General features: G+C 62.5%; 51 protein-coding genes (2 of these 51 cut by a window edge). 25 read left to right on the forward strand and 26 right to left on the reverse strand.

Features of this window, described 5'->3' with window-relative positions; translation table 11 throughout:
• The 6 genes in view from kdpE to kdpF are tightly spaced (at most 29 nt apart) and all read right to left on the reverse strand, a layout consistent with a single transcriptional unit that may run on beyond the window.
• Window positions 1-72: the start of a two-component system response regulator KdpE gene (kdpE, locus tag G542_RS0109625; protein ID WP_012697050.1), read on the reverse strand. Its footprint begins 630 nt before the window's first position; 72 of the gene's 702 nt are visible here — the first part of the coding sequence; it begins with the start codon at window positions 70-72; its stop codon lies beyond the left edge, outside the window.
• Complete coding sequence (locus G542_RS0109630) at window positions 69-2,702, reverse strand: DUF4118 domain-containing protein (protein WP_027823982.1); 2,634 nt, start codon at window positions 2,700-2,702, stop codon at window positions 69-71. The genes kdpE and G542_RS0109630 overlap by 4 nt, the downstream gene beginning before the upstream one ends.
• A 29-nt stretch (window positions 2,703-2,731) precedes the next feature.
• Window positions 2,732-3,388 (reverse strand): potassium-transporting ATPase subunit KdpC, encoded by a 657-nt coding sequence (gene kdpC / locus G542_RS0109635; protein WP_244878698.1) that lies wholly within the window; start codon window positions 3,386-3,388, stop codon window positions 2,732-2,734.
• A gap of 12 nt (window positions 3,389-3,400) precedes the next feature.
• Window positions 3,401-5,461, reverse strand: coding sequence for a potassium-transporting ATPase subunit KdpB (gene kdpB, locus G542_RS0109640; protein WP_027823984.1), 2,061 nt, complete (start codon window positions 5,459-5,461; stop codon window positions 3,401-3,403).
• Window positions 5,462-5,476: 15 nt separating this feature from the next.
• Complete coding sequence (kdpA, locus tag G542_RS0109645; RefSeq protein ID WP_012697046.1) at window positions 5,477-7,180, reverse strand: potassium-transporting ATPase subunit KdpA; 1,704 nt, start codon at window positions 7,178-7,180, stop codon at window positions 5,477-5,479.
• Window positions 7,177-7,281, reverse strand: a complete 105-nt coding sequence (gene kdpF, locus G542_RS0109650; RefSeq protein WP_027823985.1) for a K(+)-transporting ATPase subunit F — start codon at window positions 7,279-7,281, stop codon at window positions 7,177-7,179. Before kdpF ends, kdpA begins: the two co-directional genes overlap by 4 nt.
• Before the next feature lie 259 nt (window positions 7,282-7,540).
• On the opposite strand from kdpF, the gene G542_RS0109655 reads away from it, so the two are divergent.
• A complete protein-coding gene (locus tag G542_RS0109655; protein ID WP_027823986.1) occupies window positions 7,541-7,771 on the forward strand; it encodes a hypothetical protein in 231 nt (76 codons plus the stop codon).
• Between the two features lie 487 nt (window positions 7,772-8,258).
• Here G542_RS0109655 and G542_RS18520 read toward each other — a convergent pair whose 3' ends face one another.
• Window positions 8,259-8,858: a hypothetical protein gene (locus tag G542_RS18520; protein ID WP_155826639.1), complete on the reverse strand. Its 600-nt coding sequence runs from the start codon at window positions 8,856-8,858 to the stop codon at window positions 8,259-8,261.
• A gap of 526 nt (window positions 8,859-9,384) precedes the next feature.
• Between G542_RS18520 and G542_RS18525 the strand changes: the two genes are divergently transcribed.
• From G542_RS18525 to G542_RS0109675, 4 genes are all read left to right on the forward strand, one after another.
• Window positions 9,385-9,582 (forward strand): hypothetical protein, encoded by a 198-nt coding sequence (locus tag G542_RS18525; RefSeq protein ID WP_155826641.1) that lies wholly within the window; start codon window positions 9,385-9,387, stop codon window positions 9,580-9,582.
• 585 nt (window positions 9,583-10,167) lie between these two features.
• Window positions 10,168-10,737, forward strand: coding sequence for an aminodeoxychorismate/anthranilate synthase component II (locus G542_RS0109665; RefSeq protein WP_012696970.1), 570 nt, complete (start codon window positions 10,168-10,170; stop codon window positions 10,735-10,737).
• An 8-nt stretch (window positions 10,738-10,745) separates the two neighbouring features.
• The gene (gene trpD, locus G542_RS0109670; RefSeq protein WP_027823988.1) at window positions 10,746-11,774 is read left to right on the forward strand and encodes an anthranilate phosphoribosyltransferase; all 1,029 of its coding nucleotides are present in this window, start codon (window positions 10,746-10,748) and stop codon (window positions 11,772-11,774) included.
• Between the two features lie 30 nt (window positions 11,775-11,804).
• Entirely contained in the window at window positions 11,805-13,181 is a 1,377-nt protein-coding gene (locus G542_RS0109675) for a phosphomannomutase/phosphoglucomutase (RefSeq protein ID WP_027823989.1), read from the forward strand.
• Window positions 13,182-13,270: 89 nt separating this feature from the next.
• On the opposite strand, the gene G542_RS0109680 is transcribed toward G542_RS0109675, so the two are convergent.
• Together G542_RS0109680 and G542_RS0109685 are read right to left on the reverse strand one after the other, a co-directional pair.
• On the reverse strand, window positions 13,271-14,674 hold the full coding sequence (locus G542_RS0109680) for a dihydrolipoyl dehydrogenase (protein ID WP_027823990.1): 1,404 nt from the start codon (window positions 14,672-14,674) through the stop codon (window positions 13,271-13,273).
• Window positions 14,675-14,837: 163 nt separating this feature from the next.
• Window positions 14,838-15,575 (reverse strand): glutathione peroxidase, encoded by a 738-nt coding sequence (locus tag G542_RS0109685; protein ID WP_012696966.1) that lies wholly within the window; start codon window positions 15,573-15,575, stop codon window positions 14,838-14,840.
• A gap of 176 nt (window positions 15,576-15,751) precedes the next feature.
• Between G542_RS0109685 and trkA the strand changes: the two genes are divergently transcribed.
• From trkA to G542_RS0109715, 6 genes are all read left to right on the forward strand, one after another.
• Window positions 15,752-17,125 carry a Trk system potassium transporter TrkA gene (gene trkA / locus G542_RS0109690; protein WP_027823991.1) on the forward strand — a complete coding sequence of 458 codons (1,374 nt, stop codon included), beginning with the start codon at window positions 15,752-15,754 and terminating at the stop codon, window positions 17,123-17,125.
• Window positions 17,125-18,579: a TrkH family potassium uptake protein gene (locus tag G542_RS0109695; RefSeq protein WP_012696963.1), complete on the forward strand. Its 1,455-nt coding sequence runs from the start codon at window positions 17,125-17,127 to the stop codon at window positions 18,577-18,579. Before trkA ends, G542_RS0109695 begins: the two co-directional genes overlap by 1 nt.
• A gap of 33 nt (window positions 18,580-18,612) precedes the next feature.
• The gene (locus G542_RS16490) at window positions 18,613-20,529 is read left to right on the forward strand and encodes a lytic transglycosylase domain-containing protein (protein WP_051190000.1); all 1,917 of its coding nucleotides are present in this window, start codon (window positions 18,613-18,615) and stop codon (window positions 20,527-20,529) included.
• A gap of 18 nt (window positions 20,530-20,547) precedes the next feature.
• Window positions 20,548-21,516, forward strand: a complete 969-nt coding sequence (locus tag G542_RS0109705; RefSeq protein ID WP_027823992.1) for a complex I NDUFA9 subunit family protein — start codon at window positions 20,548-20,550, stop codon at window positions 21,514-21,516.
• 123 nt (window positions 21,517-21,639) lie between these two features.
• A complete protein-coding gene (gene alaS / locus G542_RS0109710; protein WP_027823993.1) occupies window positions 21,640-24,273 on the forward strand; it encodes an alanine--tRNA ligase in 2,634 nt (877 codons plus the stop codon).
• A 69-nt stretch (window positions 24,274-24,342) separates the two neighbouring features.
• Window positions 24,343-25,653: an MFS transporter gene (locus tag G542_RS0109715; protein ID WP_027823994.1), complete on the forward strand. Its 1,311-nt coding sequence runs from the start codon at window positions 24,343-24,345 to the stop codon at window positions 25,651-25,653.
• 235 nt (window positions 25,654-25,888) lie between these two features.
• On the opposite strand, the gene G542_RS0109720 is transcribed toward G542_RS0109715, so the two are convergent.
• Window positions 25,889-26,077, reverse strand: coding sequence for a hypothetical protein (locus G542_RS0109720; RefSeq protein WP_012696958.1), 189 nt, complete (start codon window positions 26,075-26,077; stop codon window positions 25,889-25,891).
• A gap of 164 nt (window positions 26,078-26,241) precedes the next feature.
• On the opposite strand from G542_RS0109720, the gene trxB reads away from it, so the two are divergent.
• Both trxB and G542_RS0109730 read left to right on the forward strand, forming a co-directional pair.
• Complete coding sequence (gene trxB, locus G542_RS0109725; RefSeq protein ID WP_027823995.1) at window positions 26,242-27,189, forward strand: thioredoxin-disulfide reductase; 948 nt, start codon at window positions 26,242-26,244, stop codon at window positions 27,187-27,189.
• A gap of 9 nt (window positions 27,190-27,198) precedes the next feature.
• Window positions 27,199-27,795: a Smr/MutS family protein gene (locus G542_RS0109730; RefSeq protein ID WP_027823996.1), complete on the forward strand. Its 597-nt coding sequence runs from the start codon at window positions 27,199-27,201 to the stop codon at window positions 27,793-27,795.
• Between the two features lie 348 nt (window positions 27,796-28,143).
• Here the strand turns inward: G542_RS0109730 and G542_RS0109735 are convergent, their stop codons facing one another.
• Window positions 28,144-28,671 carry a single-stranded DNA-binding protein gene (locus tag G542_RS0109735; RefSeq protein WP_027823997.1) on the reverse strand — a complete coding sequence of 176 codons (528 nt, stop codon included), beginning with the start codon at window positions 28,669-28,671 and terminating at the stop codon, window positions 28,144-28,146.
• 465 nt (window positions 28,672-29,136) lie between these two features.
• On the opposite strand from G542_RS0109735, the gene dsrO reads away from it, so the two are divergent.
• From dsrO to G542_RS16505, 9 genes are all read left to right on the forward strand, one after another.
• Window positions 29,137-29,856: a sulfate reduction electron transfer complex DsrMKJOP subunit DsrO gene (gene dsrO, locus G542_RS0109740; protein ID WP_027823998.1), complete on the forward strand. Its 720-nt coding sequence runs from the start codon at window positions 29,137-29,139 to the stop codon at window positions 29,854-29,856.
• A gap of 2 nt (window positions 29,857-29,858) precedes the next feature.
• Window positions 29,859-30,962 (forward strand): NrfD/PsrC family molybdoenzyme membrane anchor subunit, encoded by a 1,104-nt coding sequence (gene nrfD, locus G542_RS0109745; protein WP_027823999.1) that lies wholly within the window; start codon window positions 29,859-29,861, stop codon window positions 30,960-30,962.
• A complete protein-coding gene (locus G542_RS0109750) occupies window positions 30,959-34,063 on the forward strand; it encodes a tetrathionate reductase subunit A (RefSeq protein ID WP_051190001.1) in 3,105 nt (1,034 codons plus the stop codon). The genes nrfD and G542_RS0109750 overlap by 4 nt, the downstream gene beginning before the upstream one ends.
• Window positions 34,064-34,250: 187 nt before the next feature.
• Window positions 34,251-36,023, forward strand: a complete 1,773-nt coding sequence (locus G542_RS0109755) for a sensor histidine kinase (RefSeq protein WP_051190002.1) — start codon at window positions 34,251-34,253, stop codon at window positions 36,021-36,023.
• Window positions 36,020-36,673 carry a response regulator transcription factor gene (locus G542_RS16495; protein WP_034985495.1) on the forward strand — a complete coding sequence of 218 codons (654 nt, stop codon included), beginning with the start codon at window positions 36,020-36,022 and terminating at the stop codon, window positions 36,671-36,673. The genes G542_RS0109755 and G542_RS16495 overlap by 4 nt, the downstream gene beginning before the upstream one ends.
• Window positions 36,674-36,974: 301 nt before the next feature.
• Entirely contained in the window at window positions 36,975-40,484 is a 3,510-nt protein-coding gene (locus tag G542_RS16500; RefSeq protein WP_012696948.1) for a DUF748 domain-containing protein, read from the forward strand.
• Between the two features lie 69 nt (window positions 40,485-40,553).
• The gene (gene rraA, locus G542_RS0109770) at window positions 40,554-41,033 is read left to right on the forward strand and encodes a ribonuclease E activity regulator RraA (RefSeq protein WP_012696947.1); all 480 of its coding nucleotides are present in this window, start codon (window positions 40,554-40,556) and stop codon (window positions 41,031-41,033) included.
• Between the two features lie 21 nt (window positions 41,034-41,054).
• On the forward strand, window positions 41,055-41,975 hold the full coding sequence (locus G542_RS0109775; RefSeq protein ID WP_027824002.1) for a LysR substrate-binding domain-containing protein: 921 nt from the start codon (window positions 41,055-41,057) through the stop codon (window positions 41,973-41,975).
• Window positions 41,976-42,161: 186 nt separating this feature from the next.
• A complete protein-coding gene (locus G542_RS16505) occupies window positions 42,162-43,778 on the forward strand; it encodes a methyl-accepting chemotaxis protein (protein ID WP_027824003.1) in 1,617 nt (538 codons plus the stop codon).
• 351 nt (window positions 43,779-44,129) lie between these two features.
• Here the strand turns inward: G542_RS16505 and acpS are convergent, their stop codons facing one another.
• The 15 genes from acpS to G542_RS0109855 form a co-directional block, all read right to left on the reverse strand.
• Window positions 44,130-44,507 (reverse strand): holo-ACP synthase, encoded by a 378-nt coding sequence (gene acpS / locus G542_RS0109785; protein WP_012696944.1) that lies wholly within the window; start codon window positions 44,505-44,507, stop codon window positions 44,130-44,132.
• Window positions 44,504-45,238 (reverse strand): pyridoxine 5'-phosphate synthase, encoded by a 735-nt coding sequence (gene pdxJ / locus G542_RS0109790; RefSeq protein WP_155826643.1) that lies wholly within the window; start codon window positions 45,236-45,238, stop codon window positions 44,504-44,506. Before pdxJ ends, acpS begins: the two co-directional genes overlap by 4 nt.
• 48 nt (window positions 45,239-45,286) lie before the next feature.
• Window positions 45,287-46,015 (reverse strand): DNA repair protein RecO, encoded by a 729-nt coding sequence (recO, locus tag G542_RS0109795; RefSeq protein ID WP_027824005.1) that lies wholly within the window; start codon window positions 46,013-46,015, stop codon window positions 45,287-45,289.
• Between the two features lie 10 nt (window positions 46,016-46,025).
• Complete coding sequence (era, locus tag G542_RS0109800; RefSeq protein ID WP_012696941.1) at window positions 46,026-46,922, reverse strand: GTPase Era; 897 nt, start codon at window positions 46,920-46,922, stop codon at window positions 46,026-46,028.
• Entirely contained in the window at window positions 46,919-47,605 is a 687-nt protein-coding gene (gene rnc, locus G542_RS0109805) for a ribonuclease III (RefSeq protein WP_051190014.1), read from the reverse strand. The genes era and rnc overlap by 4 nt, the downstream gene beginning before the upstream one ends.
• 171 nt (window positions 47,606-47,776) lie before the next feature.
• The gene (lepB, locus tag G542_RS0109810; RefSeq protein ID WP_027824007.1) at window positions 47,777-48,742 is read right to left on the reverse strand and encodes a signal peptidase I; all 966 of its coding nucleotides are present in this window, start codon (window positions 48,740-48,742) and stop codon (window positions 47,777-47,779) included.
• 42 nt (window positions 48,743-48,784) lie between these two features.
• Entirely contained in the window at window positions 48,785-50,578 is a 1,794-nt protein-coding gene (gene lepA, locus G542_RS0109815) for a translation elongation factor 4 (RefSeq protein ID WP_027824008.1), read from the reverse strand.
• Window positions 50,579-50,640: 62 nt separating this feature from the next.
• Entirely contained in the window at window positions 50,641-50,892 is a 252-nt protein-coding gene (locus G542_RS0109820; RefSeq protein ID WP_027824009.1) for a glutaredoxin family protein, read from the reverse strand.
• A complete protein-coding gene (locus G542_RS0109825; RefSeq protein WP_027824010.1) occupies window positions 50,889-52,322 on the reverse strand; it encodes a DegQ family serine endoprotease in 1,434 nt (477 codons plus the stop codon). Before G542_RS0109825 ends, G542_RS0109820 begins: the two co-directional genes overlap by 4 nt.
• Window positions 52,323-52,369: 47 nt before the next feature.
• A complete protein-coding gene (locus tag G542_RS16510) occupies window positions 52,370-52,825 on the reverse strand; it encodes a SoxR reducing system RseC family protein (protein WP_012696935.1) in 456 nt (151 codons plus the stop codon).
• Between the two features lie 67 nt (window positions 52,826-52,892).
• Window positions 52,893-53,099 carry a hypothetical protein gene (locus G542_RS18810; protein ID WP_027824011.1) on the reverse strand — a complete coding sequence of 69 codons (207 nt, stop codon included), beginning with the start codon at window positions 53,097-53,099 and terminating at the stop codon, window positions 52,893-52,895.
• A gap of 2 nt (window positions 53,100-53,101) precedes the next feature.
• Window positions 53,102-53,701: an RNA polymerase sigma factor RpoE gene (gene rpoE / locus G542_RS0109840; protein ID WP_012696933.1), complete on the reverse strand. Its 600-nt coding sequence runs from the start codon at window positions 53,699-53,701 to the stop codon at window positions 53,102-53,104.
• Window positions 53,702-53,857: 156 nt separating this feature from the next.
• Window positions 53,858-54,703 (reverse strand): AAA family ATPase, encoded by an 846-nt coding sequence (locus tag G542_RS0109845; protein WP_012696932.1) that lies wholly within the window; start codon window positions 54,701-54,703, stop codon window positions 53,858-53,860.
• A gap of 66 nt (window positions 54,704-54,769) precedes the next feature.
• On the reverse strand, window positions 54,770-55,186 hold the full coding sequence (locus G542_RS0109850) for a hypothetical protein (protein WP_012696931.1): 417 nt from the start codon (window positions 55,184-55,186) through the stop codon (window positions 54,770-54,772).
• Entirely contained in the window at window positions 55,164-55,625 is a 462-nt protein-coding gene (locus G542_RS0109855; protein ID WP_012696930.1) for an acyl-CoA thioesterase, read from the reverse strand. Before G542_RS0109855 ends, G542_RS0109850 begins: the two co-directional genes overlap by 23 nt.
• A gap of 125 nt (window positions 55,626-55,750) precedes the next feature.
• On the opposite strand from G542_RS0109855, the gene G542_RS0109860 reads away from it, so the two are divergent.
• The 3 genes from G542_RS0109860 to yjgA form a co-directional block, all read left to right on the forward strand.
• Window positions 55,751-56,209: a universal stress protein gene (locus tag G542_RS0109860; protein WP_012696929.1), complete on the forward strand. Its 459-nt coding sequence runs from the start codon at window positions 55,751-55,753 to the stop codon at window positions 56,207-56,209.
• A 97-nt stretch (window positions 56,210-56,306) separates the two neighbouring features.
• Window positions 56,307-57,158 carry a radical SAM protein gene (locus G542_RS0109865; protein ID WP_027824012.1) on the forward strand — a complete coding sequence of 284 codons (852 nt, stop codon included), beginning with the start codon at window positions 56,307-56,309 and terminating at the stop codon, window positions 57,156-57,158.
• Between the two features lie 84 nt (window positions 57,159-57,242).
• Window positions 57,243-57,671, forward strand: the 5' portion of a protein-coding gene (gene yjgA, locus G542_RS0109870; protein WP_012696926.1) for a ribosome biogenesis factor YjgA. The gene runs 126 nt beyond the window's last position; only the first 429 of its 555 coding nucleotides appear in the window; its start codon is at window positions 57,243-57,245; its stop codon lies off the right edge, out of view.

The raw sequence follows: 57,671 nt of genomic DNA on the forward strand, positions 1-57,671 counted from the left end.
CTCCAGCGCCACGCGCAGGAACTTGCGGATATTCGGGTCGTCTTCAACGATCAGGATGCGGCTCGGGTTCATTCGATTTCTTCCGGAACAGCAGTTTTCACCGGCAATGCCACTACAAAGCGGGCACCGCCTTCATGCCGGTTTTCCGTGGCAATGGTGCCACCGTGGGCCTCCACGATCAGCCGGCACAAGGCCAGCCCCAGCCCGGCACCGGAAGTCGCGGATTCCCGTACCCCGCGCACAAAGGGCTGGAACAGGCTCTCCGCCGGTTCCGGCAACCCGGGGCCCTCATCGTCCACCCGCAGCCGCAGCCATCCGTTATCCAGCCGGGCACTGATCCGGATACCGCTGCCGACCGGCGTGTACTTGGCTGCATTATCCAGCAGGTTGACCAGTACCCGCTCGATCAGCAGGGCATCGAACTCCAGCAGCGGCAGCTCCGCTGGCAAGGCAACCTGCACCGGATGCCGGGCCAGTACCGGCCGCAGCTGCCCCAGTGCCGAACCGACCACTTCTTCCAGCGATTGCCAGTCCAGCCGCAACTTGACCCCGCCACTTTGCAGGCGGGCCATGTCGAGCAGGTTGCTGACCAGCCGGTTCATCTGCGTTGCCTCACCATGGATGGCGTGCGCCAGTTCCTGCTGCGCCGGGTCAGCCAGCTTTTTTTCCAGTGTGCCCGCCAGCCCGGCAATGGCGGTGATCGGGGTACGCAGATCGTGTGACACTGCCGACAGCAGCGTATTGCGCATCCGCTCGCCCTCCATCGACACCAGCGCATCCTGCGCAACTTCCACGTAATGAACGCGCTCCAGCGCCAGCGCAATCTGGGCACAGCAGCCATCCAGCAAGTGCCGCCATTCCGGTTCGTCCGGCATCCGGCTGTCGGTCAGCTGCAATGCCAGTACCCCGCGGGTACGCATCGGCGCCTTGAGCGGCACGTAGCGGATGTCGGTAGCCGACAGGGTTTGCGTCCCCGCGCCTGCCTCCTGCTGGTTGTCGTACACCCATTGCGCCACCTCCCGGTCCACCGGCAGCGCCCCGACCGCTTTCAGCGTTTCGTGGGCATCCGGCAGCAAGACAGCAATGCGGACGGTCAGCAGCGGCTCCAGCTGTTCGGTGGCAATCGACACGATCTGCTCGGTCTGCAAGGCGCCCGACAGCTCGCGCGCCAGCCGCGCCAGCGCCTTGGCCCGGAACTCACGCAACTGGGCGATATCGGCCGCCTGACGCAATGAGGCCGCCAGCTGGCCAATCAGCAGCGCCACCCCCAGCATCAGCACAAAGGTAAACAGGTACTGGGTGTCGTTGACCGTAAAAGACCAGTACGGCGGCACAAAAAAGAAATCGAAACAGCCGACTGCCAGCAGGGCTGCCCACGCCCCCGGCCCGCGCCCCCAGCGGATCGCCACCAGCACCACCGTCAACAGCAACAGCATGATGACATTGGCCGGCGCAAACACCTGCAACAGCAGGGCCGACAGCACCGTAGTGGCTGCACAGGCCAGCGTGGCCCAGCCATAGTCGCGCCACACCGGCCGCCCGGGATGCCAGATGCGCGGCGCGGTGCGGGCTGCCTCGCCGCTGGATACCAGAATCACGTCCAGGTCCGGATGCCGGGCGACAATCCGCTCGGGCAAGGCCCGCTGCCAGCGCCAGCGGCGCCCGGACTGTGGCCGCACACCGCACAGCAGCTTGGTCGCATTGCGACTGCGGGCATAGGCCGCCAGCACTTCCTCCACCTGCCCGCCGGACAGGGTGGTGATTTCCGCCCCCAGACTGGCCGCCAGCTTCAGCGCCTGCAAAGCCTCTTCACGCACGCGCCGTCCGCCACGGGGCGCATCGACATGCACGGCAATCCAGTCGGTTTGCAGGCGGGCCGCCAGCCGGGCCGCCTCGCGTACCAGCCGGTCACCGCCCTCCCCGCCCACACACACCAAGAGGCGATCCCGTGCCTCCCAGACCGGCTGGATGTTGCGGTCGGCCCGATAGGCGCGCATCTGCGCATCCACCCGGTCGGCGGTGCGGCGCAGGGCCAGTTCACGCAACGCAATCAGGTTGCCCTTGCGGAAGAAATGCTGGCGGGCCCGCTCGGCTGCATCCGGCAGATACACCTTGCCTGCCGCCAGCCGTGACAGCAGCTCGTCGGGCGGCAGATCCACCAGCCGCACCTCGTCAGCCTCGTCAAACACCCGGTCCGGCACGGTTTCGCGTACCGGAATGCCGGTAATGCCCGCCACGATGTCGTTCAGGCTTTCCAGATGCTGCACGTTGAGCGCGGTATAGACATCAATCCCCGCCGCCAGCAGCTCGGCCACATCCTGCCAGCGCTTGCGGTGCCGACTGCCTTCCACGTTGCTGTGGGCCAGCTCGTCGACCACGATCAGCGGCGGATGCAGTGCCAGCGCCGCATCCAGATCAAACTCGGCCAGATCATGCCCGCGATAGGCCACCCGCCGGGAGGGCAGCATCGGCAGCCCCTCCAGCAGGCGGGCCGTTTCCTGGCGGCCGTGGGTTTCCACGATGCCGACCAGCCCCTCGCACCCGGCTTCCCGCTGCTGCCGGAGTGCCTGCAACATGGCAAAGGTCTTGCCGACGCCAGCGCAGGCGCCAAAGAAGATGGTCAGCTTGCCACGGGCAGCGCGCTGCTCGTCGGCCTGCAAGGCAGCCAGCAGGCGGTCGGGGTCGGGTCGCAAATCGTCCATGAAACGGCCACGCTTCCGTCTGGTTCAGGTTAACGGCTCGCCAACTGGTCAAGCTGGCGGTTGAGTTGCAGCACATTGACGCGCGGCTCGCCAAACATGCCCCATTGCGGCGGCTGGATCAAATCCCGCACCAGTTGTGCCACGGCCTCCTCGGGCAAGCCACGCGCCCGGGCCACCCGCGCCACCTGGTAGAACGCCGCGGCCGGCGAAATGTCCGGGTCCAGCCCGCTGGCCGAACTGGTCACCAGATCCAGCGGCACCGTCTGGCCGGCAGGCACTGGCGCCAGTGCCACGATCCGTTCGCGCACCTGCCTGACCAGTTCCGGATTGGCCGGGCCCAGATTGCTGCCCCCCGAGGCCATGGCATTGTAAGGACGCTCGGCCGTCGCCGATGGCCGGCCGTGGAAGTAATGTGCTGCCGTAAACGACTGGCCGATCAGCACACTGCCGACCACCCGTTCACCATCGCGCACCAGACTGCCGTTGGCCTGAAAGGGAAACAGGGTCTGCGCCAGCCCGGTCACCAGCGCGGGATAGGCCAGCCCGGTCAGCGCCGACAGCAGCACCAGCAGGGTCAGCGCCGGGCGCAACAGCCCACGGCAGGAGGTGGTCGTGCCCGCTACTCGCACGGAGATGGCTTGCCCGGTCGTCAGCCTAGCGGCATTCAGGGTAGAAGTCAGTTTCATGGCAGGTTTCCTTTACACCAGTCCGGTCATGGCCAGCGCCATGTCGATGGCCTTGATGCCGGCAAACGGCACCAGCAGGCCGCCGGCACCATAGATCAGAAGATTGCGGCGCAGCAGCGAAGCAGCAGCCAGCGGCCGGTAGGCAATGCCGCGCAACGCCAGCGGAATCAGCGCCACGATGATCAGCGCATTGAAAATCACCGCCGACAGGATGGCCGACGCCGGGCTTGCCAGCCCCATCACGTCCAGCACCCCAAGCTGCGGATAGGTCAGTGCAAACGCCGCCGGGATGATGGCGAAATACTTGGCCACGTCGTTGGCAATGCTGAAGGTGGTCAACGCGCCGCGCGTCATCAGCATCTGCTTGCCGGTCTCGACAATCTCGATCAGCTTGGTCGGGTTGCTGTCGAGGTCAACCATGTTGCCGGCCTCTTTGGCTGCCTGGGTGCCGCTGTTCATCGCCACCGCCACGTCGGCCTGCGCCAGTGCCGGGGCATCGTTGGTGCCGTCACCGGTCATGGCCACCAGCTTGCCGGCCTCCTGATAGCGGCGGATCAGCGCCAGCTTGTCTTCCGGACGCGCCTCGGCCAGAAAATCATCCACCCCGGCTTCGGCCGCAATCGCGGCGGCAGTCAGCCGGTTGTCGCCGGTAATCATCACCGTCTTGATGCCCATGCGGCGCAGTTCGGCAAACCGCTCCTTGATACCGCCCTTGACGATGTCCTTGAGCTCGACCACCCCCAGTACGGTCTGGTCATCGGCCACCACCAGCGGCGTGGCGCCGCGGCGGGCCACGTCATCCACCAGCTGACGCACGCCGGCCGGCAGCGCCTGCCCGGCTTCGCCCAGATAGCGCTCGATGGCATCGGCCGAGCCCTTGCGGATACGGCGGGCGCCGAGATCCACCCCGCTCATGCGGGTCTGGGCGGTAAACGGGATGAACACCGCATCCACCACGTCGCGGCCGCGCAGGCCGAAGTCAGTCTTGGCCAGCACCACGATCGAGCGCCCCTCCGGGGTTTCGTCGGCCAGCGAGGCCAGTTGCGCCGCGTCGGCCAGCACCTCGCGCGTCACGCCCGGTGCCGGCAGGAAAGCCGTGGCCTGCCGGTTGCCCAGCGTGATGGTGCCGGTCTTGTCGAGCAGCAGCACGTCCACGTCCCCCGCCGCCTCGACGGCGCGGCCGGAGGTGGCAATCACATTGGCCTGCATCATGCGGCTCATGCCGGCCACGCCGATGGCCGACAGCAGGCCGCCGATGGTGGTCGGAATCAGGCACACCAGCAGTGCCACCAGGGCGGTCAGGCTGATCGGCAGCCCCGTGCCGGCAGCCTCCACCGCAAACAGCGAAAACGGCAGCAAGGTGGTGCAGGCCAGCAGGAAGATCAGCGTCAGTGCCAGCAGGAGCAGGGTCAGCGCGATTTCGTTCGGGGTGCGGCGGCGTTTGGCGCCCTCCACCATCGAAATCATGCGGTCGAGAAACGCCTCGCCCGGATTGGCGCTCACCCGCGCCACCAGCCAGTCCGACAGCACGCGGGTGCCGCCGGTAATCGACGAGAAATCGCCGCCGGATTCGCGGATGACCGGTGCGGATTCGCCGGTAATGGCGGATTCGTCCACCGACGCCACGCCTTCCAGCACTTCGGCATCGGCCGGGATGGTATCGCCGGCCTCGACCAGGATCAGGTCGCCCAGGCGCAGGTCAGACGATTCCACCAGCCGGATGCCGCTGCGGCGGTCTGCGTTCGACAGTTTTTTGGCCATCACGTTGCGACGCGAGCCGCGCAGGGCAGCCGCCTGGGCCTTGCCGCGCCCTTCGGCCAGCGCCTCGGCAAAGTTGGCAAACAGCACGGTAAACCACAGCCAGGCCGCGACAGCGAAGATGAAACCGGTGCCGGGCGCGCCGCGCCAGGCGGCCTCCAGCCCCAGTACGGTGGTCAAGAGGCTGCCGACCCAGACCACGAACATCACCGGACTACGCCACTGCACGCGCGGCGACAGTTTGCGCAGGGATTCGGCCAGCGCCGGCTTGACCAGGGCCGCCTCGAACAGCGGCAGTTTTTTATCTTGGGACATGGGATATGCCCTCTCTCAGCGGGAGAACAGTTGCAGGTGGTCGATCACCGGCCCGAGGGCCAGTGCCGGGATATAGGTCAGCGCACCGATCAGCAGCACCGACAGCACCAGCAGCACGACAAACAGCGGGCCATGCGTCGGCAGGGTGCCGGCGGTGGCGGCCAGCCGTGGCTTGCCGGCCAGACTGCCGGCCAGAGCCAGCACCGGCACGATGACGGCAAAGCGCCCGAACCACATCGCAACAGCCAGCATCAGGTTGTAGAACGGGGTATTGGCCGACAGGCCGGCAAAGGCCGAGCCGTTGTTGTTGGCCGCCGACGAAAAGGCATACAGCACTTCCGAGAAACCATGGGCACCCGGATTGGCCATACCGGCACGCCCGGCTTCGGTCAGCACGGCAATGGCCGTGCCGGCCAGCACCAGCAGCGGCCCGACCAGAATGGCGACCGACACCAGTTTCATTTCCGGCGCACCGATCTTCTTGCCAAGGTATTCCGGCGTGCGGCCGATCATCAGCCCGGCCATGAATACCGCCAGCACCGCGAACAGCAGCATGCCGTAGAGGCCGGAGCCGACCCCGCCGAACACCACTTCGCCCAGTTGCATCAGCAGCATGGTCATGCCGCCACCCAGCGGCATCAGGCTGTCGTGCATGGCATTGACCGCGCCGCAGCTGGCAGCGGTGGTAATGGTGGCAAACAGGGACGATGCCAGCACGCCGAAGCGCACTTCCTTGCCTTCCAGATTGCCGCTGTCACCGGCAGCTCCCAGCGCCGTCAGCAACGGGTTGGCCTGCGATTCGGCCAGATACACCACGGCAAAAGCACCGACAAACAGCACGGTCATGGCCGCCAGCAACACTACCCCCTGGCGCAAGTCACCAACCATGCGGCCGAACATCACCACCAGCGCCGCGGGCACCAGGAAGATCGACAGCATTTCCACCCAGTTGCTGAACGGTGTGGGGTTTTCGAACGGGTGCGCCGAGTTGGCATTGAAAAACCCGCCACCATTGGTTCCCAAGAGCTTGATGGCCTCTTGCGACGCCACCGGGCCACTGGCCAGCAGCTGGGTGGTGTGGGATTCCAGTGAACTGATGGTCAGGCCGGCATACCAGTTCTGCACCACGCCCTGCCACACCAGCACCAGTGCCACCACAATGGACAGCGGCAGCAGCAGCCACAGGGTCGCGCGCAGCAAATCCAGCCAGGCATTGCCGATGGCACCCCCGCCGCTACGCACAAAACCGCGCACCAGTGCGACCACCACGGCGATACCGGTCGCGGCCGACAGGAAATTCTGCACAGCCAGCCCGAGCATCTGCGTCAGCAGGCTCATGGTGGTTTCGCCGCTGTAGCCCTGCCAGTTGGTATTGGTGACAAAGGAAACGGCCGTGTTCAGGGCCGAATCCGCACTCATCCCCTCCAGCCCGGCCGGATTCAGCGGCAACATGCCTTGCCAGCGCTGCAACAGGAACAACAACACAACGCCGGCGAGATTGAACAGCAGAATGGCGGCCGCATAACGCTTCCAGCCCATTTCCTCGTCAGGCGCCGCCCCCATCAGCCACAGGATGCCCCTCTCGATGCGCCCCATCCAGGCAAAACGCTGCGCCAGCCGCCCTTCCAGCAAGGCTGCCAGATAACGGCCCAACGGCCATGCCAGCGCGAGGAGAACTAGCAAATACAGCCCGGTCTGGGCTACGGCAGAGTGGTTCACTCGATCTCCTCCGCGTGCAGCAGCATGTAGACGAGATAGACAAACAGCCCGGCAGCAACCGCCCCGGCCAGCCAGAGCGTCCAGGCTTGATCAGCATGCATGGCAGCGCTCCTTGATAGTTTTTACTGACATTTTCCAGCCCTTTTTTGGATAAAACGGGACAGGGAAAAGATAAAAAATCCGTTGTAAACCGGGCGTAAAAACCGGATGAACAGATATAAAGACAGTATAAAAACCCATCAAGGGACTGGCCTTGACCTCCTCCAGACGGGAAGCCCATGCCGTCTGGCACTGAATGGCTGAGGCCTCGCAGGATCAGGCTGATCCGGAAGAAGCGTTGATTGATTCAAGCATCGTCAGATGCCCACCAGCATGTCGCCGGAGCACAAAAACGCTGGCAATCAGGAAATCGGCCGTTCACGCAGCAGCGCTGGCGACCAAAATGCATGCATCACCGCGTTGGACAATAACCTGCGGCTGATCCTCACCGGAGGCGAGAACGCTGATATTTCCCGGGCCGAGGCACTCATCAAGGCAACTTCTGTACAGATCGTGATTACCAACAAAGACAACAACAACCATTCCCTGTGAAGGCTATCGAACAAACCGGCACTCAGGCAGCGATCCCTCCTCACCGGCATTGACAGAAGCCACGACATGTTGACCTGGCCTCCTGACCACAAGGGAGCGCATACCCGGTGAGGTGGCACCAGCGACCGGGAATGGCGCAAACGAAGTCTGTTATCTGTCTGATGCGCGAGTTATGGCGGCGTGGTCCAACCGGAACTGATGGACGTGTCCTTAAACCATAGGGAACGACAGGGAGGTAGACGGGAACACCATTGCACATGGTGCACAAAAATGTGCGCCCGCCGGTTTGAAAGAGAGCCGGTACATCGAAGGCATCCGGGAAAACAAGAAATGGCTTCCGTTGGCTGATTCCTCCTGACATCCAGTTTCTTGTCTGAATCAGGTGCCTTCGATATAAATGATGTAAATCAGTTTGATTTTTAACCAAACATCACGATGCCTGCTACCATTTAAAGATAGCGTTACTAGTTATCCATCCAGATATTCATCAAGCTTGTTGGGATTTTTCCCATCCCAAAATTCTCAAATAAGTATCAGGCAAAGTGTCCATATATTGAAATAATTTTTTCATTATTTCAATATCTGATACGCCATTTGATTTTTCTGCTTGATAAATAGAGGAAAGTTCAGCACGAACTTCGGCTGCCTTACTTTTAAACTGCGACATGTTTTGATCTGTCACAATTTCACCAGTATACGAATATCTGACAACAGGCCATCCAGAAATGTCAACCAAAGGTCCTGTGGTCTCAAATGACTCATCATATGCAAATTGCTCAGTGTAATCTTTTGCAAATTGCGGATCACTGTTCGCAGCATTGACAAGCAGCTCTCTAAACCGATCATCTACCCTACCCTCTTTATCATTGCTTGATGGAGTTTTTAATGTATTGAAATAAAGAGATGCGGCCAAATCAAAATTACCCTTTTTCTCTCCACCATATACGCGCAGAGTCTCTTTTGATGTATTAGCATCTGTAAAATTAGATAAACTAGGAAATTCTGCCGCTGTTTTTTCTTTTGTTTTTAATTTTTGAGACAGAAAAACTTCAGAACCATTCGTCAAGCATGATGTGGATATTTGCATTTTATTTCTCCCGGGTTTGAACATATACATGTTACTTGAAAAGTTACCTATATCCCGCTTGCCCAATATAATTTTATCATAAAGGTGACTCCCATGATCCATCGCAAGACACAGGTTCAAGCTGGCAATAGCAGCAATGACAGCACCTAGGAAAGCAGGCTCTCTAATGCTTATGCACAGTACATACCAAACGCCAAGTTGACCTGTTACTTATGTAAACCCCAACCACGTGTGGAATATCTCACACAGCAATAAAATTTTTCGGTGGTATTTTTAATGACATTTGAATTGTCCATTTCCACCCAGTAGTCCGGTCGCTGCGGTCGGCGTAAGCCGGGATACTCAAGGTCGTTCGCTTCGATCCAACCGACCGGAAAGCGAGAACGGCAGTCATGCAGCCCATATCGGGTAGTCCGATGCATGGCAAGAAGCACGAGCTATCGACCAATTACCCACCTTTCACAGAGGTGGTTTTTTTTATCTGCTCTCCGGTCCAGCACCGGGTTTTTCTTTTCAGGAGTCGGCCATGTCAATCATCGACATCCCTGTCCCGGCATCAAGAGCCGGGCGTACTTCATTCGAAGCAACGACAGCGATCCTGAAAAGCCTGCGCAGAAGTGGATATATCCCCGTGCCAGGGGATGTGCCGACCATCGGTTTTGGCACGACCGAAGGCGTGAAGACGGGTAAGCCTGCGTGTGCGCTGGAATGCAGCAGTAGCTGATTCCGAGCGCCGGCAGTCGACGGCGCTGATGAAGCCGCGTGAGCGCAGTCAAGCGCTGGCGATGTCCTCGCTGGAAAAAAACCATCAGGAGAATCAACGAAATGCAGAAAAACAAAACGCTGACCTGTTCCACCAGTTGCTCGCTGGCACTATGTGGCTGTCAGTCCCCGTCAATGCAGGTTCGTGCGGACTGTCCGCAGATGACCCCGCTGCCAGCAGCGGTGATGCAGCCGCGCGAGCCTAGCTTTCGGCAGCGGTTGCTGATGATATTGTCGCCATCGCCGATGATGCCGACGACGCCGTCCGGTAGCTGACGGCATGCCTGGCGGTGATCAACGAGTATCTGAAATGACAAACCCCGGGCTTCGGCCCGGGGTTGTTGCTTACCGCTCAACCAAAAGTCCAGACGCTCTTTCCCCTCTTTTTTCTGCTTGTGGGCCCGCCTGGCACCGCATGATAATGAGATGGTTCCGGGGTGCACATCGCCGAGCAACCGCCAAGCAAACTAAAAAGTTGTTATCAAGGTTGATATCAAAATATCGTCGACATGCAAAATCCCAATGAAACCAAAGGATTAAATCGGCAATGCTATTAATGATTGACAACTATGATTCATTTACTTTCAACCTTGTCCAGTACTTTGGCGAGCTTGGGCAAGCGGTTGAGGTTTACCGGAATGATGAAATTTCCCTTGAAGGGATTGCCGCCAAAAAACCGCAGTATCTGGTGGTTTCTCCCGGCCCTTGCTCGCCGTCCGAGGCTGGCGTTTCGGTGGCAGCCATCCAGCATTTTGCCGGCACAATCCCTATTCTGGGAGTCTGTCTGGGGCACCAGTCGATCGGCCAGGCCTTTGGTGGCAAGATCGTGCACGCCCGGACACTGATGCACGGCAAAACCTCGCCGGTACATCACCTGGACCGCGGGGTTTTTCGCGGTTTGCCCAATCCTGTAACCTGTACCCGTTACCACAGTCTGGTCATCGAACGGGACAGCCTGCCGGACTGTCTGGAGATCACGGCCTGGACCGATGACGGCGAGATCATGGGCGTACGCCACAAAACCCTGCCTGTTGAAGGTGTACAGTTTCACCCTGAATCCATCCTGACCGAGCATGGCCATGCCATGCTGCAAAACTTCCTGACCGAATTCGCCTGATTGCCGACATGATCACCCACCAGCAAGCACTCAACCGCCTGATAGACGGCAACGAACTGTTTTTTGACGAAATGCTGGACATCATGCGGCAGATCATGCGTGGCGACATGACTCCGGCCCAGATCGCGGGCATCCTGATCGGCCTGCGGGTCAAGGTCGAAAGCGTGTCGGAAATCGCTGCTGCCGCAACCGTCATGCGTGAATTTGCCACCACCGTCCCGGTGGCAGAACGACGCCACCTCGTCGATACCTGCGGTACGGGAGGCGACGGCGCCCATACCTTCAACATTTCCACGACGGCAGCCTTCATCGTGGCCGCCGCCGGTGCCCAGGTTGCCAAGCACGGAGGCCGCTCCGTTTCGTCCAGCTCGGGCAGTGCCGATGTACTGGAAGCCCTGGGAGTCAAGCTGGCCTTGTCGGCTGAAAACGTCGGCCGCTGCATCGATGAAATCGGCCTTGGCTTCATGTTTGCACCCAACCACCATACGGCCATGAAGTACGTCGCACCGGTACGGCGTGAACTGGGCGTACGCACCATCTTCAACATCCTCGGACCGCTGACCAACCCGGCCGGTGCCGAAAACCAGCTGATGGGCGTTTTTCATCCGGATCTGGTCGGTATCCAGGCGCGTGTACTGTCACAACTGGGCGCCCGCCACGCCATGGTGGTACATGGTCGTGACGGTCTGGACGAAATCAGCCTGTCCGGCCCGACCCTCGTGGCCGAGCTGAAAAACGGATGGATCAGGGAATACGAACTGGACCCGGCCGAATTCGGCTTCTCCCGGTGTTCCGCCGCAGATCTTGCTGCCCCGACAGCCGAAGACTCGAAAGCACGCCTGCTGGCCGTACTCGACAACCAGCCCGGTCCGGCCCGTGACATCGTCTGCCTGAACGCCGGTGCCGCCATCTATGTTGCGGGTGTCACCGACAGCCTTGCCGAAGGCATCAGGCTGGCCCAGGAGCTGCTGGCATCGGGTGCCGCACGACAGAAACTCGGGCAACTCGTCGAACTGACCCATAAACTCGCGGCATAATCATACGTTTTGCTTCTGGCCCGACTCACCATGCACAAAAAATATCCGCAAGAAATTTTCAAGGCCTACGATATCCGCGGCGTGGTCGGCAAGACACTAACCCCCGCCATCGCCGAGGCCATCGGACAAGCCGTCGGCAGCGAAGCCCAGGCCCGCGGGGTCAAGGCCATCTGCATCGGCCGTGACGGCCGCCTGTCCGGGCCGGACCTCTCGGAAGCCTTGTCAAAAGGCATTCTCAGTACCGGCACCGACGTCATCGACGTCGGCCGCGTTGCTACTCCGATGCTGTATTTTGCTGCCTACGAACTCGGCACCCTGTCCGGTGTCATGGTAACCGGCAGTCACAACCCGCCGGATTACAACGGCTTCAAGATGATGCTGGCGGGAGACACTCTCGCTGGCGATGCCATCCAGGCTTTGCGTAACCGGCTGGTCAACCGCGATCTGGCCCAAGGCGAAGGCAGCTACCGCACCCACGACATCGTCGATGCCTACATCAACCGCATTACTTCGGACATCAAGCTGTCCCGGCCGATGAACATCGTGGTCGATTGCGGCAACGGCGTACCCGGCGCCTTTGCACCCAATCTCTACCGGCATCTGGGCTGCCGCGTGCGCGAACTCTTCTGCGACGTGGACGGTACCTTTCCCAACCATCACCCTGACCCGGCCAAGCCGGAAAACCTGCAAGACCTGATCCATGCACTGGCTACCACTGATGCCGAGCTGGGCCTGGCGTTTGACGGCGACGGCGACCGCCTGGGCGTGGTCACCAAGGACGGGCAGATCATTTATCCGGACCGCCAGCTGATGCTGTTTGCCGGTGACGTACTGTCGCGCAACGATGGCGCCAAGGTGATCTTTGACGTCAAGTCCACGCGCAAGCTGGCGCCGTGGATTCGTGAAATGGGCGGTGAACCGATCATGTCTCGCACCGGCCACAGCTTCATCAAGGCCCGCATGAAGGAAACCGGCGCCCTGCTGGCCGGAGAAATGTCCGGTCACGTGTTTTTCAAGGAACGCTGGTACGGCTTTGATGACGGCCTCTATGCCGGTGCCCGCCTGCTGGAAATCCTGTCGCAGGTTGACGACCCCAGTGCCGTGCTGAACAACCTGCCAAACAGCCTCAGCACGCCCGAACTGAACCTGAAAATGACCGAAGGCGAGCATTACGCCCTGATCAGCCGCTTGCAGGAAAATGCCCGCTTTGAAGGAGCAGACGAGGTCATCACCCTCGACGGACTACGGGTGGAATACCCCGACGGCTTCGGCCTTGCCCGGGCATCCAACACCACACCGGTCATCGTCCTGCGCTTCGAGGCTGACACACCCGAAGCACTGGCCCGTATCCAGGCCGATTTCCGCCGGGTCCTGAGCGCCGAGACAGACGCCGCACTGCCGTTCTGAGCGCTGCGGCTGTTCACCCGGCCCGGCTTGCCGCAGGGCAAGCAAAAACCCCCTGCCCGAAAGCAGGGGGTTTTGTCATGTACAGGCCATCAGGCTGCCAGTTTGGCTGCCGCATCACGCAAGGCCGTACGCACACCCTCTTCCACCACCGGGTGATAGAACGGCATGGCCAGCATGTCGTCGATGGTCAGGTTCATCTGGTATGCCCATGCCAGCGTGTGGGCAATGTTCTCGGCACGCGGACCGATCCACTCAGCCCCCAGGAAACGGCCGGTCTTGCGATCAGCATACACATGCATCAGGCCGCGGTTTTTCAGCATGACCCGGCTGCGGCCCTGGTCCTCAAAACTGACTTCACCCGTCATGATCTGCCCGGCATCCAGCTCGGCGTACCGCTGGCCGACAATGGCGATCTGCGGGTCGGAAAACACCACCGCCAACGGTGCACGGCGGCGGATGGTCTTCAGTTGCGGGTAGCCCGCCGCATTTTCACCGGCCAGCTTTCCTTCGTCCGCCGCTTCATGCAGCAGGGGCAGGATGTTGTTGACATCACCAGCCAGGAAAACCGGCAACGAGCCACATTGCAGGGTATTGCGGTCAAAGACCGGCACACCGCGGGCATCCAGGGCCACGGCCGTATTTTCGAGACCGATATTGTCGACGTTCGGGCGACGGCCAGTGGCTGCCAGCACGTAGTCAAAGCGCTCTTCGACCACCTCCTCGCCACGGGCATAGCGGATCACCACCTCTTCACCATCGCGACGCATGCTCTCGACTTTGGCATCCACGTCGAGGTAGAACTCACTGGCAAACACCCCTTTGGCGTAGTCACGGACCTGCGGATCTGACAACGGACCGACCGACCCGCCCATGCCGAACAAGCGGATGTCCACGCCCAGCCGCGACAGTGCCTGTCCCAGCTCCAGACCGATCACACCCGGCCCGAACACGGCCACCCGGCGCGGCAGGGTTTCCCATGAAAACACATCGTCATTGATGATGAGTCGATCACCCAGCTCGCGGAAACCCGGCGGTACGGCCGGACTGGAGCCGGTGGCAATCACCACCCGCCTGGCATGTACGGTAATCGCTCCTTCTCCTTCGCCGACCTGCAACACGGTATTGTCGACAAAGCGTGCCATGCCCCAGAGCTTGTCCTCTTCCGGAATGCCGTCCACGCTCTGCACCACGAAACCGACAAACCGGTCACGCTCGCCCCGGACGCGGGCCATGACCTCGCGGCCGTCCACCTGCACGCCGTCCACCCTGATGCCGAACGGTTCCGTATGCCGCGCTTCATGCGCAGCTTCAGCTGCTGCGATCAGCAGCTTGGACGGCATGCAGCCCACGCGGGCGCAGGTGGTGCCATAAGCCTGTCCTTCGATCAGCAGCGCCGACAGGCCGGCAGCCTTGACGGCACGGTAGGCCGCCAGACCGGCAGTGCCGGTTCCCATGATGGCAACATCGGTGTAACGCGTATTCGGGGTGGACATGGCAATCTCCATTTCTTTCAAACCGGATCTGTCGCAGTCTGCAAACCTCAACACTTGAGGCATGTTCAGGTTTGCGGACTGAAAAAAATCCCGCCCGAGCCGTCCCGGGCGGGTATGAAGGCTACCGGGCGAACGGTAGCGGGCAACAATCAAGCAGTGCGGATCAGGCAGCCAGGTATTTTTCCAGCTCTTCAGCGCCACCGATCAGCTTGCCGTTGATGAACACCTGCGGGGCGGTCATCTTGCCGGACAGGGCACCCAGCACCTTGCCGCGAACCTTGTGGTCCAGAGCCATGTCGATGTAGTCGTAACCCTTGCCGGACAGCAGTTCCTTGGCCTTGGCGCAGAACGGGCAGCCATCCTTCGAGAACACCACCACCTGGTCCGGCTTCTTGGCGTTCGGGTTGATGTAGGCCAGCATGGTGTCGGCGTCGGAAACCTTGAACGGATCACCCGGCTCTTGCGGCTCGATGAACATCTTTTGCACCACGCCGTCTTTCACCAGCATGGAGTAGCGCCAGCTGCGCTTGCCAAAGCCGAGGTCGGCCTTGTCGACCAGCATGCCCATGCCTTCGGTGAATTCGCCGTTGCCGTCCGGCACCATCACGATGTTGGCCGATTCCTGGTCCTTGGCCCATTCGTTCATCACGAAGGTGTCGTTGACCGATACGCACAGGATGTTGTCCACGCCGTTTTCACGGAAAACCGCAGCCAGTTCGTTGTAGCGCGGCAGGTGGGTGGACGAGCAGGTCGGGGTAAAAGCGCCCGGCAGCGAGAACACCACCACGGTCTTGCCGGCAAACAGCTCGTCGCTCGTTACGGTTTTCCAGTCGTTGTTTTCACGGACACGGAACTGGACGGACGGTACACGCTGGCCTTCGCGGTTGATCAGCTGGGTCATGGGTTTCTCTCCTTGGGTTAAGCAGTGCGGCTATCGATGGAGCGGATTATGGTCACCCCATTTCGATCAATCCAATTAATTGTCAAAAAAGCATTCATTCGCAAAAACTATCACAACAGCAAAGCCGGCAACCCTCGCGTAAAATCACCGCGATATTCATCCAACGATTCATGCCTGTGAAAATCCTTATCCTTGGCGGCGGCCAGGTCGGCTCCAGCGTGGTGGAAAACCTGTGCGGCGACGCCAACGACATCACCGTGGTGGACCTGGACGCAGACCTGCTCAAAACCCTGCAGGACCGCTACGACATCCAGACCATCGCCGGCAACGCGGCGCATCCGTCCGTGCTCGAAGCGGCCGGCGCCGACGATACCGACATGCTGCTGGCCCTGACGCGGGATGACGAAACCAACCTCATCGCCTGCAAGCTCGCCGGTACGCTGTTCAACATCCCGACCAAGATCGCCCGCGTCCGCGCTGCCGACTATGTCGAGTACAAGAACGGCAGCGTGCTGGAACAGTTCACCGTCGATACCAGCATCTGCCCCGAGCAGATCGTGACTGACAACCTTTACGACCTGTTCAGCTTTCCGGGCGCCTTGCAAGTACTGGAATTCGCCGGTGGCCGTGTGCGGCTGGTGGTGGTCAATGCCCACGAGGGCGGACAGCTGGTCGGCAAACCGCTGCGCCAGATCAGCGACGACCTGCCCGAATCCGAGTGCCGCATCTGTGCCATCTACCGCCGTGACCGGCTGGTGATTCCGGACGGCAGCACGGTGATCGAGCCGGACGATGAGGTGTTTTTCGTCGCAGACACCGAACACATCCGCGACATCCTGCAAGAACTGCGCGCCAGCGAGCGCCCGATCCGGCGGGCCATGATCGCGGGAGGCGGCAATATCGGCTACCGGCTGGCCCGCAAGCTGGAAACCGGCTACGAGGTCAAGATCATTGAAAAACGCCGCGCACGCTGCGAATGGCTGACCGGCCATCTGGACCACGCCCTGGTTCTCGCCGGCGAGGCGACCGACGAAGACCTGCTCGACAGCGAAAACATCGACCAGATGGACGTTTTCTGCGCGCTGACCAATGACGACGAAGACAACATCATGTCGGCCCTGCTGGCCAAGCGACTGGGTGCCCGACGAGTGATTGCCCTGGTCAACCGTGGCAGTTACGTTGACCTGTTGCAGGGCAACCGGATTGATGTGGTCGTATCGCCCAACCTGTCGACCATCGGTTCGATCCTCGCCTATATCCGCCGTGGAGACGTGGAGGCCGTGCATCCGCTGCGACGGGGTGCTGCCGAGGCCATGGAAGCCATCGTGCACGGTGACCGCAAGACCTCCCGGCTGGTCGGGCGCATGATTGACGAAGTGGCCCTGCCGGAAGGCTGCTATATCAGCGCACTGGTGCGGCAGGGCAGCGTGCTGATGGCGCACCACGACGTGATCATCGAAAGCGGCGACCACCTCATCGTGTTTGTTTCGCGCCGCCGGCAGATCCACGAAATCGAAAAGCTGTTTGAAGTCAGGCTGGGGTTCTTTTGATGCACAAGCTGTTGCCCATCCTGCATGTACTGTCAAAACTGATCATGCTGTTCGCCGGCCTGTATGTCGTACCGGCGGTTGTTTCGATCATCTACCAGGACGGCACGCTGGACGAATTCCTGGTGTCGATGTTCGTGGGCATGGCTCTCGGGCTGCTGCTGTGGGCCGTCACCCGCCGTTACGAAGCCGAGCTGAAACCGCGTGACGGCTTCATGCTGGTGTCGTTCCTGTGGATCGGATTTGCCGCGACGGCCACCACGCCGTTCCTGCTGCATTTCCCGGACCTGGGCTTTACCAGTGCCTTTTTCGAGGCGATGAGCGGCCTGACCACCACAGGTGCCACGGTACTCTCCGGGCTGGATCACCTGCCCCCGGCCATCAACTTCTGGCGACACTTCCTCAACTGGCTGGGCGGCATGGGCATCATCGTGCTGGCCGTGGCCGTGCTGCCGCTCCTGGGGATCGGGGGCATGCAGCTCTACAAGGCCGAAACACCGGGCCCGATGAAGGACAGCAAGCTGAGCCCGCGCATTACCCACACGGCCAAAAACCTGTGGTTTGCCTATGCCCTGCTGACGGCCGCTTGCGTGGTGGCGCTGAGACTGGCCGGCATGGACTGGTTCGATGCCGTCTGCCATGCCTTCGCAGCCTTGAGCCTTGGCGGGTTTTCCACTCACGATGCGAGTGTCGGCTACTTCAACTCGGTGCCGATCGAAGTGGTACTGTCGTTCTTCATGCTGCTGGCCGCCATGAATTTTGCCACCCATTTCCTGGCCATCCGCGACCGCAACATCCGCCATTACATCCGGGACAGCGAAGCCAAATCCATGCTGGCACTGATCGCCATCAGCATTCTGGCCGTGTCAGGCTACCTGACCTGGATGGGGATCTATGATTTTGTCGACGCCTTGCGCCACGTGAGTTTCAACCTGATCTCGATCGCCACCGACTCCGGTTTTGCCAGCACCGACTTTTCGGTGTGGCCGGTGGCGGCTCCGCTGTGGATGCTGCTGCTGTCCTGCATCACCGCCTGTGCCGGCTCCACCGGTGGCGGCATCAAGATGGGGCGTACCCTGGTGCTGGCCAAACAGTCCAATGGCGAAATGGTCAAGTTGCTTCATCCAAATGCGGTGGTTCCGGTTAAGATCCGCGACAGGGTGATTCCTTCCAATGTGGTGCAGTCGGTGCTGGCCTTCATCTTTGTCTACGCGGCCAGCATTGTGCTGTTCACGTTTGTGCTGATGGTCAGCGGACTGGATTTCCTGTCGAGCTTCACCGCAGTCATTGCCTGCATCAACAACGCAGGTCCGGGTCTGGGCGTGGTCGGTCCGGCTGAAAACTATTCGGTTCTCAGCAACTTCCAGATCTGGGTGTGCTCGCTGGTGATGCTGCTGGGCCGTCTGGAAATCTTTACCCTGCTGATCCTGCTCAGCCCGGCCTTCTGGCGCAAATAACCGTTTTCACAGCCATTACAAGAGCCCTGTTCCATGCGTTTCCTTATCCTCCCTCTGGTTGCCGCACTCAGCCTGCCGGCCTGGGCCAGCGATGCCGATATCGTGGCTGCCCGCGACGCCGTGCGACGCAATGACGTTCCCGCCCTGATGACGGCCACGGCCGGCTCGCAAAACGACCTGCTGGCCCCCTATCCCGCCTACTGGCAGCTGACCCGTGACCTCGACAATGCCAGCGATGCCGATGTGCGCGCCTTCATGACGCGCTGGCCTGACTCCGTACTGGCCGAGCGCGTCCGGGCCGACTGGCTGCGCCGTGTGGCCCGCCGCGGAGACTGGAGCACGTTTGCCGCCGAAATCCCGGCCCTGCCGGACGTGGCACTGGACGACGAACTGCGCTGCCAGAAACTGACGCTACGCGTGTTCCAGAGCGATGCCGCCGCCATTGCCGAAGCCAAGGGTGGCCGCTGGATGATCGGCAAGCTGCAATCTCCGGGTTGTGAAACCCTGCTGGGCACCCTGGTCAGCGGCGGACATGCCAGCGAAGCCGATATCTGGCGCCGCGCACGGGTGCTGATGACGGCCGATCGCCTGTCAGCCGCCCGTGACCTGACCTCTGGTCTGGCCACGCCGCTGACACAGGAACAGCAAAAAGCCGCAGCCAGCGCCAATCCGTCCACGCCGGCCGGTGCAGCCCTGCGTCTTTACGCCGTTACCCGGCTCGTCAACAGCAACCTGGCAGCCGCCGAAGCTGCCATGAACCAGATCGACGGGCGTGTACCGGCCGCCGAAGCCAGCGAAGTCTGGAGCATGATCGGGTTGCGGGCCGCCAAGCGCCAGGATGTGCAGCTGGCAATGCGTGCTTTTGCCAGAACCAACCGGAGCAGCCTTGACGACAACCAGTGGCAGTGGTGGGCCCGCAGCGCCCTGCGCGCGGGAGACTGGCAGACGCTGGAAAAAGTCATTGACGCCATGCCGGACAAACTGGCCCAGAAAGGCGACTGGCGTTACTGGAAGGGTCGTGCCCTGATGGCGCAAGGCAAGCCGGGCGCCAATGGCGAGTTCGTCAAGGCCTCCAACGACGGCAACGGCTTTTATGCCCTGCTGGCCCGCGAAGAACTGGGCAACAGCATGAGTTCGCCGCCCGAAAAATGGCAGCCGGGCCGCAAGGACCTGGCCCGGGTCGATGCATCACCGTCGGTGCAGCGCGCACTGGCCCTGTTCCAGATTTCCCAGGTTTACAGCCGGCCGGAGTTCCGCTCTGACGCACAGCGTGAATGGCGCTTTGCCATGCGCGACCAGGACGATGCCTTCCTGCTGGCCTCTGCCGAGCGGGCCAGCAAGGTCGGATTCTATGAAATGGCCATCTACAGTGCCGACCGCACCGATGATCGCCACGACTGGGAAATGCGCTACATGTCGCCCTACCGCGACAGTACCCGGCACTATGCCCGCATGCTGGATCTGGACGAAGCCTGGATCTATGGCCTGATCCGGCAGGAAAGCCGCTTCGTGCACATGGCCCGCAGCGGCGTGGGTGCCCAGGGCCTGATGCAGGTCATGCCGGCCACTGCCCGCTGGATTGCCGGCAAGATGGGCGTCAAGGACTACTCGATCATGGATGTGGACACCAACATCCAGTTCGGCACCTGGTACCTCAACTACGTCAACCAGTCGCTGGGACACCCGGTGCTGGCGACGGCCGGCTACAACGCAGGCCCCGGCCGGGCACGGGCCTGGCGGGCAGCGGTACCGCTGGAAGGTGCCATCTACACCGAAACCATCCCGTTTGACGAGACGCGCGACTATGTCAAAAAAGTGATGGCGAATGCCGTGCACTATGCTTCAGTGTTCAAGCACACGCCGCTGACGCTCAAGGCGCGGCTGGGCACCATCCCGGCCAGCGTGGCGCCGATTGACGGCCCCGCTTCAGCAGCCCCCGACGGACGCTGACCCATAAGGGAACACGGCATGAATGCGATCCAGCGCGTCGCCCTTCTTGGAGGTGGCGGTTTTATCGGCAGCTGGCTAACCGAGCGACTGACCGAGACCGGCAAGGAAACCGTCATCCTGACCCGACGGCCGGATCATGCCGCATCGGCCCGGATTTTCCCGACAGCCGAAATTGTCGGAGTGGATGCCTGCGATACGGATGCCTTGTCGCAGGCGCTGGCCGGCTGTGACGCTGTCGTCAATCTGGTCGGCATCCTGCACGGCAGCCGGGCGCAATTCGAAAAGGCACACGTGGCCCTGACCATCAGCGCCCTTGCCGCCTGCCGGCAGGCCGGCATCGAGCGCTACCTGCACGTCAGCGCCCTCGGTGCCGCTGCCGACAGTCCCAGCCTGTACCAGCAGAGCAAGGCGGCGGCCGAGGCGCACGTCCGGGCGTCGGCGCTCAAGTGGACCATTTTCCGGCCCTCGGTCGTGTTCGGCCCCCAGGACCGGTTTCTCAACCTGTTTGCCCGGCTGCTGGCCAGCCTGCCATGCCTGCCGCTTGCCGGTGCCGGTTGCCGGTTCCAGCCGGTCTGGGTCGGTGACGTGGCACGGGCACTCGGCTCGGCGCTGGAACTCGACACGACCGTGGGGCAGACGCTGGAACTGGCCGGCCCGGACATCCTGACCCTGCGCGAACTGGTGGAATACGTCGGCGAGCTGACCGGGAACGAACGTCCGGTCATCAGCCTGCCGGACAGTCTGGCCATGCCTCAGGCCGGCCTGATGGAACTGCTGCCCGGAGAGCCGCTGATGTCACGCGACAATGTCCGTTCCTTGGCGAGTGACAATGTCAGCCAGGCCGGGTTTCCGTCCGGCCTGCTGGGTTTTGCACCGCATTCGCTGTTCAGCCTGGCACCGGCGTGGCTGGCATCGGACTCGCGGCAGTCACGGCTTGACGGCTACCGGTCGCGTACTCCGGCCAACGGCCCGGATGCAGCGGTCTGATGCTGCGTTGCATCTTGCCGGCGTTCATTAGACAATCAACGCATTCCGTCCGCGTGATGATCAAGAATGCCCGGCCCAGCCGGGCATTGCCTCTCAAAAGACTCTGACTGATAGCTAGCGCACATGAAAGCATCCGAAATCCGCCAGAAGTATCTGGATTTTTTCGCCTCCAAAGGCCACCAGATCGTACCGTCCAGCTCTCTGGTTCCGTGGGAAGATCCCACCCTGTTGTTTACCAATGCCGGCATGAACCAGTTCAAGGACGTGTTCCTCGGCTTTGACAAGCGTCCCTACACCCGCGCCACCACCAGCCAGAAATGCGTCCGCGCCGGCGGCAAGCACAATGACCTGGAAAACGTCGGCTATACCGCGCGTCACCACACTTTCTTTGAAATGCTGGGCAACTTCAGCTTCGGGGATTACTTCAAGCGCGATGCCATCCACTACGCCTGGGAATTCCTGACCGATCCCAAGTGGCTCGGCCTGCCCAAAGAAAAGCTGATGGTGACGGTCTACGCCAGTGACGACGAAGCGTTTGACATCTGGAACAAGGAAATCGGGGTTCCGGCCGAAAAGATCGTCCGCATCGGCGACAACAAAGGTGCGCCGTACGCCTCCGACAACTTCTGGCAGATGGGCGACACCGGCCCGTGCGGCCCGTGCACCGAAATCTTCTACGATCACGGCGACCACATATGGGGCGGCCCTCCGGGAAGCCCGGATGAAGACGGCGACCGTTTCATCGAAATCTGGAACAACGTGTTCATGCAGTTCAACCGCACCGAAGACGGTGTGATGAACCCGCTGCCCAAGCCCTCGGTGGACACCGGCATGGGCCTTGAGCGCATCTCGGCCGTACTGCAAGGCGTGCATTCCAACTATGAAATCGACCTGTTCCAGAACCTGATCCGTGCCGCTGCCCGCGAAACCGGCGTGCCGTTCAGCATGGACGAACCGTCGCTGAAAGTGATTGCCGACCACATCCGTGCCTGTTCGTTCCTGATCGCCGACGGCGTCATGCCGTCCAACGACGGCCGCGGCTACGTGCTGCGCCGCATCATCCGTCGCGCCATCCGTCACGGCTACAAGCTGGGCCAGAAGGGCCTGTTCTTCCATCGTCTGGTAACCGACCTGGTAGCCGAGATGGGTGATGCCTACCCGGAGTTGCGCGCCAAGCAGGCCCTGATCGAAGACGAGCTGAAAAAAGAAGAAATCAAGTTCGCCGAGACCCTCGACAAGGGCATGGCCCTGCTCGAAGAAGCCCTCAAGGACGGCGTACAGGTTCTGGACGGCAAGACCGCATTCCAGCTGTACGACACCTATGGCTTCCCGCTGGACCTGACCGCCGACATCTGCCGCGAGCGCGACCTGCAGGTCGACCAGGACGGCTTTGATGCCGCCATGGAAGCCCAGCGCGCCCAGAGCCGTGCAGCCAGCACCTTCAAGATGGGTGGCAAGCTCGATTACGCCGGTGACGACACCCGTTTTGAGGGCTATGCCGAATCGACCGCCGAAGGCCGCATTCTCGCGCTGTACAAGGACGGCCAGCCGGTCGACACCCTCTCCGCCGGCGACAGCGGCGTGGTGGTACTCGACCGCACGCCGTTCTACGCCGAAGGCGGTGGCCAGATCGGTGACACCGGCTCGCTGGCCGCCACCGGCGGACTGGATGCCCTGTTTGACGTGACGGACACACAGAAAGTGACCGCAGCCGCTTTCGGACACGAAGGCCGTCTGGTGCGCGGGCAGCTCAAGACCGGCACGACGGTCGTGGCCACCATTGACCTGCACCGCCGCCGCGCCATCCAGCGCAACCACTCGGTCACCCACCTGATGCATGCCGCCCTGCGCGATGTGCTGGGCAAGCACGTGACGCAGAAAGGTTCGCTGGTCACGGCCGAGCGGACCCGCTTCGACTTCTCGCACCACGAGCCGGTTTCGGCCGAACAGATGGCCGAAATCGAGCGCATCGTCAACTTCGTCATCGGCGCCAACTACGACGTCAGCGCCCGCCTGATGTCGATGGACGATGCCCAGAAGCTCGGTGCCATGGCCCTCTTCGGCGAAAAGTACGGCGATGTGGTCCGCGTCCTGAAAATGGGCGACTTCTCGACCGAACTGTGCGGCGGCACCCACGTCAGCCGCACCGGCGACATCGGCTTCTTCAAGATCGTTTCCGAAGGTGGCGTGGCTGCCGGCGTACGCCGTATTGAAGCCGTCACCGGCGAAGGTGCCGTGGCCTACGTGCAGTCCCAGGACAAGCTCGTGCGCGATGCCTGCCACATGCTCAAGGCCCAGTCGCACGAAGAAGTGGCCGAGCGCATTGCCGCCCTGCAAGACCAGCTCAAGGGGCTGGACAAGGAGGTCGCCCGCCTCAAGGGCAAGCTGGCTGCCAGCGCCGGTGAAGAGCTGGCCGCTTCGGCTGTCACCGTCAACGGTGCCCGCCTGCTGGCCGCCGAACTGGAAGGTGCGGATGCAGCTACCCTGCGCGACACCATGGACAAGCTCAAGGACCGCCTGCAATCAGCAGTCATCGTGCTGGCCAGCAAGGCTGACGGCAAGGTGCAGCTGGCTGCCGGTGTCACCAAGGACCTGACCGGCAAGGTCAAGGCTGGCGAGCTGGTCAACTTTGTCGCCGGACAGGTCGGCGGCAAGGGGGGGGGCAAGCCTGACATGGCCATGGCCGGCGGCAGCAAACCGGAAAAACTGGCCGAGGCACTGGCTTCGGTGCAGGGCTGGGTCACCGGCAAGCTGTAAGCCGAACCGGGACGTCAAATCCATGCAAGCGGAAGGCCAGGCCTTCCGCTTTTTCTTGCGGGGAATGCTGTGGCTGCTTCGTTTGCCTTTTTTCCGTCCAGGCGGTTCCTGCCGCTGTTTTGCACCCAGTTTCTGGGCGCATTGAACGACAATCTGCTCAAGACCGCTTTTCTGGTACTGGTGAGTTATGCCGGGCTGTCGTTTGCCGGTTTGCCGCCCGAGCAGATCGTCAATCTGGCCGCTGCCGTATTCATCCTGCCGTTTTTCCTGTTTTCGGCCACGGCAGGCCGGGTGGCCGAAAAACTCGACAAGGCCCGGGTAGCGCGGGCCGTCAAGCTCGCCGAGGTCGCCATCATGGTGCTGGCAGCCTGGGGCTTTTATACCCAGCATGTCAGCGCGCTCCTGCTGGCACTGTTCCTGATGGGAACGCACTCGACCTTTTTCGGCCCGGTGAAATACGCCGTACTGCCACAGTACCTCAAGGGAGGCGAACTGATCGGTGGCAACGGCCTGATCGAAATGGGCACGTTCGTTGCCATCCTGGTAGGCCAGATCGGCGGGGCGCTGCTGGTCGAGGGTGGACACCATGCCACCGTCGGCGTGCTGGTGGCAGTGGCCCTGTTGGGCTGGCTGGCCAGTGCTTTCATGCCCGTGGCACCGGCGACGGCTCCGCAACTGCAACTGTCGGCCAATGTCTGGCGTGATACCTGGCAGTTGATGCGCTCCGTGCGCCGCTACCCGGAAGTCGGAGCGGCCATCATGGGCATTTCGTGGTTCTGGCTCCTGGGTGCTGTCTACACCACCCAGTTACCGACCTTTACCCGCCTGCACCTGGGCGGCAATGCCGAGGTGTATTCGGTCATTCTGGCGCTGTTTTCCATCGGCATTGCCGTGGGGTCGGTGCTGTGTGCCAAGCTGTCGCGCGGCCGGCTGGAACTGGGACTGGTGTTGCTGGGCGGCACGGGCATGACCGTGTTCGGCATCGACCTGTATCTGGCTGCACACGAACCGTGGACTGGCGAGCTGTTGCTGCTGTCACAGGTGCTGCACAGCCCGTGGCACTGGCGCCCGATGGCAGACCTGTTCCTGCTCGGGCAGGCGGGCGGATTTTTTACCGTCCCGCTGTATACCTGGCTACAGACGGCGGCGCCGGAGGAGTTCCGTTCCCAGGCCATTGCCGCCAACAATATTGTCAATGGGCTTTACATGGTGGCAGCTGCGGCAGCCAGTGCGCTGATCCTTGCCCTGACCGACAGTCTGGCCCTGCTGTTTTTGCTGACGGCCCTCGCCAATGTTCCGGCACTTGGACGGCTGTGCTGGCGGGCTCCCCAGGTCTGGCAAGCCCGCTGGAGCTGGCTGGCTGGCCTGTGCGGCAAATGAAGCGCGCTGGCTGGCAAAGTGACCGGATGAACCCGTGAAAGTGCATTTCACCGCTCTTCCGGTACTTGTCTCCGGTCCGGTTTCCAGGCCTGCAAGACCGTCGTGCCCGCCCTAGATGGTCCGGGCAAACATGCCTTGAGGCCTGCCTTGCCGGATGGACGACAGGAAGCCTGATGCCGATAAAAAACGGGTAGCACCATGAGTGCTACCCGTTTGCCGTTTTACCGCAACCTTGTCAGGCGCGAACGTCGACGTTCTGGCCCAGATGGGCCGGATTGACGGTCTGGCTGGAGGACTGGCCGACAGAGTTGATCAGCGTCGTCACCGTATCCTTCACAACTTCGCGTTGCTTCTTGATGGCGTAGATGGCTGACTGGTCAAGCACGTTGGCGCTTTGGTTGTTGACTGACTGCACGCTGTCCATGTGCTGCCTCCCTAGTTAAGCATGACCGCAACAGGCGGCCACACTCGATATCGTCCCTCATCCTGCCTGCTGAAGGCAATGATGATGATAGAAGAGTCCAATCAAGTCCGCGCGGCGCAATGCTAGAATCCGGGACTTAAGTCACAACTTTCGGATACCCAATCATGAGCCAAACCCGTCACAGCCCCCTGTTGATCCTCGGCTCCGGTCCTGCCGGTTACACAGCTGCCGTTTACTCTGCCCGCGCCAACCTGAATCCGGTGCTGATCACCGGTCTGGCACAAGGCGGCCAGCTGATGACCACGACCGAGGTCGACAACTGGCCGGCAGATGCCGCTGGCGTGATGGGCCCGGAACTCATGCAGCGCTTCCAGCAGCACGCCGAACGCTTCGGCACCGAAATGATCTTCGACCAGATCCACACGGTCGAGCTGCGCCAGCGCCCGTTCAAGCTGACCGGCGATGCCGGTGAATACACCTGCGATGCCCTGATCATCGCTACCGGCGCCTCGGCACAGTATCTGGGCCTGCCGTCCGAAGAGGCCTTCATGGGCCGCGGCGTGTCCGGTTGCGCCACCTGTGACGGCTTCTTCTACAAGAACCAGGATGTCGCAGTGGTCGGCGGCGGCAATACAGCCGTGGAAGAAGCCCTGTATCTGGCCAACATCGCCCGCCATGTCACCCTGATCCATCGCCGCGAAGCATTCCGTGCGGAAAAGATCATGGTCGACAAGCTGATGGAGAAAGTAGCTGCCGGCAAGATCACCCTCAAGCTGAATGCCGTGCTGGACGAAGTGCTGGGAGATGCATCCGGCGTCACCGGTGCCCGTCTGAAGTTCAAGGACGATCACGCAGAAGAAATCACCGTTGCCGGTGTCTTTATCGCCATCGGCCACAAGCCGAATACGGATCTTTTCAAGGGCCAGCTGGACATGGATGAAACCGGCTACCTGATCACCCGCGGTGGCCGGGACGGTAATGCAACCGCTACCAGCATCGAAGGCGTGTTCGCCGCCGGTGACGTGCAGGACCACATTTACCGTCAGGCAGTCACCAGCGCGGCATCCGGATGCCAGGCAGCACTGGATGCCGAGCGTTTTCTTGATCACTGATTCCCGCATGTGAGCAAGCCGCTCAAGGAGCGTCTGAAAGCCATCAAACCGGCGCTGGTAGTCAAACCTCCAGCGCCGGTTGTTGTCGTTCCGCCTCCGGAGCCCGGCTTTCTGGAACTGATGCGCGATGTACAGCCGCTGCGGCCCGACAACCGGGCCAGTCTGCCCCGTCCCCTGCCATCTCCTCACCCTCGCCCGCGCAATGAAACGATGGCCTGCCCGGCTGTGCACGAGGCATTTGCCAGCTGGTTTGACGAAGACCAGTCAGCCGCTGATTTTGTCCGCAATGGCGTTCCGCGCGATATTTTCAAGCGCATGCGCACCCGGCACTGGCCCGTTGCATCCCGCGTAGACCTGCACGGCCATGATCGTGATGCCGCCGAAGCCCGCCTGCTGCTGTTCCTGCATCAGGCAAGCCGTCACGGACACCGCATGGTATGCGTGATCCATGGACAGGGGTTTGGATCAGCCGGTCGTCCGGTCCTGCGCCCCATGGTCAGGGCCCTGCTGTCCCGGCATCCGGACGTGCTGGCCTATTGCGCAGCTCCTCCGGCCGACGGTGGAGACGGTGCCATACTGGTGTTGCTGCGCCGCGTCTGCCGCTGACAGGAACTTCCGGTACGAACGGACCGACTGGATTTCAGGGGGGCCGAACGTGCACAGTTCTCTTGCAAAGCGAAGCCACTGCCGGCTTCGCTTTTTCACGTACGCCGGAGGCTGAAAATCCGGGGAGCACTCGTCAGTTTCAAGGCCCTTACGGGAACAGACCTGGCAGTTCCGCTTCAGTCTGCCCGATGACGGTTCGGTTCCGTGGATGTGGGCATGCATCACGTCATGCATTTTGTCCTGCCCGTTCCAGGGGCAGCGATTCGAGCCCGCAGGAATACAGGCCATGAAAAATCCCGGCAAGCAAAAGCTTGCCGGGATTCTGCAACCCGATGCCTGAAACCGGTTTCAAAACGGAATATCGTCATCCATGTCGTCAAAATTACTGGCCGGCTTCGGCTCCGGGCGACGCGGGGAAGGCGGCGGCGTGTCATCGCGTACCCGTTCCATCGGGCTGCCTTCATCCATGCTGACAGAAGAGGAAGAAGAAGCCCGGCTGCTGCCGCCGTAGCCACCACCGCCATAGCTGTCGCTGCCCTGGCCATCGCGCCCGCCCAGCATCTGCATTTCGGTTGCTTCGATTTCAAACGCAGTGCGCTCGACGCCATCCTTGCCCGTGTACTTGCGCGAGCGGATCCGGCCCTCAACGTAAACCGGGCGGCCTTTTTTCAGGTATTCGCCGGCAATTTCCGCCAATCGGCGATACATCACGATGTTGTGCCATTCCGTGCGCTCCTGGCGCATGCCGTTCTTGTCTTTCCAGGTATCGGTCGTGGCGATGCTGAAATTGCAGACAGCCTCGCCGTTGGGCATGTAGCGCACTTCCGGGTCCCGGCCCAGATTACCGACCAGAATGACCTTGTTGACGGATGCCATGTGTCTGTCTCCTGATGAGTCCACGCCAGACAGGAACGGATGGACTCGAAATCTGATGAATGAAAATGACCGGACTCGCCATTGCCAGCGTAAGCGAAGGCATGGGAAGCTGCCTAGTCCGATCCACACACCCGTAAACCGGTGTGGCAAAAAGAGTGATTATACCGGTCCGCCAGAGCTGCGCCGAGTTGTTGCACGGTCCCGTTCCTGCCCGGTGAATCCGGCCTTGCAGGCTCCCGGAGCACGGAACGGCCGGACTGCATGGCGGCCATGCCCTGCTCCTTCCGGCATCAGCCCCGGCTCTTGCCAGCCACACAAGGCATATTGCGTCAAGCCGATCCGTCAAACCCTCTTTGCGACCAGGGGTTTTTATCTAGCCGGGTCCGGTTTCATCCCGATTGTGGCCATACCGCCTGAAACCTAGTCTGCCTGCATGCGATTTTGCGTGTGCGAGGGAGCGTCATCATGGGATGTAACCGCAGGGATTTCCTGCTCTCGGCCGGACAGGCCAGCATCGGCGTTGCCACCTGGGCCATCGCTGGCGAGGCTGGCGCTGCAACCAACGAAGCCGGCCATGTGCCGCGCTGGGCCATGGTCGTGGATGTCGGCAAGTGCATTGGCTGCCAGGCGTGCACGGCCAGCTGCATCATGGAAAACGCCGTGCCGGAAAACAGCTTCCGCACCATCGTTTCCACCTACGAAGTACACGACGACAGCCACACCGGCACCTACATGCTGCCGCGGTTGTGCAATCACTGCGCCAACCCGCCCTGCATTCCGGTGTGCCCGGTCGGCGCCACCTTCCAGCAGGCTGACGGTACCGTCGTGGTCGACGGCGAGCGTTGTGTCGGCTGTGCCTACTGCGTCCAGGCCTGTCCCTACGACGCCCGCTTCATCAATCACGATACCGGCAAGGCCGACAAGTGCACTTTCTGCGCCCACCGCATCGCGGTCGGCCTGCTGCCGGCGTGCGTGGAAACCTGCGTCGGCGGTGCCCGCGTGTTCGGTGACCTGAACGACCCGAAAAGCCAGGTCAGCCAGCTGGTCAGACAGCACGAGGTCAAGGTGCTCAAACCCGAGCAACACACCAAGCCGCACGTGTTCTACATCGGGCTGGACCCGCGCTTTGCCGGCCGGGTGGAGGGCGAAGGCGCCCTGTGGCAACCGCAAGAGCATGGAGGCTGAACATGGACACCCAGATTGTCGAAGTCATCAACGTCAGCCGCGCCGTCGCCTGGCTGCCGTGGGCCGTACAGTATTTCTTCCTGATCGGCCTCAGTGTCGGCGCCTGGTTCCTCGCCCTGCCGTGGCTGTGGCGTGGTACGCAGGAAACCCTCGGCCGCCTCTCCCTGCTGGCGTCCCTGGTATGCGGACTGGTAGCACCGGTGGCCTTGCTGGCCGATTTGCACGGCCCCGGGCGCTTTTACCATTTCTACCTCTACCTCCAGCCCCATTCATGGATGGCCTGGGGCTCGGTCTTCATTCCGCTTTATCTGGGCGGACTGATGCTGAGCACCTGGCTTGCGTGGCGTGGCGACTTTGCCCGTCTGGCCGGAACCACCGCCGGCCGGCTTGCCCGCCTCTACCGCCTGCTGGGTCACGGCGGCAGCGCCAGCCGCCGCCAGTTGCGCAGCGTCAGCGTGCTGACCTTCGCCGGCGCCGCACTGGTGGCGCTGTATACCGGCATGGAGGTCATGGTGATCCAGGCGCGTCCGCTGTGGCATACCCCGTTCCTGCCGTTGCAATTCGGCGTCACCGCCGTTGCCGGTGCCATCGGACTGGTCCTGGTGTTCAACCGCTTGCTGGGTGCCAGGGACCACATGCTTGAAGTACGCCTGAACCAGTTGCTTGCCCTCTCCCAGCTGCTGGTACTGGCATTGGGCGCACTGTGGCTGGCCACCGGCCTGCTGGCACTCGACCCGGTGCACGCCGTGGCCCTGCAACAGGTCGCGCAATCGGCCAGCTGGCAGTTCACCGCGGTCTGGGCCACTGCTGCCACCCTGCTGACCCTGCTGATCGCCACCCGCTGGCCGCAAGGCAGCGGCCTCGTGACCGGCCTGCTGGCCCTGCACAGCGCCTGGATGATCCGCTGGACCGTGTTCATCGGCGGCCAGACCGTGCCCAAGACCGGCGCCGGTTTCTACGACTACCAGCTGCCGCTGGGCAACGACGGCCTGCTCGGCATCGTCGGCACGGCCGGGCTGTGGCTGACCCTGCTGATGATCCTGCTCAGCTATTCCCCGTGGGCCGGCACCACCGGCCGTGACCTGACCGCACGGAGCGCATCATGACCGATCGCCGCAATTTCCTTCGCAAGGCCGCCATTGGCGGCGGCCTCACCGCCTTTGCCGCCGGCTTTGCCACCACCGGCGTGCGCATGGCCGAACACGCACTGGGACAGGACGCCCCCAACGACCGCCTGCACGGCAATTCGCTCAAGCCGGAGTTCCGCATCGACCCGGCCAGCGGCCGCCTCGAGCCCGATCCCGGCCAGCAGGTGAGCTACACCGCCTGCCTCGGCTGCACCACCCAGTGCGGCGTGCGCGTGCGTATCGACAAGGCCAGCGGCAAGGTGCTGCGCGTGGCCGGCAACCCGTACAGCCCGCTGTCGACCGACCCGCACCTGCCGATGAAGGCGTCGATCCGCGACAGCTTCATCGCGCTGTCGCGGCAAAACGAAAAAGGCCTCGCCGGGCGCTCGACCGCCTGCGGTCGCGGCAACGCGGTGCTGAGCCAGATGGATTCGCCGTTCCGGGTGCTGACGCCGCTCAAGCGCATCGGCCCGCGCAACAGCGGCCAGTGGCAGCCGATTGCATTCGAACAGCTGGTGAAGGAGCTGACCGAGGGCGGCGACCTGTTTGGCGAAGGCCATGTCGACGGCCTGCGCGCGCTGCGCAGCTTCGAGCCGATCGACCCGGCTGCCCCGCAGCTGGGGCCCCGGGTCAACCAGGTGGCGGTATGGAGCAGCGTCAACGACGGGCGCGAGCCTTTCGCCCGCCGTTTCTGGCAGCAGGCCTACGGCACGCTCAACTTTGTCGGCCACGGCTCGTACTGCGGCGGCGCCTACCGCTCCGGCTCCGGTGCCATGTTCGGCGACCTGAAAGCCATGCCGCACGCCAAGCCTGATTTTGCCCACGCCAAATTCGTCATCTTCGTCGGCACGGCGCCGGGCAATGCCGGCAACCCGTTCAAGCGTCAGGGCACCCTGCTGGCCAAGGCGCGCACCAGCGGCCAGCTGAATTACGTGGTGGTCGACCCGGTGCTGTCCAACGCCGACAACCTGGCCAGCCGCGAACGTGGCAACTGGATTCCGATCCGCCCCGGCACCGACGGCGCACTGGGCATGGCGATGATCCGCTGGATCATCGACGAAAAACGCTACGACGCCGCTTACCTGTCGTACCCGAACAAGGCCGTCGCACTGGCCGGTGGCGAACCCTCGTCGAGCAACGCCACCCATCTGGTGATCCGCCAGCCGGAGCATCCCCGCTTCGGGCGCTTCCTGCGTGCGTCCGACATGGGCTGGATCACGTTCGACAACGAAGAGGAACGCTACGGCGAAACCGACGGTTTCGTGGTCCTGCCCGCCGGGCAGACCGTCCCGGTGGCCCATCATGCAGCCACCGGTGCTGCCGAGCTGGAATACACCGGCCCGCTGGAAGTGGCCGGCAAACCGCTGCTGGTTGCCACCTCGTTTTCCCTGCTGGCTGAATCGGCCAGACGACACGATCTCACGGAGTACAGCGCGGCCTGCGGCATTCCCGAAGCCACCATCGTCGGACTCGCGCGCGAATTCACCTCGCACGGCAAGCGTGCGGCCGTCAACGCGCACGGCGGCATGATGTCCGGCAGCGGTTTTTACAATGCCTTCAGCCTGATGATGCTCAATACGCTGATCGGCAACCTGAACTGGAAAGGCGGCACCCTGCGCAACGGCGGCGGCTTCAAGGAGGACGGCGAAGGCCCGCGCTACAACCTCGCGGCTTTCCCCGGCCAGACCAAACCGGGCGGCACGCCGCTGGGACGCAACGTGCCGTACGAGAAATCAGCCGAATTCGCCCGCAGGAAAGCAGCTGGCGAAAAGCCCTACCCCGCCAGCCTGCCGTGGTATCCCAATGCACCGGGGCTGACCACCCAGTGGCTGCCGGCGGCACTGGCCGGCAACCCCTACCCGCTCAAGGCACTGGTCCTGTGGTCGAGCAACCCGGTGTACGGCGTGACCGGCTTGCGCGCGCAGGTGGAAAAGGAACTGGCCGACCCGAAAAAGCTGCCGCTGATCGTATCGGTCGACCCGTTCATCAATGAATCCAACGCCTTTGCCGACTACATCGTGCCGGACTCGCTGATGTATGAATCATGGGGCTGGACTGTGCCGTGGGGGGCGGTGCCGACCAAGGCCAGCACCGCGCGCTGGCCGGTGGTGGAACCCAGGGCCGACAAGCTGCCGGACGGCCAGGCGATCGGACTGGAAACCCTGTCGATTGCTCTGGCCCAGGCCATGGAACTGCCGGGCTTTGGCGAGGCGGCCATCACCGACACCGACGGCAATACCTACCCGCTCAAGCGACCGGAAGACTGGTACCTGCGCGCCGGCGCCAACGTGGCGTGGCTGGGCAAGGAGCCGGTAGCAGACGCCAGCGACGACGACCTTGCCCTCTCCGGCCTTGCCCGTCTGCAACCCGTGCTTGAAAGCACGCTCAAGCCGGAAGAATGGCGCAAGGTGGCGTTCGTGCTGGCCCGCGGCGGCCGCTACCAGCCGTACAAGGACACCTACGACGAGGAACATCCCGAGTGGGCCACCAACCGCTGGGACAAGCCGATGCAGGTGTACAACGAATCGCTGGGCGCCTCGCGGGACAGCCAGAGCGGCCAGCGCTTTGCCGGGGTGCCGGTGTGGCAGCCACCGCGTTTTGCCGACGGCACGCCGGTACGCCAGCACTACGACGAACAGGCATGGCCGTTGCAGCTGATCAGCTTCAAGTCACCGCTGATGAACAGTTACGCCATTGCCTCGCCGCGCCTGCGCGGCCTGCACCCCAGCAATCCGGTATCGATGCATGCAAACGATGCGGCGAAGCTGGGACTGGGACACGGCGACCGCATCGTCATCGAAACACCGGGAGGCAAACGCGAAGCCACCGTGCTGGTCCGTCACGGCATCATGCCTGGCGTGGTGGCCATCGAGCATGGCTACGGCCACCGCGAACTGGGTGCCCGCGCCCACCGAATCGGCAGCCAGCACCAGCCGGAAGTGGCCGGACTGGATGCCGGGGTCAACCTGAACGACCTTGGCCTGGCTGACCCGACCGTGAACGGCAAATCGGTCTGGGTCGATCCGGTCAGCGGTACCAGCGTGCGCCAGGGCATTCCGGCCCGGATCAGCAAGGCATGACGGCCCGGGTGGCCCGGCATGGCAGATAGGCACTGCCCCGACCGGGCCACCGGCGTTACCATGTTCCCGTTGCATGACAAACATACAGACATCCTTGCATGTGAATTCATCCCGTCCACCACCGGTCCCCCGCCCGCCAGACAGCCGGCAGCATGAGCTGCCCGGCGGGCCGTGCCGGCTGATGGGAATGCCTCGTCCTGCCAGTGCCCTGCTGCTGGTGGCCGGCCTGTGCCTGTCGCTGGCGGCCACCGCCACCGGCATCCGCATCGGCATTCTCGCCCCCACCGGCCGCGAAAGCGCACGCAGCAACTGGGTCGAGCTTGAACACTGGCTGGGCCAGGCATTGCCCGGCGAAGAGCTGCACTTTGCCTATCTGTCACCGGATGAACTCAACGACGCCGTCTCACGGCACCAGCTTGAGTTCGTGCTGACCAATCCCGGCCACTACATCACGCTGGAAACCCGCTACGGTGCCAGCCGCATTGCCACGCTGGAATCCGGCCTGTCGCCACTGGCCGGCGAAGTCATCGGTTCGGCTGTCGTGGTACCGACAGGTTCACCGCTCCGGACGCTGGATGACTTGCGCCAGCACCGGATCGTGGCAGTGGCGCCCGATGCATTCGGCGGTTACCTGATCGCTGCACGCGAACTGCTCAAGCACGGCATCAGTCCCGAACGCGACCTGGCGGCGCGGCAATTCACCGGTTTTCCGGTCCAGAAACTGTTCGCCGCGCTGGATGCCGGTGCTGCCGACGCAGCCATTGTCGGCAGTTGCCAGATGGAGATGCTGCAAGCACAAGGGCTGATCGCAGCGACCGGTTACCGGGTACTGCCGCCAGCCGCGCCCCCGCCGGCCGGCTATCGGTGCCGGGTATCGACTCCCCTCTATCCCGACTGGCCGTTTGCCACCCTGCCCGGCACTGCGCACCCCTTATCACGTCAGGTCACCGTGGCGCTGCTGACCATGCCGCGTGGTGCCGACGGTGCCGGTTTCACCGTGCCGACCGACTATGCTGCCGTGCATGGCCTGTTCCGGGACTTGCAGATCGGTCCTTACGCCTACCTTGCCGAATGGAACTGGCAGGACTGGGCCCGCCGCTACTGGGACTGGCTGCTGGCGGGCCTGGCGCTGCTGGCCGTATGGGTCTTGCATACCATCCGCGCCGACCGGCTGGTCGAACAGCGCACACGGGCACTGCGCCAGGAGATGGCGGCCCGCGCCGCAGCCGAGGATCAGGGCCGCCGCCAGCGCGAACAGCTTGACCACCTTTCGCGCCTTGGCCTGCTGGGAGAAATCTCCAGCCAGCTCGCCCACGAAATCAACCAGCCGCTGACCGCCATCGGCAACTACGCCCGCGGCATGGTCAGGCGGGTGGAAAACGGACGGATGGAAGCCGGCAGCCTGATCGAGGCCGGGCACGAAATCACCGCGCAGACCGAGCGCGCCGCCGCCATTGTCCAGCGCGTGCGCACCTTTGCCCGCAAACGCGTGTCCGAGCGCCAGCCCGTGGCCATTGATGTCCTGGTGGCAGAGACCGTCCGCCTGTTTGCCGTGGCCTGCCCGGGCATTCCGCCGGTCGAAACCGACAACCGCCTGCCGCCCGGTAGCCGCCTGCACGTCGACGGCCTGCAAATCCAGCAGGTGCTGTTCAACCTGCTGAAAAACGCCAGCGATGCCATGGCCGGCCTGCCGGCATCGCAACGCATCATCCGGCTGGAACTGGCGCCCGACGAAGCCGGCCGCATGCGGATTGCCGTGACCGACCGGGGCCCGGCCCTGGAGTCCGGCATACTGTCCCGCATGGGCACTCCGTTTTTCACCAGCAAACCGGACGGGCTGGGCATCGGCCTGTCCATTTCCCAATCCATCATCGAGGCACACGGCGGTCATCTGGACTGGCGGCCACGCCCCGATGGCCCGGGACTGTGCGTCCTGTTCACCCTGCCCCTACTGCCATGACCGATATTGCCAGCGAAACTGCCCTGATCCACCTGGTCGACGACGACGCCGCCATGCGCCGGTCGCTGGTCTATCTGCTTGATTCGGTCGGCTGGCAGGCCGTGGCCCATGAATCGGCCAAAGCGTTCCTTGCAGCCTATCAGCCAGGCAACGTCGCCTGCCTCGTCCTTGACGTGCGCATGCCTGACATGAGCGGACTGGAACTGCAACGGGAGCTGGGCGGCCATGACTGCAACCTGCCGGTCGTGTTCATCACCGGACACGCCGAAGTCGGCATGGCAGTCGATGCCATGAAGGCTGGCGCATTCGATTTCATCGAAAAACCGTTCAGCGACCAGCGTCTCCTGGACGTGATTGCTGCGGCCATCCGTGAAAGCCGCCGCCGCCTGCATGCAGTACAACGGCAGCAGCAGGCCGGCACGCGGCTGGCCCACCTGTCGCAACGGGAGCTGGAGGTCGCCCGCAAAGTGGCGCTCGGCCTGCCCAACAAGGTGGTGGCCCGCGAGCTGGCCATCAGTGAAAAAACCGTGCAGGCGCACCGGCGCAATGTAATGGACAAGGCCGGTGTCAGTTCGGCTGCGGAGCTGACCCGCATGCTGATGATTGCCGACCCGGGATTCGCCGCAGAGCCGGAGACCAGCCAGTCCTGAGCGGCCGCTGCCTCACGCACTGACTCCACAGCCCCGCAGCAGACGACCCGACAAGCCAGGCATGATCTGCCAGGAATGCCGGCAACAGCCGGCCTGTGGCGGCCGCACCGGAAAAACAGTGCAAAGTCCATGATTCGCCGGGAGATTTGGCCACCGTGTCCTCCGCTCCAGAGTCGCACCCCGGCCCGGCAGGCAGCGGAGCCGGCCAATCCTCTGCATAATGTCGGCTACGCTGCCAGCCAACATGCTGAAAGCATTGAGAATAAATCCGCGCAATCCTGATGGTGTGCCAAAGCCAGCCATGAAATTCCCTTCCCGCCTTCGCAAACCCCTTCATGTCGGAGTCGTAACCGCACTGACCCTGGCGGGTCTGGGGGTCGCCGTTTACCTGTCCGGACCCTTGCTGCTGCGCGGGGTGGCGGAAGAACAGCTTTCCGAAGCCCTTGGGCGGCCGGTCAGCATCGGCGGGCTGACGCTCAATGTGTTCACCCTCGGCGTGACGGTCGGCAATGTGCAGATCAGCGAGCCGGACGGCAGTACGCCCTTCGCCCGCCTGGACCGGCTGGAAGTACATTTCAGCCCGCGCTCGCTCCTGGGAGACTGGCGCATTGCCAGCCTGAAGCTGGACACACCGGACATCCGGCTGGTGCGCTTTGCCGATAACCGCTTCAACATCAGCGACCTGATCGAGCGCTTCCAGACACCGTCCGGAGAGCCGGTCCTGTTCGCGCTGGCCAACGCCAGAATCCGCCACGGCCGCATCGTGCTGGACGACCGGCCGCTCAATCACCAGCACACCATCGACCGGCTGCAACTGACCATTCCGTACGTGTCCAATTTCCCGGCTGATCTGGACGTCAGCACCCAGCCCGAATTCAGCGCCAGCATCAACGGAAAAACCGTTTCGCTGGCCGGCAACAGCCATGTCTTCCGTGCTGATCGCCAGACGGTGATGAACCTCTATCTTGACGGCGTGGATCTGGCACCGATGCTTGCCTACCTGCCCGTCAGCCTGCCCGTGAAGATTCCTTCGGTCCGGCTCGACACCCGGTTGCGGATTGCCTACAGCACGCCCCCAAAAAGCATTCCGTCCCTGGATATCAGCGGCGTCGTCGGCCTGCGCCGGCTGGCCTTGCAGAATGCTGACGGCCAGCCGCTGGCCAGCGCCGAGCGCATTGCATTCGACATCGGCAGCTTCCGGCCATTCAGCCGCGAACTCAAGGTCCGCGAAATCAGCATTGCAGCCCCGCGTTTCGACCTGATCCGCGCGGCAGACAACCGCTTCAACTGGCTCAAGCTGGTGCCGCCAGCCCGTCCGGGCAACGAAAAACCGCCCGCCGGCAGCGCGCCGGGCTGGCAGTGGGCCATTGACACCGTCCGCTTGCGCCGGGGCGAACTCTTCATGCGCGATGCGGCCCTGCCCAAGCCCTTTGCCAGCGAGCTCAACGACATTTCGCTGGATCTGGCCCGGCTGGACCAGCGCATGCAGACCCCGGTTTCGGCACGCCTGCGCATCAGCAGTCCCAATGCGGAAAGTGCCACGCTCAGTGCCCAGATCGATCCGGCCGGGCGCACGCTGACCGGCGATTACCAGATCGATGCACTCGACGTGGCGCGCTGGCGTCCTTATCTCGACCCGTTGCTGGCCTCCTACACCAGCCTGCGTCCGGCATCGCTGCGCCTGAGCAGCAGCGGGCAGCTGACCCTTGGTGCCCCGCAGGATGAATTGCGCTATGCCGTACAGGAAGGACAGCTGACGCTGCGCGAGCTGGCACTGGACGAGCCGGGCGGCACGCAGCCGGCCATCCAGGCAGACGTGATCGAAGCCACCGGCATCAGGCTGGACAGCCAGACCCGCCGCCTGTCGCTGGAATCCCTGAGCATCAACCAGCCTGACATCAACCTGCGCCGCCTGCGCCAGCAGGACAACTTCGCCAGCTGGGTCAGGAATCCGCCAGCGCGGGCTGCGGCTGCGCGCAGCAAGAAAACGCCGGACTGGCGCATCCAGGTTGGCCAGGCCCAGGTTGAACAAGGGCAGCTGCACTGGAGCAGCGTGCGTGAACGCCGGCCGGTAAAACTGGACCTAAGCGAGCTGTCCGCCCGCCTGCGCGGCTTTGACAGCGCCCGGCCGGCCGCCATGCCGCTGGACCTGGAAACCCGCATCAACCGTCAGGGACGCGTCAATGCCCGGGGGCAGCTGAACCTGGCGCAAAGCGCGCTCAAGCTGCAACTGAATGCCAGCCGCGTTGACCTTGTGCCGCTGCTGGTGCCGCCGACTTCGCACATCCGCGTCAACATCGCCCGTGCCGGACTGGATGCGCGCGGGGAGCTGGCCGTCGGCTGGCGCGACCCCGGACAGCCCAGCCTGGCTTATCGCGGACAGGCAGCCCTGCGCGACGTGCGCATCCGTGACGAAATCAATACCGGTACCGAACTGGCGCGCTGGAAACAGCTGGGCTTCAACGGCATCGACCTTGACTGGCAGGCCGGCACCCACAAGCTGCATGTCGGCCAGATCGACTGGCAGCAGTTTTTTGTGCAGGCAGTCCTGAACCAGAATGCCCAGCTCAACGTTCGCGAACTGCGCGACGACATGACCGGAGCGTCCGGTACGCCGGCCGATGCCCCGGCGGCACCGACGGTCTTGCCGGCAGCAGCCACCGCTTCTGCGGTGCCGCTGGACCTGAGCATCGGCAACATCCGCCTGCAACAGGGCAGCGTCAACTGGACCGACAATTTTGTCCGGCCGAACCTGAGGGCCAACATCACCGGTCTGGGCGGCGAAATCGGCCGGCTGAGCAGCCAGACCGGCAAAACAGCCGAAGTCGACCTGAAAGGCCGGGTCAACCGCGATGCGCCGCTTGTGATACAGGGCCGCATCAACCCGCTGGTGTCGCCGATGGCGCTGGACCTGACCGCCACGGTAAAAGGCATGGACCTGCCGCCCCTGACTCCCTACGCCGCCAAGTACGCCGGCTACCCGATCACCAAGGGCAAGATGTCGCTCGACATGCACTACAGCGTGGCCGAGCAGCAGCTCAAGGCAGAAAACCGCCTGTTCCTCGACCAGCTGACCTTTGGCGACAAGGTGGACAGCCCGGATGCCACCAGCCTGCCGGTCTTGCTGGCAGTGGACCTGCTGAAAAACCGTGACGGCGTGATCGACGTCAACCTGCCGATCAGCGGTACGCTGACCGATCCGGACTTCAGCGTCGGCGGCATCGTCATGCGGGTCATCGTCAACCTGCTGCAAAAAGCCGTCACCGCACCTTTTGACCTGCTGGCCCACGCCTTTGGCGGCGACACGGCCAGCCTGTCGAGCCTTGACATGGTGAATGTGCAGCCAGGACCGGAGGAACGCGCCAGACTCGACCAGCTGGCAGCCATTCTGGCCGACAAGCCGTCGCTGCGGCTGGAAATCCAGGGGCGAGCCGACCTTGAAGGAGCCCGTCGCGCCCGTCTGGAAGACAAGATCCAGGCCCGCTGGCAGGACCGGGGCGGCGAACCGGACAGCCAGCCGGATGCCGTGGCGCGTGCAGCCATCATCAAGTCCCTGTACGAGGATGGTTCGTTCAAGAAGCCGCGGAACCTGATCGGCATCGCCAAAACCCTGCCGACCGGAGAAATGGAAGCCCTGCTGCTGGCCAACCAGGCCGTCGTGCCGCGCGAAGTACCGCAGATCGCCCATGCACGGGCGCTGGAGGTCAAGCGTTATCTGGAAGACAATGCCGCGCTGGACCCGGCCCGCCTGTTCATCGTGGCAGCCAGCGACAGCACCACGGGCAACGGTGTGGCATTCAGCCTGAAATAGGCCGGCCCGGCGACTGCCGGTACACTCTTGCCCTTGTCATTCACCCAACCTTGTTCAGGGAGTTGCAGCATGGATTTTCTTACCGCGGATTTGTGTGACGAATTCAGTGACCGCCTGCAGATACTGGCCCCCGGCTATGCATCATTCGGCGGCCATGCCCGTTTTGCCGGCCGGATCGCGACGCTGAAGGTATTCGAGGACAATTCCAGAGTGCGTGAAATGCTGTCCGAACCGGGTGAAGGCCGTGTGCTGGTCGTGGATGGAGGTGGTTCGCGCCGCTGCGCCCTCGTGGGCGACCAGCTGGGTGCACTGGCAGTCAGGAACGGCTGGGCCGGCATCGTGGTCTACGGCTGCATCCGCGATTCCGTCGCGCTGGGCCTGCTGCCGCTGGGTGTGCGTGCACTTGCCACCCATCCGCTCAAGTCGGTCAAGAACGGTGTGGGCGAGCGCGAGCTAGCCGTGACGTTTGACGGCGCCACGTTCCGTCCGGGTGACTGGCTGTACGCCGACGAAGACGGCGTGATCACCAGCCCCGATCCCTTGCTGTAATTTGCTGCCGGTCCTGTTGCCATGCGCTTTACCCTCAAGCAGCTGGAGGTGTTCACCTCGATCGCCCGCCACGAAAACGTGTCGCGGGCGGCCGACGAGCTGGCCCTGTCACAATCAGCCGCCAGCGGCGCACTGGCCGAACTTGAACGCCATTACGGGGTGCAGCTCTTCGACCGGGCCGGCAAGCGCCTGCGGCTGAACGATCTCGGCCACGCCCTGCTGCCGCCGGCCATGGAACTGCTGGACCGGGCTCACGAACTGGACGCCCTGCTGCGCCACAACCATATTGTCGGACCACTGGCCATCGGTGCCACCCTGACCATCGGCAACTATCTGGCACCGATCATCGTCAGTGATTACCTGCAAACGCATCCCGGTGCCCGGGTGCGGCTGGAAGTGGCCAACACCTCGGCGATTGTCGAACAGGTGGCACATTTCGGGCTGGACCTCGGGCTGATCGAAGGACATTTCCATCATCCGGACCTGGAGTCACTCCCTTGGGGAGGCGATTCGCTGGAATGCTTCGTTGCTCCCGACCATCCGCTGGCCGGCAGCACCGTACCCACCACGGCCGACATGCTGGCAGCCCAGCCCTGGATTGTCCGCGAACCCGGTTCGGGCACGCGCCAGGCATTCGACCGGGCTTTTGCCTCCCTGGGATTGCGCCCGAACATCCTGCTTGAGCTGGAGCACACCGAAGCCATCAAGCGGGCAGTCGAATCAGGGCTTGGCATCGGCTGCGTGTCGGCACTGGCCCTGCGCGAAGCCTTCAGGCGCGGCAGCCTCGTCAAACTGGAAACCCCGGACCTCTCGTTGCGACGGCAGTTTCATATTGCACTGCACCGGCAGAAGTATCGCAGTGCCGGCCTGACGGCCTTCCTGTCGCTCTGTCAGGCACAACTGGATGCCGGTCTGCTGGTCCGTCCCACAAGGATTCCCTGACTGTCCTCAAAAAGGGCACTGGTTCTGCCGGCGCAATGCATGTGCATGACATTTATCATGGTGCAGTGCCATGGGTATTTGTCATACTCAGGATGTTCGTCACGCCATCCGGCATTGCCTTCGCACCGCGGCAGGCGTGCATGAACCCATGCCTTGTTATGTCCGATTTTCAGGAATCCGCTGTATATGACGATTGCCAAACGACTGGGGCTGCTTGCCACCTTACTGATTTCCGGACTGATCGTGATCGGTCTGGCTGGCTTGTGGGCCATGAATACCATTCACCATCAGCTGGAGGAGGTCACCGCCGACACTTTGCCGAGCTTGGATACCCTCGCCGAAGCAACCGTAGCATTTCACCGCGCCCGTCCGCCATTGTTGAGACATGTTCTGGAAACCAGTCCGGATGCCAAAGCAAAATATGCCGATCGTTTTAAAGAGCGTATTAAAGAAGCTGAAACCAACCTGAATAACTACCAAGCCCAAGGCTTAGTGACTAATTCCCAGGATCAGGGTTATCTCGACAAAGAAAAAGCCCTGCTGCAACGCTATGTCAAATTTGGCGAGCAGTTCATGGCGCTATCAGACCAAGGACAGCAGGCCGAAGCCATCGCCTTGCTTGACCGGGAAAGTGCCCAAATTGACGAACTGGCCATGTCATTCAAGCAGCATATGGCTTATAATCACCAGCTTGCGCAGCAATTCGACAAGACTGCCGAGAACGTCAACAACCAGATCCAGATCGCCCTGATCTGCCTGATTGCGGCTTCGATCATCTTCGGCATCTGGCTGAGTCTGGCCATTTACCGGCAAATCTCCGGCAAGCTCCGGCACCTGTCCGGCACCTGCCAGCAAGTCACCGGACAACTGGACTTTACCTGCCGCGTGCCAGTGCAGGGCAAGGACGAAATCACCACGGTCGGCAATGCGCTGAACAGCCTGCTGGACAAGCTCCAGACAAGCTTCCGCGACATGAGTCACCATGTCGCCACGGTCAACGCCGCAGCCCAGCGCATGGTTGATGCCGCCAATGACCTCTCCACGTCTTCCGGACAACAAAGCGAAGCAGCATCCAGCATGGCCTCCACCATCGAACAGATGACCGTCAGCATCGGACAGGTGGCCGAACGTGCCGGTGATACCAACGAGATTTCCAGTACGACCGGAACACTGGCCCAGCAGGGCATGTCCGTGATCGATGAAACCGTGCGCGACATCCGCAGCATTGCCGAAACCGTGCGCGTGGCGTCGGAGCAGATCGGCGAGCTGGAGCACAAGGGCGAACAGATTGACGCCATCATCTCCATCATCAAGGACCTGGCGGACCAGACCAACCTGCTGGCACTCAATGCCGCCATTGAGGCAGCCCGCGCCGGAGAACAGGGCCGTGGTTTTGCCGTAGTGGCCGACGAGGTGCGCAAGCTGGCCGAGCGCACGACCACCTCCACCCAGGAAATTTCCACCACCATCATGGAAATGCGCGAAGGGACACAGCGGGTGGTAACCGGTATCAGTGCCGCTGTCGAAAAGGTCAACAACGGCGTAGCCCGTGCCGAAGAAGCCAGCCAGGCCATGGCCCGCATCGAATCCGGCTCGCGCCAGTCGGTCAACATGGTCGGCGACATCACCAACGCCATCCAGGAACAAAGCACGGCCAGCAACGCGATTGCCGTCAAGGTGGAAAACATTGCCCGCATGTCGGAAAGCAACAACGCGATCGCGCGCTCTACTGCCGACACGGCAACCGAGCTGTCCCGGGTGGCCGACCAGATCCGTCAGGAAGTCGCCCAGTACCAGGTTTAAGACTGCGGCGCAACGTGCGCCTGATCCGCCAGACCGGCGAATCAGGCGTTTTTTTTTATGAGCCGGCGCAGGTCTGGCCTGGCGAATCAAGTCATCCGCAAGTGCGACATCCAGGTCAGGATACCAATGGAAACAGCTTCCAGACGGGAACCAGGCATTCCCAATCAGTCAGACTGCAGGCAACACGTCTGTCTTCCGGCAACTGGTCAGCAACGGTAACACCCGGCAGAATGCCGCCTCCCTGACAAGGGGACATCGTTCCTGTCATGAAACTGAAAACGCCGGACCGGACAGCAGTTCGGCAACGGACAATCCCGGGTCGGGAAGCTTCACAGCACCCATCCGCCGCAGTCAGCCCTCGAACACCACAAAAGCAAGGCAGTGCGTACGCTCGTCGCTGATGGAAACATGCATGCGCTGCACCCCGCGTGCGGTCAGCCAGTCATGCAGTACGGCAGAGCAGGCAAAGGCCGGCTTGCCCAGTTCATCGTGGGTCACCGCAATGGCGGGCAGCAGCACAGGTGCACGGACTCCGGTACCTGCGGCCTTGGCAAAAGCCTCTTTGGCAGCAAAGCGCTTGGCCAGAAAACGGGCCGGATCAGCCGCCCGGGCAAATTCATCCAGTTCTGCGGCAGCCAGCATGCGTCTGGCTACCCGCTGACCGTGGCGCGCCAGCAGTTGCTCGAAACGCGCCACCTCGGCCAGATCGGTTCCGATACCGACAATCATGCGGCGTTGTGACGCGCCTCGACCATCAGCGCCTTCATTTCCCGTACTGCCGGAGCAAAGCCGACCATCAGCGCATGGGCCACGATGGCATGACCGATGTTGAGCTCGCGGATTTCCCGGATGGCCGCCACCGGCTGTACGTTGTGGTAGCTCAGGCCATGCCCGGCATTCACCACCAGCCCCAGATCGACCCCGACAATGGCCGCATGCCGGATGCGCGTCAGCTCACGCTGCCGGATGTCGTGACTCTCGGCATCGGCATAGCGCCCGGTATGCAGTTCGACCACTGTGGCACCGGTTTCGTGCGACGCCTTGATCTGCTCGTCATCCGGGTCGATGAACAGCGACACCCGGATGCCTTTGGCCCGCAACTGCCGGGTAAAGTCGGCAATCCGGTCAAAGTAGCGGATCACGTCCAGCCCGCCCTCGGTCGTCAGTTCCTCGCGCTTTTCCGGCACGATGCACACGTCCTGAGGCAACACGCGCAGGGCGTTGTCCAGCATTTCATCCGTCAGGGCCATTTCCAGGTTCATGCGCGTCTTGATCGCTGCCCGCATCACGGCCAGGTCATCGTCCTTGATATGACGGCGATCTTCACGCAGATGCAGGGTAATCAGGTCGGCTCCGGCGGTTTCTGCCACCAGCGCGGCTTCGACCGGACTGGGATAACGTGTGCCGCGGGCATTGCGCAGGGTGGCAACGTGGTCGATGTTGACGCCGAGAAGAATCATGATCGTGGGTCCAGCAAAGAAAACGGGGCGATTGTAGACGCGGGCAGCTTAATTGTCAGAAAGTGCCGCCACTTCGTTGAGCAAGGCACGGGAAGCCAGCTCGGTCCCGGCCAGGGCATGGGTCAGCAAGGCGCGATTGAGGAAGCGGGCTTCGCGCAAGACTGCCGCACTGGCCTGGTCGAGCGCCCCATGGTCCAGTGCCAGCAACGTCTGGCCGCTGACCTCGCATCCCCGTTCGGCTCCCGGCCGGGCTCCTTCTCCGGGCACGAAACCATAGACAGCGTCAGCCCGCACCGGCTCGCCGGCCAGATCACGGTCCAGCGTCGGCGCATAGCCGGTGGCTGCCAGCAATTGCAGCTCGAAGCGACGCAATGCCGGTGCGATGGCGACCGAACCACGGGCCAGATGGGCAATCAGCGTGCGGTAGTCGTCAAACAGACCTTCATGCGGATCATCGCGCGCTACCAGTTTCATGATGAGTTCATTGACATAGAACCCGGTCACGAGTGGCGTGCCGGCCAGTTGCGGCAAGCCGCCTTGCCAGTCGATGTCCGAGAGCGTGCGGATGTCGCTCTTGCCGAACCAGCCCACTTCCAGCGGGGAAAACGGCAGCAGCAAGGCGCGGATGCCGGCCCGCGGGCGGCGTGCACCGCGCGCTACCAGCCCTACCCGGCCATGCTCGCGGGTGAACATTTCCACCAGCAGGCTGGTTTCCTTGTAGGGCTGGGCGTGCAGCACGAAAGCCTGCTGGCCCTTGACCTTGCCGGGTTGCGACATGGACCTGCCGTCAGAGCTCGAACTGTTTCAGGAAGCGGACATCGTCTGCCCAGCCACCCTTGACCTTGACCCACACCTTGAGGAACACCTTGCCGTCAAAGAGCTTTTCCATGTCGAGCCGGGCCTCGGTCGAGATGCGCTTGAGCTTTTCGCCATCCTTGCCGATCACGATGGATTTCTGGCCGACCTTGTCGACCAGCACCGTGACATAAATCTTGCGCAGCGCTCCTTCGACCTCGAACAGCTCGGTTTCCACGTTCATGGAATACGGCAGCTCTTCACCCAGGTAGCGGAACAGCTTTTCGCGGACGATTTCGGCAGCCAGGAACTTTTCGTTCTTGTCGGTCACCATGTCTTCCGGATACAGCGGCACGCTCTGCGGCAGGTGCGGCTGCACCAGCTTCAGGAGTTCATCCAGCCGCTGGCCATGCTTGGCGCAGACCGGAATGATGTCGGCGAAGGCAAAAGCCTCACTGACCTTGACCAGGAAACCGGCCATCTCGGCCTTGTCCTTCAGGCGGTCGGACTTGTTGATCACCGCCACCACCGGGCGGTTTTTCGGCAGCAGGTTCAGCACTTCCTGGTCGGCCGGGCCGAGCTTGCCGGCCTCCAGCACCATCAGCACGCAGTCCACATCGGCCAGTGTCTGACGCACGCTCTGGTTGAGCACGTCGTTCAGCGCATTGCGGTGGCGGGTCTGGAAGCCTGGCGTATCAACGAAGATGAACTGGGCATCCTCGCGGGTTTCGATGCCGGTCACCCGGTGACGGGTGGTCTGGGCCTTCTTGGAGGTAATGCTGATCTTCTGGCCGATCAGGTGGTTCATCAGCGTCGACTTGCCGACATTGGGACGGCCGACAATGGCGACAAAGCCGCAACGGTAATCGGCGGGAGTAACGGGCATCATACGGACTTCCTTGGTTTGCCGGTCTTGGCGTCCTGCGCCTCGATGGCTTCAATGGCGCGCTCGGCGGCCAGTTGTTCGGCGGCACGGCGGCTGCTGCCCTCTCCGCAGGTTGCGAGGCCGAGCTGCGGAATGTCGCAGGCCACCTCGAACTGCGACAGGTGTGCGTCACCGCTCTGGTTCAGGATGCGGTACGCCGGCAGCGGCAGGCGCCGGGCCTGGAGCATTTCCTGCAACCGGGTCTTGGCATCCTTGGCCTGACGGTTGAGGTCAATGCCGGCCACCCGGGCGGCGTACAGCCGGCGCACCACGTTTTCGGCAACCGCAAAATCGGCATCCAGGCAGACTGCGGCAAAGATCGCTTCCATGGCATCCGCCAGGATGGACGGGCGGTCATGTCCGCCGCTCTTGCGCTCGCCGTCACCGAGGAACAGGCAGTCGCCCAGCGTCAGTTCACGGGCGATTTCGGCAAGGGTGGCCTGGTTGACGAGATTGGCACGCAGGCGTGACAGCTGCCCTTCGGAAAGCTCCGGGAAAGCATCAAACAGCATGCGCGCAATGGTGTAGTTGAGAATGCCGTCGCCGACAAACTCGAAACGCTCGTTGTTGGGCTGACCGTAACTGCGGTGGGTCAGCGCCTCTTTAAGCAGGGCTGGACTGGTGAAAAGATGACCGATGTGCTGCATCAGCCGGTCGATGGGTTGTGGCGTTCTCACGGACGAGACTCCGGCGCCTGAATCTGTTCAGGCACAATGCTCGGGTACAGCCTTGGCTGCACCCCGAAAAAACAAGCCCCCGCAAACGCGCTCCGCTTGCGGGGCATGAAGCGGCCGGAACCGGCCGCCCTGAAGGTCATTTTACTGGATACGGTGACCGATGCGTCCGAAGTCGCCAAAGTTCATCCATACCATGAAGGCCTTGCCGACCAGCATGTTGTCCGGCACGAAGCCCCAGTAGCGGCTGTCATGGCTGTTGTCGCGGTTGTCACCCATGGCGAAATACTGGCCCTCGGGAACCTTGCACACAAAGCCGTCCGGATCAAAGCTGCAGTTTTCACGGCCGGGGAACTGGGCCACCTGCGACAGGTGCAGGGTCGGAGTCGGCTCGGTACGCAATACGTCATACTGCTTGCTGCCGTTGTTTTCGCGGTAAAGGTCGCTCTTGAGGTAGCCGATCTGGTTTTCGACATAGTCGTAAGTACCGGTCTGCTTGTCCTGCACCGGCTTGCCGTTGACGATCAGCTGCTTGTTGCGGTACTCGACCGTGTCGCCCGGCAGGCCCACGATGCGCTTGATGAAGTTGACCTGCGGATTGGGCGGGAAGTTGAACACCACCACATCGCCCCGTTCCACCTGGCCCACCGGCACCAGCACGTTGTTCACGATCGGGGTGCGGATGCCGTAGGCAAACTTGTTGACGAGGATGAAGTCGCCCACCACCAGCCCCGGCCGCATCGAGGACGAGGGAATCTGGAACGGTTCGGCAAGGAAAGAGCGCAGCAGGAACACCACGAAGATGATCGGGAAAAAGCCGCGCGAATACTCCACCAGCGCCGGTTCCAGCTTGCCGGCAGCTGCCCGCTGGCGGCGCAGCCAGAAGCGGTCGATGCCGGCCACGATGCCCGTCACCACGACGAAGGACAGCAGCACGGCGCTGAAGCTCATGTACTGCGCCAGTATGCCAAAGCCGCCGACCAGCACGCCGATGTAGCCCCACTGCGTCAGCATCGGCGGATCCTTGTCCTCCGGCTGACGTTTGGGGGCAGCCAGGATCATGACGATGCCGGCGGCCAGTACAAAGACGAAAATCCACAAGAGGTTCATGCTGGTTCCTGTCGTACTCCGGCGCCACGGCGCCGGTCGGGATTACTTGTCGCTGACTTGCAGGATGGCAAGGAAGGCTTCCTGCGGAATTTCCACGTTGCCGACCTGCTTCATGCGCCGCTTGCCGGCCTTCTGCTTTTCCAGGAGCTTTTTCTTGCGGGTGATGTCACCGCCGTAGCACTTGGCCAGCACGTTCTTGCGCAGGGCCTTCACCGTTTCGCGGGCAATGATGTTGTTGCCGATGGCGGCCTGCACGGCGATGTCGAACATCTGCCGCGGAATCAGTTCGCGCATCTTGCTCACCAGCTCGCGACCGCGGTAGATGGCATTCTGGCGGTGCACGATCAGCGACAGCGCATCGACCTTTTCGCCGTTCACCATCACGTCGAGCTTGACCAGGTCGGAGGCCTGGAAGCACTTGAATTCGTAGTCGAGCGAAGCATAGCCACGGCTGGTGGATTTCAGCTTGTCAAAGAAGTCCATCACCACTTCGTTCATCGGCAGGTCGTAGGTCAGCATCACCTGCCGGCCCATGTACTGCATGTTGACCTGCACGCCGCGCTTCTGGTTGCACAGCGTCATCACGGCACCGACGTAGTCCTGCGGCACCAGGATGGTGGAAGTGATGATCGGCTCGCGGATTTCCTCGATCTTGGACGGGTCCGGCAGTTTCGAGGGGTTTTCCACCTCGATGACCGTACCATCCTTCAGCAGCAGTTCGTACACCACGGTCGGTGCCGTGGTGATGAGGTCCATGTCGAACTCGCGTTCGAGGCGCTCCTGCACGATTTCGAGGTGCAAGAGGCCGAGGAAGCCGCAGCGGAAACCAAAGCCCAGTGCCTGCGACACTTCCGGCTCGAACTTGAGCGAGGCATCGTTGAGCTGGAGCTTTTCCAGCGCATCACGCAGGTTGTCGTAATCGTGGCTTTCCACCGGGTAGAGACCGGCAAACACCTGCGACTGCACTTCCTTGAAGCCCGGAAGCGCCTCGGCAGCCGGACGGGCTACCTGCGTGATCGTGTCACCGACCTTGGCCGATTTCAGCTCCTTGATGCCGGCGATGATGAAGCCCACCTCGCCTGCCTTCAGCTCGCTGCGCTGCACCGATTTCGGCGTGAACACGCCCACCTGCTCGACCAGGTGCTCGGCACCGGTCGCCATGAACTTGATCTTGTCCTTCGGCTTGACCGCGCCGTCCACCAGACGCACCAGCATCACCACGCCAACGTAGTTGTCGAACCACGAGTCGATGATCAGTGCCTTCAGCGGGGCATCGGCGTCGCCTTTGGGTGCCGGGATTTTCTGCACCACGGTTTCGAGGATGTCCTCGATGCCGATGCCGCTCTTGGCCGAGGCACGTACGGCATCAATGGCTTCGATGCCGATGATGTCCTCGATCTCCTGGCTCACGCGCTCGGGTTCGGCGGCGGGCAGGTCGATCTTGTTCAGGACCGGCACCACCTCCACGCCCAGCTCGATGGCGGTGTAGCAGTTGGCCACGGTCTGCGCTTCCACCCCTTGCGAGGCGTCCACGACCAGCAGCGCGCCCTCGCAGGCGGACAGTGAACGGCTGACTTCGTAGCTGAAGTCGACGTGCCCCGGAGTGTCGATCAGGTTGAGGTGATAGACCTGTCCGTCGCGGGCCTTGTAGCTGAGGGCGGCCGTCTGCGCCTTGATGGTGATGCCGCGCTCTTTCTCGATGTCCATCGAGTCGAGCACTTGTTCGGACATCTCGCGCATTTCCAGGCCGCCGCAGTACTGGATGAAGCGGTCGGCCAGCGTGGATTTGCCGTGGTCGATGTGGGCGATGATCGAGAAGTTGCGAATGTTTTTCATGTGCCAGTCAACAATAAAGAAGGGCGCCCAAGCGCCCTTCCAGTTCTGAGTTCGCGCGGAGTTTACCCGATTTCAGCGAGATACGCAGCGAGCCGCTCCGGAGCAAAGTGCCAGTGGCACACTTCGTGCCCGTCAGGACCGACCAGCACCGGCACCAGCTCGTCAAAGCGGGCGACCAGTACCTCGTCGGCATCCACGTCGACAATCTCCAGCGCCAGCTGCCCTGCGGCCACATAAGGCTTGAGGGCGTCGCGCATGGCATGGCACAGGCTGCAATAATCCCGGTAATACAGGGTGAACTGCGGAGCCATCATTTGGCAACCGGCAACGGCAGGAACAGGGTAGCGTTGCCGCGCATCACCTTCAGCGGCACGAAAGCACCGGCCGGGGTTGCGTCGATGCGGGCCTTGAACTCGCCGAACGACGTCACCGGATCCGTACCGACTCCGACAATGACATCGCCTGGCAGCAGCCCGGCCTGGGTCGCCAGCCCGCTGGTGCGCTGCACCACCAGACCGAACCTGATTCCCAGCCGTTGAAGGAGCTGTGGCGGTGCATCCGCCAGTACCAGCCCTACCGGGGCAATCTGCTGCTGTGCCGGTCGGGCCGGCTGTTTGGGCTGGGCTTCACGCTGGGCCGAGCGGGCGTCGGCCTCCCGCAGTTCGTCCGGCACCACGGTCACCGTCCGGCTGGCCTGGTTGCGCCAGATTTCGATACGGGTGGCCTGACCGGGTTTGACGGCCCCGATCAGCCGCGGCAGGTCGCTGGTTTCCTTGATCGCCTGGCCATTGACGGCCAGCACGATGTCGCCGGCACGAATGCCGGCCTTGTCAGCAGGCCCTCCGGCCTCGACCGAGTTCACCAGCGCCCCGCTGGGCGACTTCAGCCCGAACGAAGCGGCCAGATCCTTGGTCAGGTCCTGGATCTGCACGCCCAGCCGTCCGCGGCTGACGCGGCCGTTCTGCTTGAGCTGGTCCGCCACCTGCATCGCCACGTCAATCGGAATGGCAAAGCTGATGCCCATGAAACCGCCGGAGCGGCTGTAAATCTGCGAATTGATGCCGACGACCTTGCCGTCCATGTCGAAAAGCGGGCCACCGGAGTTGCCCGGATTGACGGCAACATCGGTCTGGATGAACGGTACGTAGTTCTCGTCCGGCAATTGCCGGCCCTTGGCCGACACGATTCCGGAGGTGACCGTGTTGTCAAAACCGAACGGCGAACCGATGGCCAGCACCCACTCCCCTACACGCAGGGTATTCGGGTTGCCCAGCTCCACGGCAGGCAGGTTGTGCGCATCGATCTTCAGCAGGGCCACGTCGGTACGGCCGTCGGCGCCGATCAGGCGTGCTTTGTATTCGCGCTTGTCGTTGAGCTTGACGGTGATTTCATCGCCTCGCGCCACCACATGGGCGTTGGTCAGGATGTAACCGTCCGGCGAAATGATGAAACCCGATCCGAGCGACACGGCTTCTTCACGTTGCTGCTGCGGCGGGGCGAAACGGCGGAAAAACTCAAAGAACGGGTCACCCGGCGCCAGGTCCGGCAAGGGACTGGCCGCCGTGGTGCGGGCATTCTGCCTGGCGGAAATGTTGACGACCGCCCGGCCTTCCTTGTCGACCAGCTGGGCAAAATTGGGCAGCCCCGGCGGCTGCGATGCAGCCAGCGCGGACGGGCTGGCCGACAGGGCAAGGCTCAGGGCAAGCGAGCTGGCAATGAAGGTCTGTTTTAACGTGAACGACATGGCTTCTCCGTCGGCTTGCCGGCATTCGGCCGGCAGGTTGTCTGGGTTCAGGTCCGGTTGCGGCACCCGCTGCGCGGACTGCCTACCCGGATGATGGCAGGTTCAAAATCACTGCGATGGGTATAGTTTGCGGTCATGCGGCGCAAGATCAAGAGCATGACAGCAAAAGCCGTGCCTCCCAGCAGTACCGAAGCCGGCTCGCTCCAGTACGCGCCCAGGACAGCACCGGCAAACAGCGCCAGTACCGGCAGCAGGTACATCGCCAGCGCGCTTTTCAGCAGCACCTGTTCGTGAACCGCCACGATGACCCAGTCGCCGGCAGCCGCGCCGACCGGATTCGCCACGCGGTAACGCTGCTGGCCGGTAGCAAACAGACGGGAAATGGCGACGGACTTGCAGCCGCCTCCGCCTTCGCACAAGGCACAACTGCCGTGCGGCCGGGTTTCAACCCAGGCGTGGCTCTCTCCGTCCAGTGACAGGACTCGGGCTTCGGTTTCGATCATGGCCAACCCGCAGGGAATGCATCCCGCAACAACAAGGCCGCCATTATCGGCAAGCGCCGCCCGGACGTCACGCAAGGCGCGACGAATCCTCCTCCGGCCGGGAACCGGATGGTGCGCCCCCCTGGCGCAAGGCCTGACCGATGATCTGCCATGTGTCCCACGACCGGGCCAGCCCGGGCAAGTCACCATCGCGACAACCGAGCCGGCAGGCCTCGTCCACCGGCAACTCCTCGTCCATCCACGCAGACAGCCGCATGGCGGCCTGGCATTCCATTGCTACCACCGCTTGTTCTCCGGTGTATCGAGCAAGGGGCGCAATTCTGCCGCAATGGCTTCGCGCGCGCGAAATATCCGTGAGCGGACCGTTCCGATCGGGCAATTCATGCGGCGGGCGATCTCCTCGTATGACAGGCCTTCGAGTTCGCGCAGCGCAATCGCCTGGCGCAGGTCATCCTGAAGGGCATCCATGGCCCGGTTGACCGCCTCGATGATTTCACGCGACAGCAGCTCGGTTTCCGGCGTGTCATCGTCAGGGCGCTCCTGCACATTCCGGCCGTTTTCTTCATCCCCGGTTTCCAGCTCGGTCATCAGGAGCGGACGGTGCCGTTCTTCACCCAGCTGGTTTCTGGCGGTGTTGATGCCGATGCGGTACAGCCAGGTATAAAACGCACTGTCGCCACGAAACTGCGGCAAGGCCCTGAATGCCTTGATGAAAGTTTCCTGCAGGACGTCTTCTGCCATGCCGGGGTCGCGCACGATGCGCGCCAGCAGCCGTGCCAGCTTGCGCCGGTACTTGATCACCAGGAGATCGAATGCCCGTGCATCGCCTGCGCGGGCGCGCTCCACCAGCAACAGGTCAACTTCCCGATCGTTCATGCCCATGCCACCTCCGGCCTGCACAACATGGCTGCTGTACAAGCTGAGTGTAGCGATCCCGTCCGCCCTCCCCTTGCCGTGCGATGGGCGGAAAGCAGCAACGGTATCGTTGCTGCCTGCTCAATGGACAACCGGCAGAAGAAAAGGTTCTGGCGTTCAGCGCCGCACCATGGCCAGTACACGGGCCACGAGGCCGAGGTCCTGCTCGTTTTTCAGCAAGGCACCGGCAAACGGCGGCAATTCTCCCTGGCGCGCACTGACAGACAGGGTTTCGGGCGCAATGCCGGCCGCATCCAGCAGGCGCATCCAGTCCAGAAGCTCGGAGGTGGACGGTTTCTTGCGCAGGCCAGGCGCTTCGCGCAGGCCGAGGAACACTTCCAGCGCTTCGGCCAGCAGGGTTTCACGCAGGTCCGGATAGTGTGCATTGACAATCTGCGCCAGCGTTGCCCGGTCGGGGAAGCGGATGTAGTGGAAAAAGCAGCGCCGCAAGAAGGCGTCCGGCAGTTCTTTTTCGTTGTTGGACGTAATGATGATGATTGGCCGCTGCCGTGCCTTGACCAGGGTTTTGGTCTCGTGCACGAAAAACTCCATCTGGTCGAGTTCACGCAAGAGGTCGTTGGGAAACTCGATGTCGGCCTTGTCGATTTCATCGATCAGCAGCACGGGAGCCGTAGCGGCCTCGAAGGCTTCCCACAGGCGTCCGCGCACGATGTAGGACCCGATGTCACTGGCGCGCGGTTCGCCGAGCTGGGCATCGCGCAGACGGGACACCGCATCGTATTCATACAGGCCGTGCTGGGCCTTGGTGGTGGATTTCACCGGCCAGACGATCAGTTCGCGGCCAAGGGCCTGCGCAACTTCCTCGGCCAGGCGGGTCTTGCCGGTTCCCGGCTCACCCTTGATCAGCAGAGGCCGCTCCAGCGTAATGGCGGCATTGACTGCGGTCAGCAGGTCTTCGTCGGCGATGTAATCACGGGTGCCGGTAAAACGGGGTTGGGACATGACGACAGCTCGCAAAAAGACCCGCGGACGGCAGGCCGGCGGGTCGGAAAAACCGGGGAAGAACGATCAGGGGCGGACGAACTCGGACTCGATGTCGGCCAGTGTCAGCCCCCAGCAGGCCAGCATGTGCTTGAGCAGGGCCATTTCACCCTCCTGGATCTGCTGGTCAGCCTTGCACAGGTCCAGAGCCAGGGCGCTGATCACGATGCGTTTTTTGCGGTCGGTCACGTTTGCAAACAGCCGCTCGGCCCGCTCGCGGTCAATCAGGCGGATATGGCCGCTCTCGTCGGCTTCGTCACTGATATTGTCGCAATAGGTCTTGAAGACCTCGATAAATGCCTTGCGTGTCAGCCCGAGCAGGGGATACACCCGCAAACGGTCGAATGCGTCCAGTTCGTCATCGTAGGCATCTCCGTTGCCAAGCAGGAACATCGACAGGATGCTGGCTGCGGCCTCCGGGCTATTGGGCAGATAGGTTTTCATCGGTTTGGATTCCGGCAGAGGCAAAGCGGTGGGCAAACCCTTCGGGCACGCGTGCCACCTTGCGGGCCGCGTAATCGAAAAAGACGATGCCGGTCTTGACGCGGGCTATTTCCCGTCCGTCCGATACGCGGATCAATTGATAGAGAAAATCGCAGCCGGACCGGTTGAGGTCGGCCACGGCAACATGGATGTCAAGTTCATTGCCATGAAAGGCTTCGGCTCGGTACATTACGGCCGCATCGGCCATGATGATGCCCCGCCCTTCGACGTCCAGCTCGCTGGCATTGAAGGTCGCCAGAAAACGTATGCGCGCTTCCTGCGCCAGCCGGAGCACGGCATCGTTTCCCAGATGACCACCATAGTTGATGTCGCCGATGGCGACGGTCACGCGAGTGGTGAAATCCCGGTGGCCGGGAAGTTCTATAGTCAGGCGAGGCATAGGCAAACCAGCCGGGTCGAATTGCGGCGCAGTGTATTCATTCATCTGCGCTAAATCAACCTGACCCAGTGTTACGTGTGGTTACACTGGGTCCGAATCCACAGATACACGAGGAGAAGGCCATCATGTACAAACGCCTCTATGTCCCGATCGATGACAGCAGCACCTCCAAACGCGCTCTTGACGAGGCCGTGCGGTTTCTCAAAGGCAGCGATGCCGTCCTGAAAGTGGTGCATGTCATTGATCTGGCACAGTATGGCTGGGGTGGAGCCGAGTTTCTCGACGCAACCGAGTTGCAGAAAAACATCAAGGAAGCCGGCGAAAACGTCCTCAAGGGCGCCATCGAGTGGCTGGGCGAAAAGGGCGTCACATGCGAAACCGCCCTTCTGGAAAGCTGGGGCGACAAGATCGCCGAAGTGCTGGTGGAAGACGCCGACAAGTGGGATGCCGACCTGATCGTCATGGGCACGCACGGCTGGGGCGAGTTCATGAACCTGATCATGGGCAGCGTGGCCGAAGGCGTGCTGCGCAAATCCGACGTACCGGTCATGCTCCTGCGTTACCGGGACGAAGAATCCCGCTGATCCTTCAGCCGTACTGGCCGGCAGTCCGGCCCTCCGGTTCACGCCGGTCACAAAACCGCCGCCCATGCGGCGGTTTGCCGTTATTCTTGCGCACGTGATGACTTCGACGCCCCTTACCCCCCACGACCACAGCCGCAATTCTGCCGGCTTCCAATACGTCTATCCCGTGCTGTCGCGCCGGGCAGGCGGTGTCTCGGTCGGAATCAACCTCAACCCCAACCAGGCCTGCAACTGGCGCTGCATTTACTGCCAGGTGCCCGGTCTGGTGCGGTCACAGGCTCCCGACATCCCCCTGCTGACACTCGAGGCCGAGCTCGTTCAGCTGCTCGCCCAGATCCTGCGCGGCAACCTCCTGAACGACCGCATCGCCGACCCTGAACAACGCATCCTCAAGGACATCTCGCTGTCCGGTGACGGCGAACCCACCCTCAGCCCGCACCTGCCCGATGTCATCGACCTGATCGGCCGCGCGCGCCAGCAATTCAGCCTGGGAACCAGCGTCAAGACCGTGCTGATCACCAACGGCAGCCAGCTTGGCCGCAGCTCCACCCGGCTGGCGCTGGAAAAGCTGGCCCTGCTGGGCGGTGAAGTCTGGTTCAAGCTCGATCGCGGCAGCACTGCCGGCATGCGAGCAGTCAACGACAGCCGGCGCCCGCCCGCCCTCGTCCAGCGCGACCTGGCACGGGCGGCCACGCTGTGCCCGACCTGGTTGCAAAGCTGCTTTTTCCGGCTTGATGACGCCTACCCGCCCGAACACGAAATCGCCGCCTGGCTGGAACTCGTGCAGCCACTTTCCCCGCTGCTGAAAGGTGTACTGCTGTACACCGTCGCCCGGCCGTCACAGCAGCCGGAGGCTGGCCGCCTCAGTCCGGCCGAGCCCCTGTGGCTCAAGACGCTGGCCGCCCGCGTACGCGACGAGCTGGGACTGGAATGCCGGGTCAGCCCGTAAAGCAGCCCGCTCTGCTAGAATCCGTTTCATTACCCGCCGGCCCTGCCGGCGTTGCCGTTTTAGCGCCACGGAGCCCGCGCCCAGATGAATACCCAGACGACCCCAGACGATTTTGACGACCTGCCCTCCAAATCGCAGCGCAAGCGCGACATGGATGCCCTGCAGGACATGGGCCAAGAGCTGACCGAACTGTCCAAAGACACCCTGAAAAAACTCACCCTGCCTGACGACCTGCGTGCAGCCGTGCTCGAATGCAAGCGCCTGACCGCCCACGGTGCCATCCGTCGCCAGCGACAGTACATCGGCAGGATCATGCGCAGCGTCGATCCGGAGCCGATCCAGGCCCAGCTTGCCGCCCTGCGCGGTGAAAACGACCGGCACAGCGCCTGGCTGCACAGCCTTGAGCGCCAGCGTGACCGGCTGTTGAGCGACGACAGCGTGTTGCCGGTACTGGTTGCCGCCAATCCGGGCTGCGATGTCCAGCAACTGCGGACCCTGATCCGCAACGCCCGC

The organism is Laribacter hongkongensis DSM 14985, assembly GCF_000423285.1.
GTDB lineage: Bacteria > Pseudomonadota > Gammaproteobacteria > Burkholderiales > Aquaspirillaceae > Laribacter > Laribacter hongkongensis.

Bases quoted from the DNA above. Each gene is read 5' to 3' on its own strand.
- G542_RS0109630 (WP_027823982.1), bottom strand. From the start codon at position 2,702: ATGGACGATTTGCGACCCGACCCCGACCGCCTGCTGGCTGCCTTGCAG.
- kdpC (WP_244878698.1), bottom strand. From the start codon at position 3,388: ATGAAACTGACTTCTACCCTGAATGCCGCTAGGCTGACGACCGGGCAA.
- kdpB (WP_027823984.1), bottom strand. From the start codon at position 5,461: ATGTCCCAAGATAAAAAACTGCCGCTGTTCGAGGCGGCCCTGGTCAAG.
- kdpF (WP_027823985.1), bottom strand. From the start codon at position 7,281: ATGCATGCTGATCAAGCCTGGACGCTCTGGCTGGCCGGGGCGGTTGCT.
- G542_RS0109655 (WP_027823986.1), top strand. From the start codon at position 7,541: ATGCCCACCAGCATGTCGCCGGAGCACAAAAACGCTGGCAATCAGGAA.
- G542_RS18520 (WP_155826639.1), bottom strand. From the start codon at position 8,858: ATGCAAATATCCACATCATGCTTGACGAATGGTTCTGAAGTTTTTCTG.
- G542_RS18525 (WP_155826641.1), top strand. From the start codon at position 9,385: ATGTCAATCATCGACATCCCTGTCCCGGCATCAAGAGCCGGGCGTACT.
- G542_RS0109665 (WP_012696970.1), top strand. From the start codon at position 10,168: ATGCTATTAATGATTGACAACTATGATTCATTTACTTTCAACCTTGTC.
- trpD (WP_027823988.1), top strand. From the start codon at position 10,746: ATGATCACCCACCAGCAAGCACTCAACCGCCTGATAGACGGCAACGAA.
- G542_RS0109675 (WP_027823989.1), top strand. From the start codon at position 11,805: ATGCACAAAAAATATCCGCAAGAAATTTTCAAGGCCTACGATATCCGC.
- G542_RS0109680 (WP_027823990.1), bottom strand. From the start codon at position 14,674: ATGTCCACCCCGAATACGCGTTACACCGATGTTGCCATCATGGGAACC.
- G542_RS0109685 (WP_012696966.1), bottom strand. From the start codon at position 15,575: ATGACCCAGCTGATCAACCGCGAAGGCCAGCGTGTACCGTCCGTCCAG.
- G542_RS0109695 (WP_012696963.1), top strand. From the start codon at position 17,125: ATGCACAAGCTGTTGCCCATCCTGCATGTACTGTCAAAACTGATCATG.
- G542_RS16490 (WP_051190000.1), top strand. From the start codon at position 18,613: ATGCGTTTCCTTATCCTCCCTCTGGTTGCCGCACTCAGCCTGCCGGCC.
- G542_RS0109705 (WP_027823992.1), top strand. From the start codon at position 20,548: ATGAATGCGATCCAGCGCGTCGCCCTTCTTGGAGGTGGCGGTTTTATC.
- alaS (WP_027823993.1), top strand. From the start codon at position 21,640: ATGAAAGCATCCGAAATCCGCCAGAAGTATCTGGATTTTTTCGCCTCC.
- G542_RS0109720 (WP_012696958.1), bottom strand. From the start codon at position 26,077: ATGGACAGCGTGCAGTCAGTCAACAACCAAAGCGCCAACGTGCTTGAC.
- trxB (WP_027823995.1), top strand. From the start codon at position 26,242: ATGAGCCAAACCCGTCACAGCCCCCTGTTGATCCTCGGCTCCGGTCCT.
- G542_RS0109735 (WP_027823997.1), bottom strand. From the start codon at position 28,671: ATGGCATCCGTCAACAAGGTCATTCTGGTCGGTAATCTGGGCCGGGAC.
- dsrO (WP_027823998.1), top strand. From the start codon at position 29,137: ATGGGATGTAACCGCAGGGATTTCCTGCTCTCGGCCGGACAGGCCAGC.
- nrfD (WP_027823999.1), top strand. From the start codon at position 29,859: ATGGACACCCAGATTGTCGAAGTCATCAACGTCAGCCGCGCCGTCGCC.
- G542_RS0109750 (WP_051190001.1), top strand. From the start codon at position 30,959: ATGACCGATCGCCGCAATTTCCTTCGCAAGGCCGCCATTGGCGGCGGC.
- G542_RS0109755 (WP_051190002.1), top strand. From the start codon at position 34,251: ATGCCTCGTCCTGCCAGTGCCCTGCTGCTGGTGGCCGGCCTGTGCCTG.
- G542_RS16495 (WP_034985495.1), top strand. From the start codon at position 36,020: ATGACCGATATTGCCAGCGAAACTGCCCTGATCCACCTGGTCGACGAC.
- G542_RS16500 (WP_012696948.1), top strand. From the start codon at position 36,975: ATGAAATTCCCTTCCCGCCTTCGCAAACCCCTTCATGTCGGAGTCGTA.
- rraA (WP_012696947.1), top strand. From the start codon at position 40,554: ATGGATTTTCTTACCGCGGATTTGTGTGACGAATTCAGTGACCGCCTG.
- G542_RS0109775 (WP_027824002.1), top strand. From the start codon at position 41,055: ATGCGCTTTACCCTCAAGCAGCTGGAGGTGTTCACCTCGATCGCCCGC.
- G542_RS16505 (WP_027824003.1), top strand. From the start codon at position 42,162: ATGACGATTGCCAAACGACTGGGGCTGCTTGCCACCTTACTGATTTCC.
- acpS (WP_012696944.1), bottom strand. From the start codon at position 44,507: ATGATTGTCGGTATCGGAACCGATCTGGCCGAGGTGGCGCGTTTCGAG.
- pdxJ (WP_155826643.1), bottom strand. From the start codon at position 45,238: ATGATTCTTCTCGGCGTCAACATCGACCACGTTGCCACCCTGCGCAAT.
- recO (WP_027824005.1), bottom strand. From the start codon at position 46,015: ATGTCGCAACCCGGCAAGGTCAAGGGCCAGCAGGCTTTCGTGCTGCAC.
- era (WP_012696941.1), bottom strand. From the start codon at position 46,922: ATGATGCCCGTTACTCCCGCCGATTACCGTTGCGGCTTTGTCGCCATT.
- rnc (WP_051190014.1), bottom strand. From the start codon at position 47,605: ATGCAGCACATCGGTCATCTTTTCACCAGTCCAGCCCTGCTTAAAGAG.
- lepB (WP_027824007.1), bottom strand. From the start codon at position 48,742: ATGAACCTCTTGTGGATTTTCGTCTTTGTACTGGCCGCCGGCATCGTC.
- lepA (WP_027824008.1), bottom strand. From the start codon at position 50,578: ATGAAAAACATTCGCAACTTCTCGATCATCGCCCACATCGACCACGGC.
- G542_RS0109820 (WP_027824009.1), bottom strand. From the start codon at position 50,892: ATGATGGCTCCGCAGTTCACCCTGTATTACCGGGATTATTGCAGCCTG.
- G542_RS0109825 (WP_027824010.1), bottom strand. From the start codon at position 52,322: ATGTCGTTCACGTTAAAACAGACCTTCATTGCCAGCTCGCTTGCCCTG.
- G542_RS16510 (WP_012696935.1), bottom strand. From the start codon at position 52,825: ATGATCGAAACCGAAGCCCGAGTCCTGTCACTGGACGGAGAGAGCCAC.
- G542_RS18810 (WP_027824011.1), bottom strand. From the start codon at position 53,099: ATGGAATGCCAGGCCGCCATGCGGCTGTCTGCGTGGATGGACGAGGAG.
- rpoE (WP_012696933.1), bottom strand. From the start codon at position 53,701: ATGAACGATCGGGAAGTTGACCTGTTGCTGGTGGAGCGCGCCCGCGCA.
- G542_RS0109845 (WP_012696932.1), bottom strand. From the start codon at position 54,703: ATGTCCCAACCCCGTTTTACCGGCACCCGTGATTACATCGCCGACGAA.
- G542_RS0109850 (WP_012696931.1), bottom strand. From the start codon at position 55,186: ATGAAAACCTATCTGCCCAATAGCCCGGAGGCCGCAGCCAGCATCCTG.
- G542_RS0109855 (WP_012696930.1), bottom strand. From the start codon at position 55,625: ATGCCTCGCCTGACTATAGAACTTCCCGGCCACCGGGATTTCACCACT.
- G542_RS0109860 (WP_012696929.1), top strand. From the start codon at position 55,751: ATGTACAAACGCCTCTATGTCCCGATCGATGACAGCAGCACCTCCAAA.
- G542_RS0109865 (WP_027824012.1), top strand. From the start codon at position 56,307: ATGACTTCGACGCCCCTTACCCCCCACGACCACAGCCGCAATTCTGCC.